Genomic DNA, 57671 nt, shown 5'->3' with positions numbered 1-57671 from the left:
GCCGGCCGCGGTACCGACATCAAGCTCGGCGGCAACCCCGAGGACCTCGCCGAGGCGGAGCTGCGCCAGCGCGGGCTCGACCCCGAGGAGCACATCGAGGAGTGGGCGCAGGCGCTGCCCGCCGCGCTGGAGAAGGCCACGCAGGCGGTCAAGGCCGAGAAGGACGAGGTCGAGGCGGCCGGCGGGCTCTACGTGCTGGGCACCGAGCGGCACGAGTCGCGGCGTATCGACAACCAGCTCCGCGGTCGTTCCGGGCGTCAGGGCGACCCCGGTGAGTCGCGGTTCTACCTCTCCCTCGGTGACGACCTGATGCGGCTGTTCAAGGCGCAGATGGTCGAGCGCGTGATGTCCATGGCGAACGTGCCGGACGACGTGCCGATCGAGAACAAGATGGTCACCCGCGCGATCGCGTCCGCGCAGTCGCAGGTCGAGCAGCAGAACTTCGAGACGCGCAAGAACGTCCTGAAGTACGACGAGGTGCTCAACCGGCAGCGTGAGGTCATCTACGGCGAGCGGCGCCGCGTTCTCGAGGGCGAGGACCTCCAGGAGCAGGTCGTGCACTTCATGGACGACACGATCGACGCGTACGTCTCCGCCGAGACCGCGGAGGGCTTCGCCGAGGACTGGGACCTCGACCGGCTGTGGGGCGCGTTCAAGCAGCTCTACCCGGTGAAGATCACCGTCGAGGAGCTGGAGGACGCGGCGGGCGACCGGGCCGGGCTCACCGCCGAGTTCCTCTCCGAGTCCATCAAGGACGACATCCACGCGCAGTACGAGGAGCGGGAGGCGCAGCTCGGCTCCGAGATCATGCGGGAGCTGGAGCGGCGGGTCGTGCTGTCCGTTCTCGACCGCAAGTGGCGTGAGCACCTCTACGAGATGGACTATCTCCAGGAGGGCATCGGGCTGCGCGCGATGGCGCAGAAGGACCCGCTGGTCGAGTACCAGCGCGAGGGCTTCGACATGTTCACGGCCATGATGGAGGGCATCAAGGAGGAGTCCGTCGGCTACCTGTTCAACCTGGAGGTCCAGGTCGAGCAGCAGGTCGAGGAGGTGCCCGTCTCCGACGCGGTGACCGACCTGGAGAAGCAGGACGCCGTTCCCGCGCAGGCCGGTGCCCGCCCCGAGATCCGGGCGAAGGGCCTCGACGCGCCTCAGCGGCAGCGGCTGCACTTCTCCGCGCCGACCGTGGACGGCGAGGGCGGCACGATCGAGGGCGACTTCGACGAGGACGACGAGCCGGTGCGGTCCGAGGCGGACGGCCTGACGCGCGCGGAGCGCCGCAAGCAGGCGAAGGGTGCCAAGCGGCGCCGGAAGTGACGCCGGGCGCTGCGCGGGGCTGAGCGGCCCCGGGCGGGCTGAGTGGGTTGGTGAAGGGCTGGACACCTCGGGTGTCCGGCCCTTCGGCTTTGGTGGGGGCGGGGGCTGGTCAGGGGTTTCCGGCGTCCAGTTCTACCGCTGTGCAGCGCCAGCGGCGGTCCATGCCGAGTTCCAGGCGGAAGGCCATGGCGCGGAGGCGGGGGCCGGTGGAGATGCGGGCGAAGGCCTCGATCGCGCCGGGGCGGGGGAGTTCGTAGCCGAGGTCGCGCAGGACGGGGGTGGTGCCTCGGGCCGTGCGCAGGGGGCCGTGTTCCGCGAGGCGGGCCAGGTCGTCGTAGGCCTCGCCGAGGGTGTGGCGGAGCATGGCGTGGACGGGGTGGCGGCCGGTGAGGACGGCCAGGAGGCGTTCCGCGAAGAGGTCCGCGGGGTGGGGCTGGGGTGGGGCGATCGGCCTGCGGGGGGTCTGGGCGGGGACCCGGGCCGTGGGGGTTCGGGTGGTGGGGGGACGGTTGTCCGCGGGGCGGGTGCGGGAGGCGGGGCCGCTGCCCGGGGGGCGGCCCGCGGGGGGTGCGGTGCGGATGGCGGGGGTGCCGGGTGGGCGGCCTCCGGGGGTGCCGGGTGTCGTGAGGGCGGTGGCCGGGGCGGTGCTGGTGGGCTGCGGGCGGTTCTGGTTCCTCGTCATGACCTTGCGCATGGTTCTCCCCTGGTTCCCGGTGCGGCAGTGGTCGCGTACCGGTCGGTAGCTTTCTGTTGTGGATCTTTTACGGGGAGTGATCGAGGGGTGGCAAGGAGGGAGGAAAGTGGGGCGGCGAGAGGGGAAAGTCAACCGTTATGGGTGAGCGGAGGTGCGGGAGTGCTGGTCACGCAGGGGTGCGATGAGCTGGTTTTTTCGTGGCGTTGACGGGTTCGCCCCGCTGCGGGGGGACTCGAAAGGGGACCCGCGCACGTATCCTCGGGGGGAATCACAGCGGAGTCTCCGAGCAGGAAAGCGGCCGTCCATGCGCGTCTACGTCCCCCTGACCCTTCCCGGGCTCGCCGAGTCGTACAAGACGGGGGAACTGGGGAGCGGGTCGCTGATCGCGTACGCCGTGACGCCCGCGTTGCGCGAGTGGTACCTGTCGGACGACATCGAGGAGCTGGAGTACGCCGCGCTCAGCCGTGCGGCGCTCGCGTCCCTGCGCCGGCTCGCCGCCGACCCCGACGCCCCGCGACGCCGGGTCGTCGTCGCCGTGGACGTTCCCGACGGGCGTGCCGTCGCCGACCCCGACCGGGCTCTGGACCCCGCCGCGCTGGGCGAGGTCCGCGTCTCCGGCGTCGTACCGCTGGCCAAGGCCGCGGCCGTCCATGTCGACGCGTCCGACGCGGAGGCCGACATCACCGCGGCGGCCTCGGCGCTCGCCGCGGCGGACGGCGGTGACGACGACGCGCAGTTCGTGGTGGACGGCGCCGAGGACCACGAGCTGCTGTGGTTCGCGACGCAGGAGATCCCGGGGCTGGTGGGGCTCGGGGGGTGAATCCCCGCCTGACCTGCGGTGTTGCGGTCCCGGGGTGGGGTTGTCAGTGGGGCCGGGTACGTTGGGGGGCATGGGGAAGACGGCTGGGGCGCACATCGTCTGGGACTGGAACGGGACCCTGTTCCACGACAACGAGGCGGTGATCGGGGCGACGAACGCGGCGTTCGCCGAAGTGGGGCTGGCGCCGATCACGATGGAGCGGTACCGGGAGCTGTACACGGTTCCCGTGCCGAAGTTCTACGAGCGGTTGATGGGGCGGTTGCCCACCGAGGCCGAGTGGGAGGTGATGGACCTCCTCTTCCACCGGTACTACGCCGAGCACAGCGGGCGGTGTTCGCTCACCTCGGGCGTGGCCGAGCTGCTCGGGCGGTGGGGGAGCGCCGGGCGCAGCCAGTCCATCCTGAGCCTGTACGAGCACGACGAACTCGTCCCCCTCGTCCGGGGGTTCGGGATCGAGGCGCACTTCGTCCGGGTCGAGGGGCGGGTGGGGCCGTCGGGCGGGAGCAAGGCCGAGCACATGGTGCGGCACCTGAAGGCGCTCGGCGAGGTCGACCCCCGGCGCACGGTCGTCATCGGAGACGCGTCCGACGACGCCCTCGCCGCGCGGCACGTCGGCGCCCTCGCCGTCCTCTACACCGGGGGCTCCCACAGCCGCACCAGCCTTGAGGAGGTCGGCGTGCCGGTGGTGGACTCGCTGGCGGAGGCGGTGGAGACGGCCGAGCGGATGGTGGCGTAGGGCGGATGGAGGGGACGGGGCGGGGAACTTCGCACGGGCACGCCTCGTACGGCACGCCTCCTGCGGGGACGACCAGGGTCGCGTAGGAGGCGAGGCCGGCGGGCCGAAGCGCGGCGGCTTGCGGCTGGGGGCGGCGATGTCGACGTCGTACCCCTCCTCGCGGAGCCGCTGGTAGGGGTAGGCGGCACTCCAGACCGGCAAGGCGCTCCGGCGAAGGTGAGAGGACAGTAGGAAAGGCCACCCCCGAAGCCCCGTTGCACAGGGTGGCGCGCCGGGGGGAAGGGGGCGGACCGGGGGAGCATGGGGGGCATTTCGTGGGCTCCCTGTGCAGGGTGTCGAAGATCAGTGCTCTGTTTTGTACACATACGGCTCATGACGGGCCCCCGGTGAGGAGCGATAGCCTGGTCCCGTGATCAGCGCGATATCTCGCGGGGGTGCGTTTTCCCCTGCCCTGCGCCCGGTCGGCACGGATCGCATCCGGCACCGGGCGGCGGTCGCCGATCTTCACGGGCGAGGCGGAGAACCGACGGTTTCGTGGACGTCGTACCCACCCCGGACGGCGGCGCCGAGAGCGGCGTCACACCTCCGGGGGGCACAAATCTCCTCGTCCGTCTCCCCCCGCGGCATAGCGTCGAAGCAGACCGGACACCCCGCGTCGAGGCGTCCCGTGCCGGGGGAAGAGACCGAACTTCCTTCTACGTCACGCAACGGCGCGCGACAGGAGCCAGAGGACCATGCAGACCAAGCTGGACGAAGCCAAGGCCGAGCTGCTCGAAAGGGCGGCGCGGGTCGCTGAGAACAGCCCGGCCGGGGGGCACCTACCGACCGGGACGACCGCGGAGGGCACCGCGGGCGGTCCCCCCGGGGCGGACGTCTCACCCCCGGACCACGACACCGTTCTCTCCTTCCTTCAGCGGTACTACCTCCACACGGCCCCGGAGGACCTCGGCGACCGCGACCCGGTCGACGTCTTCGGCGCCGCCCACTCGCACTTCCGGCTGGCCGAGAACCGCCCCCAGGGCACGGCGAACGTCCGCGTGCACACCCCGACCGTCGAGGAGAACGGCTGGACGTGCAGCCACTCGGTCGTCGAGGTCGTCACCGACGACATGCCGTTCCTGGTCGACTCGGTCACCAACGAGCTGTCCCGCCAGTCGCGCGGCATCCACCTCGTCATCCACCCCCAGGTCGTCGTCCGCCGCGACGTGACCGGCAAGCTGATCGAGATCCTGCCCTCGGCCGACGGCCTGCCGCACGACGCGCACGTCGAGTCCTGGATCCACGTCGAGGTCGACCGCGAGACCGACCGCGCCGACCTGAAGCAGATCACCGCTGACCTGCTGCGCGTCCTGTCGGACGTCCGGGAGGCCGTCGAGGACTGGGAGAAGATGCGCGAGGCGGCGCTCAGGATCGCCGACGAGCTGCCCGCCGAGTCCGTGCCGGGCGACCTGCCCTCGCCGGAGGTCGAGGAGGCCCGCGAGCTGCTGCGCTGGCTGGCCGCCGACCACTTCACGTTCCTGGGCTTCCGCGAGTACGAGCTGCGCGAGGACGACTCGCTGACCGCCGTACCCGGTACCGGCCTCGGCATCCTGCGCTCCGACCCGCACCACGACACCGACGAGTCCCACCCGGTCAGCCCCTCCTTCGAGCGGCTCCCGGCGGACGCGCGCGCCAAGGCCCGCGAGCACAAGCTCCTGGTGCTGACCAAGGCCAACAGCCGGGCGACCGTGCACCGGCCGTCGTACCTGGACTACGTCGGCGTGAAGAAGTTCGACGCGGACGGCAACGTCGTCGGCGAGCGGCGCTTCCTCGGCCTGTTCTCGTCGGCCGCGTACACCGAGTCCGTGCTGCGGGTGCCCGTGATCCGCCGCAAGGTCGACGAGGTGCTGACCGGCGCCGGGTTCTCCCGCAACAGCCACGACGGCCGCGACCTCCTCCAGATCATGGAGACGTACCCGCGCGACGAGCTGTTCCAGATCCCGGTGGACGAGCTGCGGACGATCGTCACCAGCGTGCTCTACCTCCAGGAACGCCGGCGGCTGCGGCTCTACCTGCGCCAGGACGAGTACGGCCGCTACTACTCCGCGCTGGTCTACCTCCCGCGCGACCGGTACACAACGGGCGTACGGCTGCGGATCATCGACATCCTGCGCGAGGAACTCGGCGGCATCAACGTCGACTTCACCGCCTGGAACACCGAATCCATCCTGTCCCGGCTGCACTTCGTGATCCGCGTCCCGCAGGGCACCGAGCTGCCGCAGCTCTCCGACGCCGACAAGGACCGCATCGAGGCGCGGCTCGTCGAGGCAGCCCGGTCCTGGGCGGACGCGTTCGCTGAGGCGCTGACCGCCGAGTGCGGCGAGGAGCGCGCCGCCGAACTGCTGCGCCGCTACGGCACCGCGTTCCCCGAGGGCTACAAGGCCGACCACACGCCGCGCGCGGCCGTCGCCGACCTCGTCCACCTCGAACAGCTCGGCGAGCAGCAGGACTTCGAGCTCAGCCTGTACGAGCCCGTCGGCGCGGCGCCCGACGAGCGCCGTTTCAAGATCTACCGCAACGGCGAGCCGGTCTCCCTCTCGGCCGTGCTGCCGGTGCTGAACCGCCTCGGTGTCGAGGTCGTCGACGAGCGGCCCTACGAACTGCGCAACGCCGACCGGTCCTCGTCCTCATGGATCTACGACTTCGGGCTCCGCGTCCCGGGCAGCGTCGAGCAGTTGGGCGACGACGGGCGCGAGCGGTTCCAGGAGGCGTTCGCCGCGACCTGGACCGGCGCCGCCGAGAACGACGGCTTCAACGCGCTGGTGCTCGGCGCCGGGCTGACCTGGCGGCAGGCGATGGTGCTGCGCGCGTACGCCAAGTACCTGCGCCAGGCCGGGTCCACGTTCAGTCAGGACTACATGGAGGACACCCTCCGCACGAACGTCCACACCACCCGGCTGCTGGTCTCCCTCTTCGAGGCGCGCATGGCGCCGGAGCGGCAGAGCGCCGGGCGCGAGATCGTCGACGCGCTGCTCGAAGAGCTGGACGCCGCGCTCGACCAGGTCGCCTCGCTCGACGAGGACCGCATCCTGCGCTCGTTCCTGACCGTCATCAAGGCGACCCTGCGCACCAACTTCTTCCAGACCACCGCCGACGGCACCCCGCACGCGTACGTGTCGATGAAGTTCGACCCGCAGGCCATCCCCGATCTGCCCGCGCCGCGACCGGCGTTCGAGATCTGGGTGTACTCGCCGCGCGTCGAGGGCGTCCACCTGCGGTTCGGGAAGGTCGCGCGCGGCGGGCTGCGCTGGTCGGACCGGCGCGAGGACTTCCGGACCGAGATCCTCGGGCTGGTCAAGGCGCAGATGGTGAAGAACACCGTGATCGTGCCGGTCGGCGCGAAGGGCGGGTTCGTCGCCAAGCAGCTGCCCGACCCGAACGTGGACCGGGACGCGTGGCTCGCGGAGGGCGTCGCCAGCTACAGGACGTTCATCTCGGCGCTGCTCGACATCACCGACAACCTCGCGGGCGGAGAGGTCGTGCCGCCGCGCGACGTCGTCCGGCACGACGAGGACGACACGTACCTCGTCGTCGCCGCCGACAAGGGCACGGCGACCTTCTCCGACATCGCCAACGAGGTCGCCGAGTCGTACGACTTCTGGCTCGGGGACGCCTTCGCGTCCGGCGGGTCCGCCGGGTACGACCACAAGGGCATGGGGATCACCGCGCGCGGCGCCTGGGAGTCGGTGAAACGGCACTTCAGGGAGCTGGGCGTCGACACGCAGACCGAGGACTTCACGGTCGTCGGGATCGGCGACATGTCCGGGGACGTGTTCGGCAACGGGATGCTGCTGTCCGAGCACATCCGGCTGGTGGCCGCCTTCGACCACCGGCACATCTTCATCGACCCGAACCCGGACGCGGCCACCGGCTACGCCGAGCGGCGCCGGCTGTTCGAGCTGCCCCGCTCCAGCTGGGGCGACTACAACGTCGACCTGATCTCCCCCGGGGGCGGGATCTTCCCGCGCAGCGCCAAGGCCATCCAGCTCAACGGGCACATCCGCGAGGCCCTCGGCATCGAGGCGGGCGTCGGCAAGGTGACGCCGGCCGACCTGATGAAGGCGATCCTCAAGGCGCCGGTCGACCTGCTGTGGAACGGCGGCATCGGGACGTACGTCAAGTCCGCCGCCGAGTCCCAGGCCGACGTCGGCGACAAGGGCAACGACGCCATCCGCGTCGACGGCGCCGACCTGCGCGTCAAGGTCGTCGGCGAGGGCGGCAACCTCGGGCTCACCCAGCTCGGGCGCATCGAGTTCGCGCTGGCCGGCGGGAAGATCAACACGGACGCGATCGACAACAGCGCCGGGGTCGACACCTCCGACCACGAGGTCAACATCAAGATCCTGCTCAACGGGCTCGTCACCGAGGGCGACATGACCGTCAAGCAGCGCAACAAGATCCTCGCCGAGATGACCGACGAGGTCGGCCACCTCGTCCTGCGCAACAACTACGCGCAGAACACCGCGCTCGCCAACGCGCTCACCCAGTCCGGCGACATGCTCCACGCGCAGCAGCGGTTCATGAAGCACCTCGTCCGCGAGAAGCACCTCGACCGGGCGCTGGAGTTCCTGCCGACCGACCGGCAGATCCGCGAACGGCTCGCCGCCGGGCAGGGGCTCACCGGGCCCGAGACCGCCGTACTCCTCGCGTACACGAAGATCACCGTCTCGGACGAGCTGCTCCACACCTCGCTCCCCGACGACCCCTACCTGCGCGGGCTGCTGCACGCGTACTTCCCGAGCGCGCTGCGCGAGAAGTTCGCCGAGCAGATCGACAGCCACCCGCTGCGGCGCGAGATCACCACGACCGTGCTGGTCAACGACACCGTCAACACCGGCGGGACGACCTATCTGCACCGGCTGCGCGAGGAGACGGGGGCCTCGCTGGAGGAGATCGTGCGCGCGCAGACCGCCGCGCGGACGATCTTCCGGTCGGCGGGGGTGTGGGACGCGGTCGAGTCCCTCGACAACCGGGTCCGGGCCGACGTCCTCACCCGGATCCGGCTGCACTCGCGGCGGCTCGTCGAGCGCGGGACGCGGTGGCTGCTCAACAACCGGCCGCAGCCGCTCCAGCTCGCCGAGACGGTCGAGTTCTTCGCCGACCGGGTGGAGCTGGTCTGGTCCCAGCTGCCCAAGCTGCTGCGGGGGGCCGATCTGGAGTGGTACCAGCAGATCCACGACGAGCTGACGGGGGCGGGGGTGCCGGACGAGTGCGCGACCCGGGTCGCCGGGTTCTCGTCCGCGTTCCCGACGCTGGACATCGTGTCCATCGCGGACCGCGCCGGGAAGGACCCGCTCGACGTCGCCGACGTGTACTACGACCTCGCCGACCGGCTGCGCATCACGCAGCTCATGGACCGGATCATCGAGTTGCCGCGCGCGGACCGGTGGCAGTCGATGGCCCGTGCGTCCATCCGGGAGGACCTGTACGCCGCTCACGCGTCCCTGACGTCCGACGTGCTGGCCGTCGGGAACGGGACGTCCACGCCTGAGCAGCGGTTCAAGGCGTGGGAGGAGAAGAACGCGGCGCTGCTGGGGCGGGCTCGGGTGACGCTGGACGAGATCCGGGGGTCGGACTCGTTCGACCTGGCGAATCTGTCGGTGGCGATGCGGACGATGCGGTCGATGCTGCGTACGCATTCGTAGGGGTACGTGGATGAGGGCGCCCCCAGCTGGGTTGGCTGGGGGCGCCCTTGTGTGCGTAGAGGGTGGGGTTGCGGTCGTATTATCCGCTCACGCCGCCTTCTTCTTGCCGCTCGTGAACTCCTCGTACTCCTTCATGACCTCTTCCGTCGGCCCGTCCATCCGCAGCTCGCCCCGCTCCAGCCACAGCACCCGTTCGCAGGTGTCCCGGATCGACTTGTTGTTGTGGCTGACCAGGAACACCGTGCCGGCGTGGCGGCGCATCTCGCGGATGCGTTCCTCGGAGCGGCGCTGGAACTTCGCGTCGCCGGTCGCGAGGGCCTCGTCGATCAGGAGGACGTCGTGGTCCTTGGCGGCGGCGATGGAGAAGCGCAGGCGGGAGCCCATGCCGGAGGAGTACGTGCGCATGGGGAGCGAGATGAAGTCGCCCTTCTCGTTGATGCCGGAGAAGTCGACGATCTCCTGGTAGCGGTCCTTGATCTGCTCGCGGGACATGCCCATCGCGAGGCCGCCGAGGTAGACGTTGCGCTCGCCGGTGAGGTCGCCCATGAGGGCCGCGTTGACGCCGAGGAGGGAGGGCTGGCCGTCCGTGTAGATCTTGCCGTTCTCCACCGGGAGGAGGCCGGCGACCGCCTTGAGCAGTGTGGACTTGCCGGAGCCGTTCGTGCCGATGAGGCCGATGGCCTCGCCCTTGTAGGCGACGAAGGAGACGTTCTTGACGGCGTGGACGAGGCGGGTGCCGGCCGCCTTCTCCGCCTTCTTGCGGCGCAGGATGCGGTTCAGGGCGGCCGTCGCGGAGCCTCGGCTGCCGGTGCCGTTGACGCGGTAGACGATGTCGACGCCGTCGGCCACGACGGTGGGGGCGGGGTTCGGGGTGTTGTCAGCCACGGCCGTACGTCTCCTCAGCCTTCCAGAAGTAGATGAAACCGCCGACGCCCGCGACGAGTGCCCAGCCCAGGGCCAGAGCCCACACGTGCGGGGGGAGCTGGCTGGAGTGGAAGCTGTCGATCAGCGCGTAGCGCATCAGGTCGATGTAGACGGAGGCCGGGTTGGCCTGGAGGACGTGGCCGACCCAGGAGGGCCAGTCGTGGTGCTTCCTGACCAGCTGGTCGATGCTCCACATGACGCCCGAGACGTACATCCAGGTGCGCAGCACGAACGGCATGAGCTGCGCGATGTCCGGCGTCTTCGCGCCCAGCCTCGCCATGACCATCGAGACGCCCGTGTTGAACACGAACTGGAGCGCCAGCGCCGGGATCACCAGGAACCACGACAGGGCCGGCGGCACCCCCACCGCCAGCAGGATCAGCACGAGCGCCGCCATCGAGAACAGCAGCTGCTGGAGTTGCTGGAGGCAGAACGACACGGGCAGCGCGGCGCGCGGGAAGTGCAGGGCCCGCACCAGGCCCAGGTTGCCGGAGATCGCGCGGGTGCCCGCCAGGATCGAGCTCTGCGTGAACGTCCACACGAACACGCCCGTCACCAGGAACGGGATGTAGTCCGGCACGCCCTTCTTCGTGCCCATCAGCACGCCGAAGATCAGGTAGTACACGGCCGCGTTCAGCAGGGGCGTCATCACCTGCCAGACCTGGCCCAGCTTCGCCTGGCTGTACTGCGCGGTCAGCTTCGCCGTGGCGAACGCGGTGATGAAGTGCCGGCGCGCCCACAGGTCACGGACGTACTGCGGCAGCGACGGCCGCGCCCCGCTCACCGACAGCCCGTGGCGCTCGGCCAGCGCCCTGAGGTCCTGGGGCGGGGTGGGGGCGGTCCGGGGCGGTGTGTCGAGTGCCTGGCTCACATCCGCTGCTTTCTTTCGGGGGTGGGGGTGCGCGATCCGGGCGCGGGGTTCGTTCACTGTCGCCGTCCACGCTGGGGGAACGTCCCGAGGGCCGCGTTTTCTTACGGTTCTCTTGGTGTTTCCTTACGACGGGACGGAACCGTATCGTCGCAACGCGAGCGTAGGGCGTGCGGGCGTCGGAACGCAACCGTATCGTCGTGGCGTCGGGGGTGGGGTGGGGCGGTAGGGTCGCGGGGAGTTGGCGGGCTGTGGCGGGGTTCGGGCGGGCGTTGTCGGGTGTTGGCCTGGGTGTTGCTGGGGCGTTGCTTGGGCGTTGCGGGGAAGGGGTGGTGGGGTTGACGCGGGGCGGTGCGGATGCGGGCCGCGTCGATGGGGTGGGGGTGTGGATGTGGTGCGGCGTCGATGGGGTGGCGGCGTTGCGACGGTACGGTTTCGTCGTGACGATCAGCGTGGGGACGGGACCGTATCGTCGCGACGCCCTATGCTGGGGCGCATGACGACGAACGCCGAGGGTGCCGGAGCGCGTACGCGCCGTAGGGCGCCGGCAGGGGCCGCGGTGCTCCGTGAGGACGTGACGGAGGCCATCAGGGCGGCCGTCTTCGAGGAGCTGGCGTCCGTCGGCTACGCGCGCATGTCGATCGAGGGCATCGCGCGGCGCGCCGGGGTCGGCAAGACGGCGGTGTACCGGCGCTGGAAGTCGAAGCTGCACCTGGTCCTGGAGATCGTCTCGGCCGTCGCGGTGCAGGGGCTGCCCGTGCCGGACACCGGGAGCCTGGAGGGCGACCTGCGGCTCCTGTACGAGTTCATGTCCCGCGCGCTGCGCCACCCCGTCGTCTCGCAGATCGTCCCCGACCTCCAGGCGGAGTCCGCGCGCAACGCGGAGATCGCCGAGGCCGTGCAGAAGGCGCTGCGGGACGGGCAGGAGAGCGTCGCGAACAAGATCCTGCTGGCGGCGATGGAGCGCGGGGAGATCGGCCGCACCTTCGACGACGAACTGGCGCTGGACCTGGTGTCGGGGCCGATGTACTGGCGGGCGCTGGTGGTCCGGCAGGGCGTGGACAAGAAGTATCCGGCGGAGCTGGCGCGGGCGACGGCTGCGGGGTTGAGGGCGCTGTGAGGGGTGGCGCGGGCGACGGTGGCGGGGTTGAGGGCGCTGTGAGGGGTGGTGCGCGGGGCGTGGGCGCCGGGAGGGCAGGGGGTGCTGCGGGGTTCGCGACCGGGGTGAGGGGCGGGTCTGCGGAGGGGGTCGTGGGTGAGGGGAGGGCGGTGGGCGGAGTGCGGGGGGTGGCTGCTGAGGGGGCTCTGACTGGCATGTGGGGTGCGGGTGTTGGGGGGTGCGTGTCGGCCGTGCGGAGGGCGGGGGCTGTGGGGTGCGTGTCGGTTGTGCGGGGCGCGGGGGCTGTCGGGCGCGTAGGGGTTGTGCGGGGCGCGGGTGCTCTCGGGCGCGTGGGGGTCATGCCGAGTGCGGGCGCTGTGAGAGACGTGGTCGTCATGCAGGGCGTGGGTGCCGGGCGGAGCGTGTCCGCGGTGAGGTGCGTGGCCGCGTGAGAGTCGTGATCGCCGAGGACAACGCGCTGCTCCGAGAGGGCATGGTCCTGTTGCTGGCGTCCGCCGGGCACGAGGTCGTCGCGGTCGCCGGGAGCGGGCCCGAGATTCTGCCCGCGCTGCTGGAGCACCGGCCGGACGCCGCCGTGCTCGACGTCCGCATGCCGCCGAACTTCCGCGACGAGGGCCTCGTGGCCGCGCTCCAGGCCCGCGAGAAGATCCCCGGGCTGCCGGTCCTGGTGCTCTCGCAGTACGTCGAGGAGTCGTACGCCGCCGAGCTCCTCGGCGGGGGCGCGAGCGGCGTCGGCTACCTCCTCAAGGACCGGGTGGGCCGCGTCGACCAGTTCCTCGACGCGCTGGACCGGGTCGCCGCCGGCGGCACCGCCCTGGACCCCGAGGTCATCACCGAGCTGATGACCCGCCGCCGAGACTCCCCCCTGGACCAGCTGACCCCGCGCGAGCGCGAGGTCCTCCAGCTGATGGCGGAGGGCCGGGACAACACGACCATCGCACGCACACTGGTCGTCACCGAACGCGCGGTGAGCAAGCACATCGGGAACGTGTTCCTGAAACTGGGCCTGCCGCAGAGCGACAGCGGACATCGCCGGGTGCTGGCGGTGCTGGCGTACTTGAACAACACGTGAGGGCACGGCGGGCGGCACTCGGGGCACGGCCGCATCTGCCGCCCTACCGTTTTCCTACCCCCTTCACCGCCCGCCCTCGGGGAGCGAGGTCTCACCCGCGCGCCGCCTCCGGGTGCAGCCGTACCCAGCCCTCCCACGCGGACGTGATCATGTCCTGGACGTCGTGCTTCGCCTTCCAGCCCAGCTCGGAGGCGATCCGTTCGGCGGAGGCGACCACGCTCGGGGGGTCGCCGGCGCGGCGGGGCTCGATGGTCGGGGGGAGGTCGTGGCCGGTGACGGCGGTGATGCGGTCGATCATCTCGCGTACGGACACGCCTTCGCCCCGGCCGATGTTGAGGGTCAGGGTGCGCCCGGGGGACGCCCGCAGTGCGCGGGCCGTCGTGACGTGGGCGTCGGCGAGGTCGACGACGTGGATGTAGTCCCGCACGCACGTGCCGTCCGGCGTCGGGTAGTCGGCGCCGAAGACGCGCGGAGCCTCACCGGCCGTGAGGCGCTCGAAGACCATGGGGACGAGGTTGGACACGCCGACGTCGGCGAGGGCGGGAGCGGCGGCGCCGGCGACGTTGAAGTAGCGCAGGGACGCCGTCGACAGCCCTGTGGCCCGCGCGGTCGCGTTCACCAGCCACTCGCCCGCCAGCTTCGTCTCCCCATAGGGCGACATCGGCAGGCACGGCGTCTCCTCGGTGACCAGGTCCACGTCCGGCATCCCGTACACGGCCGCCGACGAGGAGAACACGAACGACGCGACGCCCGCCTTCGTGACCTCCTCCAGCAGGACGCGCAGCCCTTCCACGTTCTCCCGGTAGTAGTGCAGCGGGCGCTCCACCGACTCGCCGACCTGCTTCTTCGCCGCCAGATGCACCACGCCCGTCACCCCGTGCCCGGCGATCGTCCCCGCCAGCCGCCGCGCGTCCAGCGTCGACCCCTCCACCAGCGGCACCTCCGCCGGGATCCGCCCGGCGATGCCCGACGACAGGTCGTCGTACACCACGACCCGCTCGCCCGCCTCGGTCATCGCCCGCACGACATGCGCCCCGATGTACCCGGCGCCCCCCGTGATCAGCCACGTCATGTACGGCCTTCCCCTCCACGTCCCGTCCTCGCTGCACCCCCAGTCAAGCAGGTGCCGGCTCCCGCCGCCGAGCCTGTGGACAACTCCCCGTACCGGCCGCGGAACGGCCCGTGGTCGTGCGCCACAGGCGGACGAAGGACAGCACCGCGGCGGTCAGCAGCAGCCCGTTGCGCAGCAGCATCAGGCCGCAGCCGAGCCAGGTGCAGGCGGTGACCTGGTCGTACAGGCCGGGGTACACGACCGCGCTGACCGCCGTCGCCGCCAGGACCAGCGCGGTGACCGGCCGCTGGACGGTGTGCCGGGAGGTCAGGCACACCGCGGACAGGCCGACCAGCCAGATCATGTACTGCGGGCTGATGACCCTGCTGGTGACGGTGAACAGCAGGACTGCGCACAGGGCCGCGTCGAACGGCGTCGCGGGCGTGTGCCGGCGCGAACGCAGCCGCCACAGCAGGAGCAGCGCGAAGGCGACGGCCGTCAGCGCCAGGGACGCGTCGGCGACGCCGCCGACGTACGGGCCGACGAACTCTATGGCGCCGTACTGATAGCGGACCGCACCCGGCCAGCCCGCGTGCGTCGCGAACAGCAGGACCGTGCCGCCCAGGGACTCGATCTGCACACCCCGGCCGCCCTGCTCGCGCAGGAACGAGAACGGGTGGCCGAAGGCCGCCGCCAGGACGGCGAGGACGGTGACCGCCGTGACGGCCGTCCCCGTCCACGCCGCGCGCGTGGCACGCCCCTTCGGCGCGCCCAGGAGCAGCAGCGCCGGCCACACCTTCACCAGCGCCCCCAGCGCCGCGAAGACACCCGCCACGCGCGGGCGCCGGGCCATGGCCACCAGGGACAGCACGCCCAGCATGGTGACCTGGACGTCGTAGCGCGCCAGCGGGGTGTGCAGCAGGAGCGGCAGACCGCACACCCACAGGGCCGCGCCGGCCAGGGAACGGCCCGGCGCCGACCCCGCGCGCGCGAGGGCGGCCGTCGTCACCGCGTCGCAGACCAGGGTGAGGACGACGAACGCCTGGAAGTACGACAGGAACGGCAGCAGCGCGGGGGAGAGCATGACCGCGCCCGCGCCCGGCGGGTACTGCCACAGCGGGTCGTGGGTGGGGAACGTGCCGTGCGCGAGGACCAGGTACCAGTCGTGGTAGAGCCGCCACACCTCGCGCGTGACGTTGCCCTGGCCGAGCCAGCGCGAGTCCGCGTGCGTGAGCAGCCAGAGCATCAGCGCGCGCGTGCCGAGCCAGCCGGCGGCGAGAAGGAGGAGGGGGCGGAGGCCGTGACGTTTCTTCACACCACCCGGAGGGCGGGAGGAAGGAAGGGGCATTTGCCGGATCGTAAGCGGCTTGTTTCCCGTTCCTGCACTAATGGACATCTAAAACACAGTGAATCGCAGGTAAGACCAGCCCTATGGCTCAGATGCCGCAGAATCGGCCCGTGACGACCACTCGCTTCGCGCGCGCACGCGTTCCCGCCACCCTCGCCGTGGCTGTCCCTGTCGTGGTCATGGTCGCCCTCGGGCTGTGGCACATCGACCGCGGCGGCATGTGGCGCGACGAGGCGGTGACGTACGAAGTGGGGCAGCGGTCGCTGCCGCAGATCTGGAAGCTGCTGCACGAGGTCGACGCCGTGCACGGCCTGTACTACCTGTTCATGCACGTCGTGCTGTCCGTGCACGCGAGCGAGGTCACCCTGCGGCTGCCGTCCGTCGTCGGCGCCGCCGTCGCCGCCGGAGTGGTCGCCGCGATAGGCACCCGGCTCGCCCGGCCGCGCGTCGGCCTCTGGGCGGGTCTGCTGTTCGCCTGCACGCCGATGGTCTCCCACTACGCCCAGGAAGGCCGCTCGTACGCCCTCGTGACGGCCGGCGCGCTCACCGCGACCCTCCTGCTGCTGCGGGCCCTGGACGGCCGCCCCTGGTGGCCCTACGGCCTCGCCGTCGCCGTCACCTGCCTGCTGCACGAGTTCGCCGTCCTGGTCCTGCTCGCCCACGGCGTCACCCTGATCCTGTGCGGCGCCTCCAGACGGGCCTGGACCCGCTGGATCGCGTCGTCCGGCGCAGCGGTGCTGGTCCTGCTGCCGCTCGTCTACGTCTCCAACGGCCAGTCCAAGCAGGTGTCCTGGCTGGCCAGGCCCGACCTGAAGCGCGTCGAGAACCTGGCGCACATGTTCCTGGGCGAGTACGGCGCCGTCTTCTGGACCTGCGTCCTGCTCGCCCTGATAGCCCTCCCGACCCGGCGCCGGCTGTCCGTCGCGACGGTCGCGGCCCCCCTGCTGGTCGTCCCGCCCGCCGTGCTGCTGCTCGTGTCGCAGGAGCGGCCCATGTACGACGACCGGTACGTGCTGTACGCGCTCGCGGGGGCGCCGCTGCTCGCCGCCGCGGGCGGTGACCGAATACTGCGGGGGCTGTCCCTCGCCGCCCGGAAGATCTCCCCGCGCGCGGGGAGCGACGCCGTCGAGGCTCCGCCCGCGCGCGTGGACGCGCAGACTCTGGCCCTGCGGCTCGACGCCGTTCACGCGGGCGCGCGCGGCGAAGGCGAATCCGACGGGGGCGGCCTGGCCGTCGTACCGCAGACGCACCGGGACGCGCCGGCCGGTGTGCCCGCGGGGGGTTCACCGGAGCGGGCGCGCGGGCGAGTGGCCCTGCGGGGGGCCGTCGCCCTCGCGGGCGCGCTGGCGGTCGCCGGGGCCTTCGCCTTCCAGCTGCCGGTCCAGCGCTTCGAGCGGACGACCGCCTCGCGCGGGGACGACCTCGCCGAGACCGCCACCGCCGCCGCGCGGATGATGCGGCCCGGGGACGCCGTGATGTACCTGCCGGCCATCGCCCGGCGCCCCGCGCTGACCTACCCGGCCGACTTCCGGGGCACCCGCGACATGACGCTGGACGTCCCAGGACCCGAGTCCGGGACGCTCTACGGGACGGAGCTGTCGCCCGCACGCGTGCGCCGCAACCTCCAGGACGTCGACCGCCTCTGGGTCGTCTCCCAGTCGTACACCCTGTGGCGGGGCAGCGAGTGGTCGCCCTCGGACCCGGTCGAGAAGACCAAGCTGGAGATCGTCAAGGACGACTTCGTCGCGGCGGAGCCCCGCCAGGTCGCCGTCCTGCGCGGGACGGTGATCCGGCTGTACGTGCGCAAGGACCGGACCTCCTAGGGGCGCGGCTCCTCCAGCGCCGCCTCGTCCAGGGCCGCGGTGAGCGTGTCCAGCTGGCCCTTCAGAGCGCGGATCTCCTCCGGGTCGAAGCTGGTCGCGGAGATGATCCGGCGGGGGACCTGGAGCGCCTGCGCGCGCAGGGCGGTGCCCTCGTCGGTGAGGCGGACCTCGACCGAGCGCTCGTCGCGCGCGCTGCGTTCGCGGCGGACCAGCCCGGCCGCCTCCAGGCGCTTGAGGAGGGGGGAGAGGGTGCCGGAGTCCAGGCGCAGGTGCTCGCCCAGCTTCTTGACCGGGAGGGGCCCCTCCTCCCACAGGACCAGCATCACCAGGTACTGGGGGTAGGTCAGGCCGAGGTCCTTGAGGACCACTCGGTAGACGCCGTTGAAGGCGCGCGAGGCGGCGTGCAGGGAGAAGCAGATCTGGCGGTCCAGGCGCAGCCAGTTCTCTTCGGCTGCGGCGGGCGTCGGCGTCGTCGGGCTCATGGCACCAGGGTAGCTCTTGCGGGCCATTCGGTTGTGCACAATTTAATTGTGTGCTCTAATCGTCTCTGTGAGGCGGTCCCGGAGCGCAGGCGCGAAAGGACCGGCCACCCCCCGTCACGACTCTCCAAGAGGGATGGTTCGAACCATGGACGCGATCTACACCGCAGTCGCCACCGCCACGCACGGCCGCGACGGCCGGGCCTACACGAACGACGGCAAGATCGACGTCGCGCTGGCCCTGCCGACCGAGCTCGGCGGCAACGGCGAGGGCACCAACCCGGAGCAGCTCTTCGCCGCCGGTTACGCCGCCTGCTTCGGCAGCGCGCTCGGCCTCGTCGGCCGCAACGCCAAGGTCGACGTCAGCGACGCCGCCGTCACCGCCGAGGTCGGCATAGGCAAGCAGGGCGAGGGCTTCGGCCTCAAGGTCACCCTCCGCGTCGAGCTCCCCGACACGGTCGACGAGGCCACGGGCCGCAAGCTCGTCGAGACGGCCCACCAGGTCTGCCCCTACTCCAACGCGACCCGCGGCAACATCGAGGTCGATCTCGTCGTCGAGTAACCGTTTCACCAGGGGGCATCACCCATCCCGCCCCCCCACCCGGCGCCCTCGAAGGCCCCAGGAACACCCCCAGCGGCCCCTCAGGCCGCCTGGGGGGCCGTTCCGCTCAGCTACCCCCCGGCCGAGCGGAACAGCCCCCCAGGCGCCCTGAGGGGCCGTCGGCGTGTCGCCGCCCGGCCCGCCTAGTACCGGACCCGGGCCAACACCTCCCCCGTCCGCCGGCTCCACGCCACCACCACCGCCTCCTCCGGCACCCGATGCCACCGGGTCAGCAGCAGCCACCGCACCCGGTACCGCCGCCCCAACGAGGCCCGCTCCGCAGGACCCGCCGCAGGCGACAGGTACGCGCGCACGTCCGCGAGCCGCGCGGCCCGCACCCCCTCCGCCACCGACGCGTCCGGCCACGCGGGCGCGGCGAGGTTCGCCCCGTACCCGGCGATCGCATGGACCGCGTGGTACCCGTCGGTGACGACGACCTCGCCGGGACGGATATGGCGGGCCGCCCAGTCGTACGAGGGCCAGTCGGGCGGCTGGTCGAAGCCGACGGGATCCAGCGCGCGCGGGACGACGGCGCCGGCCTGGACGGTCCAGAACCCCAGGCAGGCGGCGACGGCGGCACACCCCGCGAGGACCCGGCGCCCGGACGCCCAGGGCCGGGGAGCCGACAACTCCACGGCGAGCGCGAACTGGAGCGGGACCAGCGTCAGGCCCAGCACGCGCCCGTACGTGTAGTGCCCGCTCACCCACCCGTACGCCACCACCCCGCACTCCAGGACGAACAGCAGCACCAGTGGATCCCGGGCGGAGCGCCGCGCACGCGCGTAGAGGGCCGGCACGCCGAGGAGGGCCAGCCAGAAGTGCCCCCACAGATCGAGGTACAGGCGTCGGTGCATACCGTCGACCCCGGTGTCCCCGGCGAGCGCGAACACGTCGAAGTACGGCCAGCTCCCCGCGACGACGACCGCGACGACCCCGGCCGTCACCCACCGCGCGAGCGCCCCGCACCGCCACCCCCGCTCCCACCCGATGACGAAGGCGGCACCCCCGAGGAACGCGGCCACAGAGGTGATCGGATGCACCAGAAGGATCACCCCGTAGAGGGCACCCAGCACGGCGTACCCGGCGAAACCGCGCATCCCGCGCGGGCCGACGAAACGCACCCGGCGACCGTCCCGCGCGCGTGCCCCGGTCAGAGCCCACGCCCAGAACGTCAGCCCGGCGGCGAACGCGGACGGATAGGGCAGGGTCCCGGTCATCGACATCAGCCCGAGGTAGCCGCTCCACCAGGCGCGGTCCGTCCCCCACAGCAGCGTCATCGCGGCCAGCGCGAGAACCGGCGCCCAGGGCCGCGGCGTCAGCACCCGCACAAACCGCCCGACCCCGGTGAGCAGCACCAGCAGGTTCACCGGGGCGGCGAGCCGCAGCACCTCCCACCCCGTCAGCCCGGCCGCCCGCGCGAACACGGCCTGCGCGAGCGCGTACGGCGAGTAGTACGGGCTCCCCGCGCCCGGCAGATCGGCGGTGGGGTGACGCGGCTCCAGGAGGTTCGCCTTCAGCCGCTCGATCACCGCCGCGTGCTGCCCGGCGTCGCAGCACAGGGGCACCCGCCAGCACGTCAGCGTCATCACCAGGAAGAACCCGAACCCGACCACCTGATAGGGGCTCGGCCGCCACACCCGGCCACCACGCAACGCCGTCGCCCCGCGCGCGGGACGACGGATCAGGGCACCGGCGCTCACCGGGCGGGGGAGCGGAGGGAGATCAGCGGCATTCCGCGTATGTTCCCGGCGGGGCGGGTGCCTTTACTGCTGATCACCCGGTCGGGTGATCACACGAACAGCCTCGGGGGGCGCGGCGCGCGGCGGATGACTGCGCGGCACGAACGGCCCCGGAGGCGGATGGCGGCTGCGTGGCACGAACAGCCTCGGCAGCGGCCCCGGCAGCGGCCCCGGCAGCGGCCCCGGCAGCGGCCCCAGCAGCGGCCTCGGCAGCGGCCCCGGAGGCGGACGGCGGCTGCGCGGCGCCGAGTGGAACCCCCGCGCCGAGCGGAACCCCCGCGCCGAGCCGGCCCCCACCACGAACCGCCCTCCCGCGCGCCCGCCCCTCCACCGGAGCCACCCCACCCGGAGCCCCCGGCACCCACCCCGCCCGCTCCAGCAGCAACGGCACCCCGACCACCGGCAGAACCCACACCAGCACCACCAGCCGCCCGCCCCAGATCCCGATGTCCGGATGCCCCGCCTGCGTCAACACCCCCGTGAACGCGACGGCCACCGCGAACACCCCGAACCCCCGCCGCCGCCCCACCCCCCACACCCCGGCGGCGACAGAAACGAGCAGCAACGGCTCCCACAACTGCCGCCGCAGCCACTCCACCCAGAACCGCGCCTCCAGCCGCAGCAGCTCGCCCCACGGCCGAGCCCGGTCGGGGTGCGCGAAATGCCCGGTCAGCAGATCCTGGACGCTCTCGGAGGCCGACGGAAAGTGCAGCGCGCGGGCCAGCAGCAGCACCCCCAGCACCCCACCGAGACCCACGCCCGCGATTACGCCCACCCCGCGCCGGGGCCGCAACAGACGGAAACCGGTTGCAGCAACGACGAGGCACGCCGCGAGGAACAGCGCCTGCGAGTGCTTGACGGCGAACAACGCGGCCAGCGCGAAGCCGATCAGACAGACACCGGCCCCGACCCGCCCGCGCTCCACGACCAGCGCGCACCCCCACAACGCCGTCAGCGTGAGCGCCAGCATCAGCCCCTCGGCCATCGGCCGCATCGCGGTCGTCCCGACCGGCAGTGCGTAGTACAGGACCTGCCCGGTCAGGCACGCGGCGGGCGGCGCACGCAGCGTCCGCAGGATCAGGAAGACCAGCACCCCACCGAGCACGGCGACGCTCACACTCGCCGCCCACACCCCCCACGTCACCCCGAACACCACGAGGAACGGCACGAGATACGCCGGATACCCGGGCCGGGCCTCGAAGATCCGCATGAACCGGGCGGACGCGAACGGCACGGTACGGCCCGCGACTTGACCGCTTCGAAGCCGGGCCTCGACCGCCCGCCACTCCTTCGCCCGGCAGGCGGCGACAACTCGCGCGCGAGGGCCGGGTTCACGGAACCGCGTGACATCAACACCCTGTCGCCTGGCGGCGATCGACCCCCGCCCCGCGCACACGTAGTCGATCGTCGCCGTGGCCGCCGCCCGCTTGTCGTCGCCGCGCAACGACAGCGCGTACGACAGGTAGTTCTTGGAGTCGGGCGTGTCCCGCCCGGTCACGACCGCGAGTTGGCACACGGCGAACAGCGCCCCCAGCACGAGCACCCACGCCCGAGCCCTCACCCGCCCGCCCCCGGCTCCCCGAGCAGCAGGGTCCGTACGACGCGCTCGGCGGCATGTCCGTCGTCGAACGCGCAGAACCGCGCCCTGAACTCCTTGCGCAGCACGGCGGATTCCTCGTCACGCCAGCGCCCTGAGGCGAACAGCTCCGCCAACTCCGCCTGGCTGTACGTGACATGGCCGGGCGGCTCGGCGGTGACGTCGAAGTACAGTCCCCGCGCTGCGGTGTACGTGGCGAGGTCGTCGGCGTGCACGACGATCGGCCGGTCCAGGTTGGCGTAGTCGAACATCAGCGCCGAGTAGTCGGTGACGAGGACGTCGGACGCCACCATGACGTCCTCCACGTGGAGTTCGTCCGTCGCGTCGACCAGCACCCCGCGCCGGTGCAGTTCCGTGAGCCCAAGCCCGCGCACGGGCCCCGCCGCGAGCGAGGGGTGCAGCCGTACGACGAGGGTGTGGTCCTCGCCGAGGCCGGCGGCGAACCGGGCGAGGTCGATCCGGTCGACGTGCCCGCCCCGGACGTGGTCGCGGCGGGTCGGCGCGTACAGGACGACGGTGTCCCCGGCGGGGATGCCGAGCCGCTCGCGCACCTCGACTCCCCTGTCGGGGGAGGCGGTCACCAGGACGTCGTTGCGCGGGCTGCCAGTGCGCGCCGACGCGAAGTGGCACGGGTACGCCCGCTCCCACACCAGCTCCGAGTGCGGGTTGGCGACCAGGCTGTGGTCCCAGCGGTCGGCCTGGCGCAGCATACGCGGTACGTCGATCCCGTAGCGGGCGCCGGGTTTGGTGAGGAGGTCGGCGCCCATGTACTTGAGCGGGGTGCCCTGGTGGGTGTGGATGTGCGTGCTCCCGGGACGCTTCACGAGCCCCCCGGGCCAGGTGACGTTGTTGACGAAGTACGAGGCCCTGGAGGCGAGTCGGCGGTAGGCGCGGGAGTCGGGCAGGACGCGTTCCACGTCGTCGGGCACGCCCGTCGCGCCGTCCCGGACGACCCACACGCCGCGCAGCCGCGGGGCGATCTCGCGCGCCTTGTAGTAGATCGCGGCGGGGTCACCGAGCACGCCCCGGTGCGAAAACGCCGAGTACAGCACCAAGTTGGGGTCCAGCGGCCGGTTCGAGCGGGCCTTGGCGGCAGTCCGGCGAGCGCGGGGCACGGCCGCCTCGCGCAGCCGCTTGCGGACGCCCTCCATGCGCTGCCGGGCCAGATAGGCCGTCCAACTCCCGTACAGCACCCGCAGGTTCGGCGGAATCGATTCCTCGTCCGGCCGGTGCGTGCGGAACAGTTCGGCCGTACGGCGGAAGAACTCGGCCTTGTCGGCGGGCGGGAGCCGGTTCGGTCTGCCGAGGATGTCGAGGCAGTGCTCGCCCAGCTTGCGGTGCAGGAACGGGCGCCAACCCGCCAGCTCCGGGCGGGAGTCGAGGAATGCGAAGACCCGGCCGTACTGCTCGTGGATCTCGAAGTGGCGGCGGCTCGTGGTGGACAGGATGCTGCCCTGGCGGCGCTGGCGGTAGAACACGCAGACGCGGTCGAGCAGCGCGATCCGCCCGGCGCTGAACATGACCGGGAACGTCCACGGCGTGTCCTCGTAGTAGCCCGGCGGGAACGCGAAGCCGTGCCGCTCGACGAAGTCGCGGCGCTGCACCTTGTTCCACGCGACCATCATCAGGTCGAGGACTTCGGGGAGTTGGGACGCCGAGAACACCTCGTCCGTCCGCGCCAGCACATGCGCGAGAACGTTCCGGCGGACCCCGCCCCACCAGTAGGAGCGCGCGTAGTCGAAGACCAGGACGTCCGGATCGCCGCTCTCCGCGAGCCGGTCCGCGATGGCCGCGAGCGCGCCCGGCGTGAGCGTGTCGTCGCTGTCGAGGAAGAACAGGTAGTCGCCGCGCGCCTGCGCCATGCCGGCGTTGCGCGCGGGGCCGAGGCCGGCGTTCTCCGGCAGGTGCAGCACCCGCACCCGATCGTCGCGCGCCGCGTACTCGTCGAGGATCCGCCCGCTGTCGTCCGGCGAGCAGTCGTCGACGGCGATCACCTCGAAGTCCGGGAACGACTGCGTGAGCAGCGAGTCCAGACACTCGCGCAGGAAACTCCGGACGTCGAAACAGGGCACGACGACGCTGAAACGCGGCACGTCAACTCCTTGTGGACGAGGACGACGAGCTGGACAGGGCTCCCGAGTCGGACGGGACCGGAGAGCCGGACGACGCCGCCGGCGCCGGCGTGCGCTCCGTGAGCGGGACCACCGGCGGCAACGCCTCGGGCGGCTCCCCGAGCAACACCCGCCGTACGACCCGCTCGGCGGCCATCCCGTCGTCGAACTCGCAGAACCGGGACCGGAATCCGGCCCGCAACTCCGCCGACTCCCTTGACAGGTACGCCTTTTCGGCGAAGATCCGCCCCAGTTCCTCCGGCGTCCGCGCCACCGGACCCGGCGGTGCCCCCGGCAGGTCGAGGTACACGCCCCTGGTCTCGGCGTACACCTCCCAGTCGGGCACGTACACCACGATCGGCCGGTCCAGGTTGGCGTAGTCGAACATGATCGAGGAGTAGTCCGTCACCAACACGTCGGCGGCCAGGCAGACTTCCTCGGCCGACGGATGCCCGGTCACGTCGATCACCCGCCCGGCGCCGGGCCGTCGACCCCGGTCGTAGTAGTAGTGCGCGCGCAGCAGGACGACGACGTCGTCACCGGCCGCCGCGCAGAACTCGGCGAGATCCAGGCCGGGTTCGAACCCGGAGCGGTAGTCGCGGTACGTCGGGGCGTACAGGACGGCCGTCTTGTCGTCCGGGACGCCCAACATCCGTCTGAGCGCGGCGACTTCGGAGGCGGTGGCCGTGTAGAAGACGTCGTTGCGCGGATAGCCGTACTCCAACTGCTCGTACGTACCGGGGAAGGCGCGCTCCCAGACCTGGGTGGAGTGGCTGTTGGCGGAGAGGTTGAAGTCCCAGCGGTCCACCTTGCGCATCAGGGTGGTGTAGCTGCCGGTGACCGAGGCGACCACCGGGTACCTCGCCTGGTCGACACCCATCGTCTTCAGAGGGGTGCCGTGCTGGGTCTGGAGGTGGACACTGCCCTCGCGTTTCACCACGGCCGCCGGGAAGTTGGCGTTGTTGACCAGGTAGGTGGCGGTGGCCAGCAGCTCCGTGGCGCGCCGGCCGCCGAGCGTCGCGTGCTCGACACCCTCGGGGACGGTGTGCTCCCGGCCGGGCTCGACGAGGAACACCGACCTGATGTGCGGGGCGAGTTGACGGGCCTTGGCGTGGATGGCGGCCGGGTTGCAGGTGTAGCCGCGCCCCCAATAGGCGCAGTACACCGCCAAGTTGGGGTCCAGCGGGAGCTTGAGCGGTGACGGTGTCCGGCGGGGGAGGGAGAACGCCCCCGCCTTGCGGTGCCCCCGCCGCAGCGCCCGGAACAGCGTGAACGCGCCCGCCGCCAGCAGCAGATGCTGCACCCCGAGACTCCCGCCCGGCCTGCGGAACCCGGCGGGCCGGTAGCGCCGGTACATCCGCCCCGCCCGCCGGAAGAACGCCCGCCTCCGCCACCCCGCCAACCGGCCGGGATGCGCGGCGGTCTTGAGGACAGCGGCGAAGAGCTGCTCGAACAGCGGCCCCAACCGCTCGGCAGGGAGCTTCAGTTGCACCGCCCGCCACAGCACCAGCTCGGCCTGGTCGAGGAGTTGGAGGTGGTGCTCACCCGGCAGATTCAGCCGCCCGCCCTGCCGCCGCAGCAGATGCCGCACGACGACCTTCCGCAGCACCGCCACCCGCTCGGCATGCAGAGCCACCAGCCCACCGAACCCGACGTCGACGAAGTAGCCGTCAGGAAAGGTGATCTGATGCCCACTCAGAAATCCCCGTCGGTACACCGCACTCCACGCCGGGACCTGTACGCCGGTGAGGTGCGGAGCCTGCGCCGGTGTGAACACCCCTTTCGGCGCCCGGAGTCCGGCGGTCGGGTTGCTCGGCTCGCCCTCCCACCAGGGCAGCCGTTCGTGCTCGACGTGCAGGACGTCCAGCTCGCCCGTCTCCTTCAGCCGCGCGGCCACGGCGGTGAGCGCGTCCGGCGCCAACTGGTCGTCCCCGTCGAGGAACAGGACGTACGCGCCCCGCGCCCGCAGCAGACCCGTGTTGCGGGCCCCGGCCAGACCGGCGTCCGGCGGCGAGTGCGCCGGGACGACCCGGGCGTCCCGCTCGGCGTACCCGGCGACCACGGCAGCCGCCGCGCAGTCGGGGCCGTCGCAGACCGGGATCAGCTCGAAGTCCCGGAAGCGCTGGGCGAGTACGGAGTCCAGCGCGAGGGCGAGCCGGCCCGCGACGCCGTGGGACGGGACGATGACGCTGAAGCGGGGCATGCGGGTCCTTCTGTGCTGCGGTCTCACCGAACTGTGCGACGGCCGTGCCGACGTGGGGTGCGGCAGTGCCGACTTGGGTTGTGGCCGTGCGGGATGGACTGCGGCGGCCTGGGCTGTGGGATCGCCGGCCCGTGTGCCGCGGTCGTACCGCCGCCGGCCGAGCCCCGACCGGCCGCCTCAGATCAACGCCCCTGAGGAGACAGGGAGTTGCTGACCGCCGGGCGTGGAATCCCCGGCCGGGCCGACGCTGCCGGCACCCGCCGGTCCAGCGGGACGACCGGCGGCAGCGCGGCGGGCTCCTCGCCCAACACCACGCGCCGCACGACGCGTTCGGCGGCGTGGCCGTCGTCGTACGGACAGAAGCGCTCGCGGAACGCGGCGCGCAGTTCGGCCGAGCGGGAGCCCCGCCAGTGGCCCGTCGCGAAGATGTCGATCAGCTCGTCCTCGCTGCGCGCGACCGCGCCGGGCGGGAAGGCGCGCAGGTCGAAGTAGGTTCCCCGGGCCGCCTCGTACGCCTCCCAGTCGTCCGCGTGGACGACGATCGGCCGGTCCAGGACCGCGTAGTCGAACATGATCGACGAGTAGTCCGTGACGAGCGCGTCCGCCGCGAGGCACAGCGACTCGACGCTCGGGTGGTCGGTCACGTCGATGACCCTGCCCCCGCGCGGCAGGACGTCCGGCTGCCAGTAGTGGGCGCGCGCGAGGACCGTGAACCCCTCGCCGAGCCGGGCGAGGACACGCTCCAGGTCGAGGGAGACGCGCTGCGAGCGCCGGTAGTCGCGGTGGGTGGGGGCGTAGAGGATCGCGACCGTGTCGTGCGGGATGCCGAGCGAGGCGCGGATGCGTGAGACGTCGTCCGAAGTGGCTTGCAGCAGAAGGTCGTTGCGCGGGTAGCCGGTCTCCAGTGTCTCGTAGCCGCCCGGGTAGACCCGCTCCCACGTCAGCGTCGTGTGCCGGTTCGCGGAGACCACGTAGTCCCACTTGTCGACGCCCCGCAGCAGCTCCGCGAAGTCCACGTCGCGGCCGGCCGCCGGGTGGTCCTGGAGGTCGAGGCCCATGTGCTTGAGCGGGGTGCCGTGCTGGGTCTGCACGAAGACCTGGCCGGGCCGTTTGACGAGCCTGCGGTCGAAGTTGACGTTGTTCACCAGGTACTTGGAGCGGGCGAGCGCCGTCCAGTAGGCGGCCGTGCCGGGGGCGATCCGGCGCGGTCCCGCCGGAATCGTGTGCTGGTGAGGGGAGTTGGCGATCCACGCCGTACGGATGTGGGGCGCGAAGACCCGGAACGCGGACTCCAGCGCGCCCGGGTTGCAGCCGTAGCCGCGCCCCCAATAGGCCGAGAACACAGCCGCGTTGTGCCGCAGCGGCAGCTTCAGCTGGATGCGGTAGTGGAGCTGGAGGAGCGCCGCCCGCAGCGCGCGCCTGGCCTGCGCCGAGAGGGCGCGGGTACGGCCGCGCAGGGCCATCGCCGACTGGACGGCGCGGTACGTGCGGTGCAGGCCGAAGTGGACCAGGGCGTGGCGCAGCCGGGAGCGCAGCGGGATCTGGGCGCCGGGGACCCGGTAACGGCGGTAGTACGTACGGGCGTTGCGCAGGAACTCGGCGCGGGCGTCCTGGGGGAGGCGGCCCGGCCGGGTGAACACCGTGGAGAGGTGGTCGACCATGCGGCGGAACAACACCGGCCGCCAGCACGCCAGTTGGGGGCGCTGGTCGATGAACGCGAAGACGCGGTCGTACTGGTCGAAGACGTCGAAGTGCTTGCGGCTCGTCGTGGAGAGGATGTTGCCCTGCCGGCGCTTGCGGTAGTGCACGCAGACCCGGTCCAGCGTCGCGATCGACCCGGCGGCCATGAGGGCCGGGTACGTCCAGGGCGTGTCCTCGTAGTAGCCCGGCGGGAAGGTGAGGCCCTCGCGGGCGGCGAAGTCGCGGCGTACCGCCTTGTTCCAGGCGACCATCAGGACCCGCAGCAAGCCCGGCCGGTCCGCCAACCGGAAGGGCGCCGGGCCGAGTTCGGTGAGCTGCCCGGCAAACCGGTCGCGCTCGCGCTCACCGCTCCAGTGGACGCCCGCGTAGTCGTAGACCAGGACCTCCGGCTCGCCCGTCTCCGTCAGCCGGTCGGCGATCGCCCGCAGCGCGTCCGGGGTGAGGGTGTCGTCCCCGTCGAGGAAGACCAGATAGTCGCCGGACGCCCGCGCGATCCCCGCGTTGCGGGCCGCGCCGAGACCGGCGTTCTCCGGCAGCCGCAGCGCGCTCACCCGGGCGTCGCGGGCCGCGAACTCCTCGATGATCTCGCCGCAGGCGTCCGGCGAACCGTCGTCCACGGCGATCAGCTCGAAGTCCCGGTACGACTGGGACAGTACGGATTCGAGGCACTCGTGGAGGTACGCCTGGACCTTGTACGCGGGGACGATGACACTGAACCTGGGCAAGGGGGACATCCATGGGTCGGCGCGGGCGTTCTGCCCGGCAACGCGGCCCGACGTGCGATGGTTACGCAGGGTTACGACATCTGGGGGACGCGCCGCACCCGAACGCCGTACCGAACGGCCGGACGCGCCCCCGGGACGGCCTACTTCACCGCCCCCGCCATCACCCCCGACACGAACTGCCGCTGGAACGCGAAGAACACGACCAGCGGGATCACCATCGAGATGAACGCGCCCGGCGCCAGCACGTCGATGTTGTTGCCGAACTGCCTCACCTGGGTCTGGAGCGCGACCGTGATCGGCTGGCTGTCGGCGTCCGTGAAGACCAGCGCGATCAGCATGTCGTTCCACACCCACAGGAACTGGAAGATGCCGAGACTCGCGATAGCCGGACCCCCCAGCGGCAGCACGACCCTTGCGAACAACCGGAGTTCACCCGCGCCGTCCAGCCGCGCGGCCTCCAGCAGTTCACGCGGGATCTCCGCGAAGAAGTTGCGCAGCAGGAACACCGCGAACGGCAGCCCGAACCCGGTGTGGAACAGGATCACCCCGAACACCGACCCGAACAGCCCCAGTTTCCCGAAGAGTTCGGCGATCGGGATCAGCGCCACCTGCACGGGCACGACCAACAGGCCCACCACGCCCAGGAACCACCAGTCCCGCCCCGGGAACTCCATCCACGCGAACGCGTACCCGGCGAGCGCCCCGATGACGACGACCAGCACGGTCGCCGGCACCGTGATCAGCACGGTGTTGAGGATCGAGTTCGTGATGTCGCTGTTCTCCAGCAGCTTCTCGTAGCTGGAGAAGGTGAGTTGGGAGGGTTCCTCGAACACCTTCCACCAGCCGCTCGCGCTCATCTCCTCCGGCGCCCGCAGCGACGACAGCAGCAGCCCGATCGTCGGCACGAGCCAGAACAGCCCGACGACGATCAGGAAGACGCGTACGACACCGCTGTTGACCTTCTCGACCAGCTTCGCGATCACCGCCGCACCTCCCGCCGCAGCCGCCGTACGTTGAACCACATCACCGGGATGACGAGCAGCAGCAGGAACACCGCGATGGCGCTCGCCACGCCCGGCTGGTCCTCGGAGAAGCCCTTGCGGTACAGCTCCAGCGCGAGGACGTTCGCGTCGTCCTGCGAGGAGCCCGGCGCGATGATGAACACCAGGTCGAACACCTTCAGCACGTTGATCATCAGCGTGACGGTGACGACCGCGAGCACCGGCGCGAGCATCGGTACGGTGATCCGCCGGAACACCTGCCACTCGTTGGCCCCGTCGACGCGCGCCGCCTCCAGCAACTCCCGTGGCACACCCGCGAGTCCGGCCGCGATCAGCACCATCGCGAACCCGGCCCACATCCAGATGTACGAGCCGATGATCGCCGGAGTCACCAACGACGGTCCCAGCCAGTCGAGTCCGTTGTACGCCTCCTTGAAGTTGCTCGCCGGGAGCCGGAGTTGAGAGCCGTCAGCAGCGGCCGGGAGCGTGAACGAGCCGTCGTCCCCGGCCTTCGTCGAGGCGACGACCCTGCCGTCCTTCACCGCCTCGATCTTCATCCCGGCGTACCCCAACTCCGAGGCGTCCGGCTGCCCGAGGCGTCCGACACCCTCGCCCCGGGTGAAGTCCTGCCAGGCGGTGCCGGTGATCTCGCCCCGCTGCGGCGCCTTGGCCATGGCGCGCTTCGCGTCGTCCGGCATCTGGTCCGGAGCGACCCCGACCAGCGGCAGCATGACCGAACCGCCCACCTGTACCGGGGACTTGGTGATGAACCCGCCCCCGTCCGGAATCAGCGGCGAGTTGCGGCCCGGGTGCGCCTTCGGGAACGCGGAGGACTGCGCGAACGTGTCGTGCACCCCCACCCAGACCGCGTTCGCGACCCCCTTGTCCGGGTCCTGGTCGTACACCAGCCGGAAGATGATCCCGGCGGCCAGCATCGAGATCGCCATCGGCATGAAGACGACCAGCTTGAACGCCGTTCCCCAGCGCACCCGTTCGGTCAGCACCGCGAAGATCAGACCGAGCGCGGTGGTGAGGGTGGGCGCGAAGACCACCCAGATGACGTTGTTCTTCAGGGCTGTTCGGATTCCGTCGTCCGAGAACAGGGACTTGTAGTTGTCGAAACCGGCGAAGGAATCGCCGGACTGGTCGTAGAAACTCCGGATGACCGAGTACCCGATCGGGTACACCACGAGCGCGCCGAGCAGCACCAGGGCCGGTAGCAGGAACAGCACCGCCACCGTCCTCCTGGTGCCGGTCACGCTCTTCCTCGGTGGCGGTGCGGTCTGCGCCGACACCGCGTCAGTTCCCGTACGCGGCAGCGGCGTTGGCTTCCAGCTTCGCCTGCGCCCCGGCCACGTCGGCGGGTTTCATCAGGAAGTCCTGGAGGTCCTTCCACTCGCCCTTCCCCGGTGTCCCGCCGAACGCCTGCGGCGCCTGGTCGGACATGTCGAAACGGAAGTCGTCCCCCGCCTTGATGAGCGCCTCGGCGATGGTCCGCTGCACGTCGTTCGGGTACGCCGAGAAGGGCACGCTCTTGTTCGGCGAGAGGTAACCCCCAAGACCCGCGTGGATGGTTGCCGCGTCCGGCGAGGCGAGCCACGCCGCGAGCGCCTGCGCGCCCGGCGAGTCCTTGAAGACCACCGCCGCGTCACCGCCCGACACGACCGGCACCGTGTCGCCGACCTTCGGGAACGGGAACACCTTCGCGTCCGTACCGATCTCCGCCTTCGTCTGGCCGATGTTGACCTGCACGAAGTCGCCCTCGTAGACCATCGCCGACTTCGGCTGGTCGCCGCCGGTGAACGTCTGCGTCACCGAGTTGGGGAACTGGAGTTGCAGCGAGCCGCTCGCGCCGCCCGCCAGGTAGTCCTGTTTCCCCCAGATTTGTGCAAGCGTTTTCAGCGCGTTCGCCACGGACGGGTCCGTCCACTTGATCTCGTGCTTGGCGAGCTGGTCGTACTTCTCCGGGCCCGCCTGCGAGAGGTAGACGTTCTCGAACCAGTCGGTGAGCGGCCAGCCGTCCGCGCCGGGTACCGAGAATGGCGTAACTCCTGAGTCGTACACCGTCTGCGCGGTGGCGAGGAGCTCGGTCCACGTCTTCGGCTCGGTGGCGCCCGCGTTCTCGAAGACCTTCGCGTTGTACCAGACCAGCGACTTGTTGGCGGCTTTGTAATACACGCCGTACTGCTGCCCGTCGACCTTCCCGATGTCCTGCCAGCCTTGCGAGTAGTTCTTCTGGACCTCCTTGAGCGCCAGGCCCGTCACCGGCTTGGCCCAGCCCTTGTCGACCGCCTGTTTGATCGCGCCCGGCTGCGGCAGCAGCGCGATGTCCGGCGGCTTGCCGCCCGCGATCTTCGATCCCAGGAAGTTGATGATCGGGTCCTGCGCCGGGACGAACGTCACCTTCGCCCCGGTCCGCTTCTCGAACTCCGCCAGCACCTTCTTGAAGTTCGCCTGCTCGCCGCCCGACCAGACGGCGGCGACCTCCAGCGTGGTGCCGTCCAGCTTCGGCAGGGTGAGACCGCTTCCCGCGCTCTCCGTCCCCTTGCTGCTGGCGCCGTCGCCCGGCTCGTCGTCGCTGCCGCCGCAGGAGGCGAGCGAGAGCGTCAGGGCTCCCGCGAGAAAGGTCGCGGCGGCTGTCTTCACGGTTCTGCTGCGCATCACTGCCCCGTTCTTCGTTCGCTGTCGAACGTCGAGCGTTGTCCCGTGGGTGTGTTGACTTGTTGGCTTGCTGACTTCGGTCCTACGGGTCTACGCCGGGTGGATGGGGTCGGCAAGAGCGCAAACGGTGTCAAGCGGGTGATTGTGACGGCGTCGTGATGACGGAGGGTGCTCTCAGGTCGCCAGCAGGGAGGGCACCTCCGCCGCCGAGACCTCCTTCGCCGCCCGCTCCAGCGCGCTCGCGAGGAGCGCCAGGTCCGTCGGCCCGTTGCCCAGCTCGCGGACGGGCCGGCGGGTCGGCGGGTCGCCCATGCGGTGCCACTCCAGGGGCGTGACGGTCGGCCGCAGCGTCGCCGTGCGCGGGATACGGCCGGTGACCCTGCCGCCCTGGAACGGCGCCGTACGGCCGTCCGGCGTGCCGAGCCGCCCCCGGCCCGCCGACGGCCCGTCAGCGGCCGTCCCGGGCGCCTCCAGGACGATCCTGAGCGTCGCCCGGCGCGCGGACTCCGACTCCGCCGTACGGCCGCCGGGACCGGCCGCCGCCACCAGGTGCACGCCGAGCCGCGCGCCCTCCCGCGCGACGGCCTCCAGCGCGCGCGTGACCGACCCCGCCGAAGGGCGGCCGGGGGAGCCGAGGGCGGGCGAGATCAGCGCGTCCAGGTCGTCGACCACGACGATCAGGCGCGGCAGCGGGGGCGCGGCGTCCGCCTCGCGCCGGGACTTCGCCGCGTTCGGGCGCAGGCGCAGGGTGGTGCTGGGCGGGGCTTCGAGGTCGGTGGCGCCGGGGGAGTGGGGGGCGGGCGCGGAGTTCGCCGGGCTCCGGAGGGCGGGGTCCGTCGCGGTGCCCCGGGGCGGGGCGGCCGTCTGGGACGCGAGGCTGCCGCCGGCGCCTCGGGGCGCGGGGGTGCTCTGGCTCGCGGTGGCCTGGACCGCGCCCGTGTGCGCCGGGACGCCCTGCGCGGGGACGGTGTGGCCGGACGCCGTGTGACCGGGTGCCGCGTGCTGGGCCGCGGTGCCCGGCGCGGCTGCCTGGCGCGCGGGGGCCTGGAGGGACGCGCGCTGGTTCACCAGGTGCCCGGACAGCGTGCGGTGGGTGTGCCAGTCCGTGAAGTCCGTACGGCCCAGGAGCTCGGCGCGCCGCTTCAGCTCGGCCGTCAGGGACTGCGCGAACTCCCGCATGACCACCGGGTCGTTGGCGGTCAGGTGCGTCGTCACGTGCGGGAGGTCCGTGCACACGCGCAGGCCCTCGCCGGAGCGGCCCAGGCTGTCGCGGCCGTCCATCAGGACGACGCTCAGCCGGTCCGGGCGCTCGGCCGCCGCCAGCGACGCGACGATCGCCCGCAGCAGCTCCGTACGCCCGCTGCCGTCCGGCCCTTCGATCAGCAGGTGCGGGCCGTCGGCGACCAGATCGGCGGCGACCGGCCCGCGCGCGCCCGCGCCGAGGACGGCCAGCGCGCGCCCGCCGACCGCGTCGGCGTCGTCCGCCGCGTCCGCCCAGCGGGCCATCAGCGAGGCCGGGGTGGCCCGTGCCAGGCCCAGTTCGTCGAGCAGGCGCGCGGACTGCGGCAGGGGCACCGCCACGCGCGCCTGCCCCTCGCCCGGGGCCGCGTCCGGCCGCAGCGGCGCCAGCGCCCGCGCGAACCGCTCGGCCCACGCGGTGGACACGGCGTCCACCGCGCCCACGGTCCCCTCACCCACCGGACCACCGCCCGGCGCGACCCGCACGAGCCGCAGCACCGTCGCCACGTCCCCGCCGAGCAGCCCGACCGCCCCGCACTCCCGCAGCAGCGGCACGACCGCGCACGCCGCCTCGTACGCCCCCGCCACGGGCAGCGTCAGCGACCCCGGGTCCGTCTCCGACAGCACCAGCACATGCACCCCGACCTCGGGCCCGCGCCGCACCAGCCGCCCGAGCGCCTCACGCAACGCGGGCGTGCCGGGGTCGCCGTCCACGACGACCACCGTGTACGGGCCCGGGAACACCGGCGCGCGGTCCTCCCGCGCCCACGAGGGACGGGACCGGGCGGTCGCCCCGGAGGCGTCGTCGGACGCGTGGGCGTGGTGCGAGCCACGGGACTGGGCCGGGAGCGACACGCCGGGGGCGGCGGGTGTGCCGGAACGGTACGTCGAGTCGGTGCCGTCCGCCGCAGCGCCGCCGCCGGACGGCGAACCGCCCGCGCGGGACGCGCTGTTCGGGGACGAGCCGTGCGCCGGGTCGTCCGCGCGCGGGTGCTCGCCGGACCGCCCGCCCGCGCGCGAGGCGTCGCGTTCGTCCAGCCGGTGCAGCAACTCCTGCACGCGGGCCGTCGCCTGCTCGTGGTCGTGGGCCAGGAGGAGGCGGCAGTCCTGCGAGTGGGCCGGGCGCACGTGCGGCAGCCAGCCGAGCCACGCCCACTCGGCGGCGCGGTCGGCCGCCGGGCGGGCACGGTCGGTCGTCAGGAGGACGATCTCCAGGGTGTCCGGCGAGTGCAGCGCGGCGAACTGCGCGAGGACCGCGCGCGCCAGCCCCGACAGCCGGGGCCGGGGACCGGCGAGCCCCAGCGCCCCCGCCTCGCGCAGACCGGCGGTGACCGGGACGGCGGGCAGGACCGCGCCGTCGGCCGTCGTACGGTCGGCGGTCGCCAGGCGGACCGTCAGGAACTCGGAGTGCCCCGGGGCGCGCTCCCACAGGCGCGGGCCGGGACCCAGCGCCGTCAGCAGCAGGGCGGCGGGGTCGGGCCAGATCTCGGGGCCGGACGGGGCGACGACCGACGGCGCCCGCTCGGCCGTACGGTCCTCGGCGTCGTACCCCTCCGGTGCCCCCGGCGTGTTCCGGTTCCCGGTCAGCCGCCGCGCCCACGCGGAGAGGCCACCGCGCTTGCGGCTGCCCTGAGAGGGCTCCTCCTGCGCGCCGTGCACACCGTCGCCCGCGCGGGTGCGCGGGGCTTCGGGCTGGTCCGCGGTGGGGGACCCGAAGCCCGAGCGACCGCCGTGGGTCTCGCCGGCGGCGGGGGCATAGGGGTCGGCATGGCCGGCGGAGCGCCTGGCGACCGGGCGGGCCCCTGCGGGCAGCGTCCCGTCGAACCGGGCACGGCCGTCGGCCCCGGCACGGGCTTCCGCCCCGGAACGGCCGCCAGACCCGGCGTGGGCCTCCGCGCCCGCACGGCCGACGTCACGGGAATGCCCCTCGGCACCCGCACGGCTTCCGGCCCCGCCACGGCCCCCCGCGCCGGAAGGGCCGGCGTCCCCGCCACGCCCCCCGGATCCGGTGCCCCCGCCGGCCTCGCCTCCCGCGCGGCTCTCGACCTGAGGCGCACCCCCCTGCCCCGGCACCAGCCGCCCAGCGCCCGCGCGCGAGGAACCCCACGCCGGATCGACACCCCCGTACGCGTGCCCCGTCCCGCTCTCGCCCTCGACGCGCGCGTGCGCGACCCGCACGTGCCCCTCGCCGTCCGGTGTCGTCGGCACCCGGGACGCCGTCTCCCCGGGGGGAGCCAGCCGCAGGGCGGACTCGCCGATGCGCAGGAGCGCGCCCGGCGGGAAGTGGACGGCGCGGTCGGTGACGCGCGTGCCGTCGAGGGTGGTGCCGTTGGTGGAGCCGAGGTCGGTGACGGTGACCCGGCCGTCGGGGGAGAGGGTGACCGCGCAGTGGACGCGGGAGACGTCCGGGTCGTCGAGGGGGACGTCCGCATCGGTGGAGCGGCCGACGCGGATCTGCCCGCCGTGCAGGAGGTGCACCCCGCCCGCGTCGGGGCCCGCGACCACGTGCAGGCGCGCGGGCGCGTCGTCGATCTCGGGGTGCGCCTCGGGGGCGGCCGGGACGGCCAGGGAGAGGACGGCGCCGTCGGTGAGGGGCGGTTCGCCGAGCGTCGTGCGCGTCGCGTCCAGCCGCTGCTCGCCCGCGTACAGGACGACCGCCCCGCTACCGGGGGCCTCGCCGGTCACGGCCGACGCCAGCGCGGAGGCGACCGCGGCCAGGGCGGTGCCCGCCGGGGCCGTCACCAGCACGTCGCTGCTCGCGCTCCGGCCCCGGGCCTCGGAGACCGGGGCCTGCGGGTCTACGACGGTCAGCCGGATCTGCATCGCCGTCAGCGGTCCCTTCTGCCCCGGGCGCGGGCTTCCCCCGCCCCGCACGGGCGCGTCGGCCAGTACTGGGGGCATCCTCGCACCTGTCACTGACAACGTGCCCGCCCCCGACCGCCGAGTGATCTTGATTGGTCGGCTCTGCCCGTAAAAGTGCCGGACGGATGGTCGGTCGATGATCACTTGAGATCCGTCACGTTTCGGGCCCGGCAACCATCGGACCGCGGAACGCGTCTTTCCGGTGAAGCCGGAGGACTTCCCGGTCTTACCCGGTCATTCGGCGTCAGGATGTTGACAGGCCCTCGAACGCGCGCGGGAGGACGCCCGTACCCATGACCGGACGACAGCCCCGTCACCGGGTCGCAGCACTACAGTGGTCGGAACATATGCAGGCACATCGGCAATCACCAGGGAGCGCGTGACGTGCGGCCAGTCGGCAGCAAGTACTTGCTTGAGGAGCCGCTCGGACGCGGCGCCACGGGCACCGTCTGGCGTGCCCGCCAGCGGGAGGCCGCGGGCGCCGAGGCGGCTGTGGCCGGACAGCCCGGTGAGACCGTCGCCATCAAGGTCCTCAAGGAGGAGCTGGCGAGCGACCCCGATGTCGTGATGCGGTTCCTGCGCGAGCGCTCGGTGCTGCTGCGCCTGACCCACCCGAACATCGTCCGGGTCCGCGACCTGGTCGTCGAGGGCGACCTCCTGGCCCTGGTCATGGACCTCGTCGAGGGCCCCGACCTGCACCGCTACCTGCGCGAGAACGGCCCCTTCAGCCCCGTCGCCGCCGCCCTGCTGACCGCGCAGATCGCCGACGCGCTCGCGGCCAGCCACGCGGACGGCGTGGTCCACCGCGACCTGAAGCCCGCCAACGTCCTGCTGCGCCAGCAGGGCGGCCAGATGCACCCCCTGCTGACCGACTTCGGCATCGCCCGCCTCGCCGACTCCCCGGGCCTGACCCGCACCAGCGAGTTCGTCGGTACGCCCGCGTACGTCGCGCCGGAGTCCGCCGAGGGCCGCCCGCAGACGTCGGCGGTGGACATCTACGGCGCCGGGATCCTGATGTACGAGCTGGTCACCGGCCGTCCGCCGTTCGCCGGGGGCTCCGCCCTCGAAGTCCTGCACCAGCACCTGAGCGCCGAACCGCGCCGCCCCTCCACCGTCCCGGAACCCCTGTGGACGGTCATCGAGCGCTGCCTGCGCAAGAACCCCGCCGAACGCCCCGGGGCGCAGTCCCTCGCGCGCGCACTGCGCATCGTCGCCGAGGGCACCGGCGTGCACGCGAACTCGATGCAGATCGCCGCCGCCGAGGGCGTCGGCCACATCCTCACGCCCGACCCGGCCCCCGCGTCCGTCCCGGGCGCCGACGGCTCCGCCGACCCGACCCAGGTGCTGCCGCACAGCGCACCCGCGGGCGCGTACGACCCCAACGCGGCCACCAGCGTGCTCCCGCACACGGGCGCCGCCGACCCCACCGCCGTCCTCCCGCACGCGGGCGCGGCGGACCCGACGGCCGTCCTCCCGCCGGTCCCCCCGGGCCAGCAGGGCCAGCCGGGCCCCGGCCAGCAGGAGCCGCACCCCTGGCAGAACCAGCTGCGCGCCGCGCGCGACCGCAACGAGCAGACGCAGGTCCAGTACCTGGACCCCGGCGAGGACCCGCTGCGCCGCCGCCCCCAGCGGCAGGTCGCGCACCCCCAGCAGCAGCCGCAGCAGCAGCCCCAGCAGCCGTACCGGCAGCCCCCGCAGGGCCGCCAGCAGGGCGGCCCGTCCGCGCAGGCGTACGGCTACCAGCAACAGCCGCCCCAGCAACAGCAGTACGCGCCCCCGCAGCCGCCGCCCCAGCAGCAGCGGTACGCCCCCGCGCCCGCGCCGGAGCGGCGTCAGCCCCAGCGGCCCGCCCCCGAGCCGCGCGAGCGCGAGCCGCGCCGGCGCAGCGCCAACCCGATGCGCATCCCCGGGCTCGGCTGCCTCAAGGGCTGCCTGTTCACGATGCTCATCCTGTTCGTCGCGAGCTGGCTGATCTGGGAGTTCTCGCCCCTCCAGGACTGGATCGGGAGCGGCAAGGGCTACTGGGACCAGCTCACCGACTGGTTCTCCACGGTCACCGGATGGTTCGACAGCCTGTCGGGCAACTGATCGACGAGTTTGGGGATTTGTCGACATCCGGCGGGTGATTTCCGCCTCCGCTGTGAAGGTCGGCTCTTCGGACGCGTACGTTTAGCCGCAACACGCGTCGGTAGGAGCAGTCTTGGCACGGAAGATCGGCAGCCGGTACACCGCCCACCAGATCCTGGGGCGGGGCAGCGCCGGCACGGTGTGGCTCGGCGAGGGACCCGAAGGGCCCGTCGCGATCAAGCTCCTGCGCGAGGACCTCTCCTCGGACGAGGAACTCGTCGGGCGGTTCGTCCAGGAGCGCACGGCGCTGCTCGGGCTCTCCCACCCGAACGTGGTCTCCGTGCGGGACCTGGTGGTCGACGGCAACGACCTCGCGCTCGTCATGGACCTCGTCCGGGGCACGGACCTGCGCACGCGCCTGGACCGCGACCGGCGGCTCGCCCCCGAGGCCGCCGTCGCGATCGTCGCGGACGTCGCCGAGGGCCTCGCCGCCGCACACGCCGCAGGGGTCGTACACCGCGACGTGAAGCCCGAGAACGTCCTCCTGGACATGCAGGGGCCCCTCGGGCCCGGCGGGTCCCACCAGGCGCTCCTGACGGACTTCGGCGTCGCGAAGCTGATCGACACCCCGAAGCGCACCAAGGCCACGAAGATCATCGGAACACCCGACTACCTGGCCCCCGAGATAGTCGAAGGGCTCCCCCCGCGCGCGTCGGTCGACATCTACGCCCTCGCGACGGTCCTCTACGAACTGCTCGCCGGGTTCACGCCCTTCGGCGGCGGCCACCCCGGAGCCGTCCTGCGGCGGCACGTCACCGAGTCCGTCGCGCCCCTGCCGGGCATCCCCGACGAGCTGTGGCAGCTCCTCGTCCAGTGCCTCGCCAAGGCACCCGCCTCGCGCCTGCGCGCGTCCGAACTCGCCGCGCGCCTGCGCGAGCTGCTGCCGTCCCTCTCAGGTATGCCGCCGTTGGACGTCGACGAACCCGAGACGGAGGCCGACGAGACCGCCGACGAGCCCGAGCCCGACCCCGCCGCCCCCGGCAGAGCCGTACGCCGCGGCGCGGTGCCGCTCGTGCCGGGCGCCAAGCCGGACTCCAACCGGGACACCCATACGTCGATGAGGGTGCCGGCCGCCGACGAGCTCGCGGGGGGCGCGCACGGCACCGCCCGCGTCCCGCGCGCCTCCGGTGCACCCCGGCCCGGCTCGGCCCGCAACCGTGCCTCCACGCGCAGGCGCAGGGTGATCATCAGCGTCACCGGGGTCGCCGTCGCCGCGGCCGTGGGCGTGGGCGCCTGGTTCGCGACGTCGGACGGCGGGGCGCCCGCGCGGGACTCCGGGAACTCGTCCTCCGTGACGCCGTAGGGAGTGCCGCCCGTCGTCCGGCCGGCGGGCGCGGTCCGGCTGCGGCCGGTCGCGCCCGCGCGCGGACAGCCGCACGCCGGTACGGCCCGGCGCGGATGTGGTCCCGCGCCCCCGGGAGCGCTGCCCCGAACCGGCCTCGTGAGGCGGGCGCGGAGTCTCTGTCAGTCGTTGCCGTTAGGCTGGGGGTGTGGCAGTCGTCGATGTATCCGAAGAGCTGAAGTCCCTCTCCTCGACCATGGAGTCGATCGAGGCCGTCCTGGACCTCGACAAACTGAGGGCAGACATCGCCGTGCTCGAGGAGCAGGCGGCGGCGCCGTCCCTGTGGGACAACCCGGACGAGGCGCAGAAGATCACCAGCAAGCTGTCCCACCTCCAGGCCGAGGTCAGGAAGGCGGACACGCTGCGCGGTCGGATCGACGACCTCGCCGTCCTCTTCGAGATGGCCGACGAGGAGGACGACCCGGACACCCGCGCGGAGGCCGAGTCCGAGCTCGCGGCCGTCCGCAAGGCGCTGGACGAGATGGAGGTCCGTACGCTGCTCAGCGGCGAGTACGACTCCCGCGAGGCGCTCGTCAACATCCGCGCGGAGGCCGGTGGCGTGGACGCCGCCGACTTCGCGGAGAAGCTCCAGCGGATGTACCTGCGGTGGGCGGAGCAGAAGGGCTACAAGACCGAGCTGATCGAGACGTCGTACGCCGAAGAGGCCGGCATCAAGTCGACGACGTTCGCGGTGCACGTGCCGTACGCGTACGGGCAGCTCTCCGTCGAGCAGGGCACCCACCGGCTCGTACGGATCTCGCCCTTCGACAACCAGGGGCGGCGGCAGACGTCGTTCGCGGGTGTCGAGGTGCTGCCGGTGGTCGAGCAGACCGACCACGTCGAGATCGACGAGTCCGAGCTGCGGGTCGACGTCTACCGGTCGTCCGGCCCCGGCGGGCAGGGCGTCAACACCACGGACTCCGCGGTGCGGCTCACCCACATCCCCACCGGCATCGTCGTCTCCTGCCAGAACGAGCGCTCGCAGATCCAGAACAAGGCGACCGCGATGAACGTCCTCCAGGCGAAGCTCCTCGAACGGCGCCGGCAGGAGGAGCAGGCGAAGATGGACGCGCTCAAGGGGGACGGCGGCAACTCCTGGGGCAACCAGATGCGTTCGTACGTCCTGCACCCGTACCAGATGGTCAAGGACCTGCGGACCGAGTTCGAGGTCGGCAACCCCGAGGCCGTGTTCAACGGCGAGATCGACGGGTTCCTGGAGGCCGGGATTCGCTGGCGCAAGCAGCAGGAGAAGTAGAGCTGTAGGTTTGTCGACAAGGCAATCGCCCCTGGAAATGGGGCGATTGCCTTTTGTCTGCCCTGGTGTCTGGGTTTTACGTCACACTCACAGATTCCGACACCCGGCATAGCGTGCGCAGCTGGACATTGCGCCCGCAACGGCCTTGACGCTGCTGGGAAAAATCGGGAGGGTGCAATCTGGCACGCGTTGTCTGCGAGGCGCATGTGAACCGGGGGGCGTGGATCATCTCAGCCGTCCCCCGTCGATCACCGCTTCGACGACGCTGTCCCTCCCTGACGAACAGCTACTGGGGGTAGCAGCCATATGACCAAGAAGACGCGCGTCCGTATCGCGCGTATAGCCGCCGGCTCCATCATGGCCGCCGGCGCGTCCCTGACGGTGGCCGGCATCGCCTCCGCGGACCCGGGCGACCCGCCGCCGCCGGGCGACGACTGCACGATCGTGATCTGCCCGGACCCGACGACCGGCGGTACGTCGTCCGGTACGACGGGTGAGACGACGTCCACGGGTGGCTCCAGCACCACGGGCGAGACCACCTCGACGGGCGGGTCCAGCACGACCGGTGAGACGACGTCCACGGGCGGGTCCAGCACCACGGGTGAGACCACGTCCACGGGCGGCTCGACCACGACCGGCGGCTCCACCTCGTCGACCGGTGGCTCGTCCTCCACGGCCGGTGGCCTGATCTCGATCGGCGGCACGTCCTCCAGCGGCGGTTCGTCCTCGACCGGTGGTTCGTCCACGTCGGGCGGCTCGACCACCACGGGCGGCTCGACCACGGGCGACCCCTCCACGGCGGGCGGTTCGTCCTCCACGGGTGGCTCGTCGTCGACCGGTGGCTCCACCACGACGACCGGTGGCTCGTCCTCCACCGGTGGTTCCACCACCACGGGTGGCTCGGGCTCGACCGGCACCAGCGGCTCGACCGGCACCAGCGGGTCCACCTCCGGCGGTACGACCCCCGACTCCTCCGGCGGCACCGGTACCTCCGGCACCTCCGGTACCACCGGCCCCTCCACCCAGGAAGAGGGCAGCTCCGCGCTGACCGACACCTCGGCGACCTCGGGCTCCGGCACGACAGGTTCCTCCGAGGCCACCGCACAGGGCGGCAACGAGGAGCTCGCCGAGACCGGTGCGGGCCAGACCATGTTCCTGGTCATCGGCGCCGCGACGATGATCGTCGGCGGCGTCGGCTTCCGCGTCCTGCCGCGCCTCGTCGAGGGCCGTGGCGGCGCTGCTGCCTGAGCCGGCGGCCGTACGCCCCGTAGCCGGCGGCCGTACGTCCCGTAGCTGACGAAGAGAGGCCCGGAGCCGATGCTCCGGGCCTCTCCGCGCGCTCGCGGGCCCGCTAGGCGGTCTGGTGGGCCAGCAGGGCCACCGCCGCGACGAGGACGACGAGCGCGGCGACCAGCGCCGCGGGGCTCAGCGAGCCCAGCCAGTTCTCCTGCTGAAGCCGCTCACGGTTCGCCCGGCACACCGGGCACCGGCCCTCGCTCACGGGCGCCGCGCAGTTAGCGCACACCAGCCGGTCGTACGTCATGCGCTCGCCCTCCTTCGCACCGGTTCTGCTCTCCACAACGCTCCGGGAGACGGATACGTTCCCGCTCCTCTACTGTGCCAGGTTCCCCCGCGACCCGCGCCGGATCGCCCGGGACGAGGGCGGGCGCCCCTTCCCCGCCCGCGCGCAAATACACACAAGCCACACCCAACAGTGACGGCCGCCTGCGCCGCCTCACCCGGTTCGCGTATGGTCACGCTCATCTACCCCCGGCGACCCGTGGTGCACCGTGATCCGATTCGACAACGTCTCCAAGGTCTACCCCAAGCAGACCCACCCCGCTCTCAGGGAGGTGTCCCTTGAGGTGGAGAAGGGCGAGTTCGTCTTCCTCGTCGGCTCCTCCGGCTCCGGGAAGTCGACCTTTCTGCGGCTGATCCTGCGCGAGGAGCGGTGCAGCCACGGCCAGGTGCACGTCCTGGGCAAGGACCTCGCCCGGCTGTCCAACTGGAAGGTGCCGCAGATGCGCCGCCAGCTCGGGACGGTCTTCCAGGACTTCCGGCTGCTGCCGAACAAGACGGTCGCCGAGAACGTCGCCTTCGCGCAGGAGGTCATCGGCAAGTCGAAGGGCGAGATCCGCAAGTCGGTGCCCCAGGTCCTCGACCTGGTCGGGCTCGGCGGCAAGGAGGACCGGCGTCCCGGTGAGCTGTCCGGCGGTGAGCAGCAGCGCGTCGCCATCGCGCGCGCGTTCGTCAACCGCCCCAAGCTGCTGATCGCGGACGAGCCGACCGGCAACCTCGACCCGCAGACCTCCGTCGGCATCATGAAACTGCTCGACCGCATCAACCGGACGGGTACGACGGTCATCATGGCGACGCACGACCAGAACATCGTCGACCAGATGCGCAAGCGCGTCATCGAGCTGGAGAAGGGCCGCCTCGTCCGCGACCAGGCCCGCGGCGTCTACGGCTACCAGCACTGACCGTCCCCAGGTCCCACGGAAAGGCTTGAAGCGCCATGCGCGCCCAGTTCGTCCTCTCGGAGATCGGTGTCGGTCTCCGCCGCAACCTGACGATGACCTTCGCGGTCATCGTCTCCGTGGCCCTCTCGCTGGGTCTCTTCGGCGGCTCGCTGCTGATGAGCGACCAGGTCAGCACGATGAAGGGCTACTGGTACGACAAGGTCAACGTCTCGATCTTCCTCTGCAACAAGAGCGACGCCGAGTCCGACCCCAACTGCGCCAAGGGCGCGGTGACCGCGGACCAGAAGCAGCAGATCAAGACCGACCTGGAGAAGATGTCGGTCGTCCAGACGGTGACGTACGAATCGCAGGACGAGGCGTACAAGCACTACAAGGAGCAGTTCGGGGACTCGCCGCTGGCCGCGTCCCTCACGCCGGACCAGATGCAGGAGTCGTACCGGATCAAGCTGAAGGACCCGGAGAAGTACCAGGTCATCGCGACCGCGTTCAACGGGCGTGACGGCGTGCAGTCCGTACAGGACCAGAAGGGAATCCTGGACAACCTCTTCGAACTGCTCAACCTGTTGAACCGGGCGGCACTCGGCGTGATGGCGTTGATGCTCGTCGTGGCGTTGATGTTGATCGTCAACACGGTACGGGTGTCGGCGTTCAGCCGTCGGCGTGAGACGGGGATCATGCGGCTCGTCGGCGCCTCCGGGTTCTACATCCAGGCGCCGTTCATCGCGGAGGCGGCGGTCGCCGGGTTCATCGGCGGGGTGCTCGCGTGCGTCGGTCTGACGCTCGGCCGGTACTTCACGATCGACCACGGCATGGCCCTGTCGCAGAAGCTCACCCTCATCAACTTCATCGGCTGGGACGCCCTGCTGACGAAGCTTCCGCTGATCCTCGCGGCGAGCCTGCTGATGCCCGCCCTTGCCGCCTTCTTCGCGTTGCGCAAGTACCTGAAGGTGTGACACATGCCAAGAGGGCCGTACGGACAACTGCCCGTACGGCCCTTTCGCTTCCCCTAGACTCACGGCCATGTCAGGCCCCGACCTGTTCTCGCAGCCCCGCCGCTTCGGCCGCGGGGCCGCCCTGACCTTGGTGTTCGCGAGCGTGCTGGTGGCGGGTGCCGCGACGGGATCGCTGCCGCAGGGGAGCGAGGAGACGGGGGCGGCCCGGTCCGTCGTCCCCGACGCGCGACGGCAGGTGGCGCGGGCGGCGGCCGACGCGATGGCCGCGGGCAAGTCCCCCACGGAGGCCGCCGAGCGCGCGGTGAGCCGCAGCGGGGACCGCTGGGCTGCCGTCTACTCGCAGGGCGAGTACGAGGAGTTCGAGCAGTCCCTCGACGGCGAGTACACCGGCGTCGGGCTGTGGGCGCGCCGCGAGTCCGACGGCGCGATCGCCGTCAGCAAGGTCAGCGGGGGCTCACCCGCGCAGGCCGCCGGCATCCGCGCGGGCGACCGCCTCACCAGCGTCGACGGGCGTGCCGTGGACGGGCTGCCGGTCACCGACGTCCTGTCCCTGCTGCGCGGCGACGCGACCGACGCGCCCGCGGGTACGGCCGTCAGGCTCGGCCTGTCGCGCGGCGCGCGCGCGTGGGACGAGACGGTACGGCGCGCGACGCTCTCCACCGAACCGGTGACCGTGCGGAAGATCGCCGGCGGGGGAACTCTTGTTCGAGTCTCCGCGTTCACCAAGGGAGTGGGCGAGGCGGTACGGGCCGCCGTGCGGGAGGTGCCGGGAGGCGTGGTGCTGGATCTGCGGGGGAACTCGGGCGGGCTGGTCACCGAGGCGGTCGGCGTCGCCTCGGTCTTCCTCGACGGCGGCCTGGTCGCGACGTACGACACGGACGGCACCGAGCACGCCCTGCACGCGGACGCGGGGGGCGACACCACCAGACCCCTGGTCGCGCTGGTCGACGGCGGCACGATGAGCGCGGCCGAGCTGCTGACCGGGGCGCTCCAGGACCGCGGGCGCGCGGTCGTCGTCGGCAGCCGCACGTTCGGGAAGGGCTCGGTCCAGATGCCGACGAGGCTGCCGGACGGGTCGGTCGCGGAGCTGACGGTGGGGCACTACCGCACGCCGTCCGGGCACGCGGTGGACGGGGTGGGGATCACACCGGACCTGGAGGTGGAGGCCGGGGTTCTGGAGCGGGCGGAGCGGGTGCTGAGCGGGTCGGGGCGGACGCCGTAGCGGAAACGGCTTTCCCTTCGGGGCGTGGCTGGTGCGAAAATGGCGGGACTATGAGCAAGGGAATGTACGTACCGAAGGAGTCCCAGCCCAAGCAGGGCGGCGGGGGCGGCAAGGCGCGGGACGGCGAGAAGGGGGGGAAGAAGAAGATCGTCGCGCAGAACAAGAAGGCCCGGCACGACTACGCGATCATCGACACCTACGAGGCGGGCCTCGTCCTCATGGGGACCGAGGTCAAGTCGCTGCGCGAGGGGCGGACCTCGCTGGCCGACGGGTTCGTGCAGATCGACCGGGGCGAGGCGTGGCTGCACAACGCGCACATCCCGGAGTACCACCAGGGCAGCTGGACCAACCACTCCGCGCGCCGCAAGCGCAAGCTGCTCCTGCACCGCGAGGAGATCGACAAGCTCGCGGTCAAGGCGGAGGAGACCGGCCACACGATCGTGCCGCTCGCCCTGTACTTCAAGGACGGCCGCGCGAAGGCCGAGATCGCGCTCGCGCGCGGCAAGAAGGAGTACGACAAGCGGCAGACCCTGCGCGAGAAGCAGGACCGGCGCGAGACCGACCGGGCGATCGCGGCGGCGAAGCGGCGTCAGCGGGCGGGCTGACGACCGGGAATACGGTGGCATCCGTGCGCGTTGGTCACGTACGATGGCATCAACGCCGACTCCGGTCGGCGAGCACCCCCTCGGGGGTTTTGAAAAATCAACATGGGGATGATCGGTTTCGACAGCGGTTGTCGAAGCAGGGGAAGCGTGTCGAGGAAGCGGCAATGATCTCGTAAACCACAGGCCGAAAAAAATAATCGCCACTGTTAAGAGCGATTCTCCCAAGGCGACGCAGTTCGCCCTCGTTGCCTGATCAGGTAATGAGGCGTCTGCCCCTTACTTAAGGGAGTGTCAGCCCGGGCTTGTTCCCGACCCGGATCCTGGCATCAGCTAGGGAACTAAACCTTGATCCCGGTCACGGGGTGAAGAGGGAAATCAAACAGTGACTGGGCCCGTCGGCGACTTGTTCGCGTGATCGCCGGGGCCGAGAAAATCACAGCGAACTGCACACGGAGAAGTCCTGATTCCGCACCGTTGGACGCGGGTTCGATTCCCGCCATCTCCACATCCCATGTGACCAGAGGCCCCGTCGCTTTCGAGCGCCGGGGCCTCCGGCTTTTCCTATGCGTGCCGAGGCGCCGTACTCGCCCTCGGCGTGAGCGCCGCGGGCAGCAGCGTCGTCTCCGACACCGGCTCTCCCGCGAGCTTCTCCATCAGCAGTTCCACGGCCCGCGTGCCGACCTGCCCGGACGGCAGCGCGACGGAGGTGACCTGGAGGTGCTCGGCGAGGTCGGCGGGGCAGATCGCGGTGACCGAGAGATCGCCGGGAACGCTCAGCCCGAGCTGGTGGAACGCGCCGATGAGGGGTTCGAGCACCGCCTCGTTGTGGACGACGACCCCGGTCAGCGCCGGCTGCTCACGCAGCAGTTGCTCGGCGACCCGGCGGGCCGCCGCGGGGCTCGCCTCGCAGGGGTGCACGGCGGACTGGAGCCCGGCCCGGTCGGCGGCTGCGGTGAACCCCTGGACGACGCGCTGCGCGAACGCGGTCTGCCGGACGTACACCTCCGGCGGCGACCCCACCAGCGCGACGGCCCGGTGCCCGAGCCGGGCGAGATGCTCGACGCACACCTCGCCCGCCGCCCGGAAGTCCAGGTCGATACAGGTGAGCCCCTGCGGGCTGAGCGGAAACCCGATCATCACCGTCGGCCGCTCCAGCGAACGCAGCAACGACAGCCGCGGGTCGTGGAGTTGTACGTCCATCAGGATCAGCGCGTCCACCTGCGCCGTCTCCGCGACGCGCCGCAACCCCTCCTCACCCTCCTCCCGGGTCAGGAGCAGCACGTCGTGGTCGTACCGCCGCGCGGCCGTCACCACCGACCCCACGAACTGCATGACGACGGGGACGTGCATGCCGGCGCGCAGGGGGACGACGAGGGCGAGCACCTTGGACCGGCTGCTGGCCAGCGCGCGGGCACCGGCGTGCGGCCGGTAGCCGAGGTCGCGGACGGCGTCCTGCACCCGGCGCCGGGTCTCCTCGGAGATCGGCCGCTTGCCGCTCAGTGCGTACGACACGGTGCTCGGGGAGACCCCGGCGAGCCGCGCCACATCGGTGATCTTGACCATCAGCCCAACTCCACCGTCAGGAAGCCGCATCCGGCCTCCGCCCGCGCCACCCGGTCCCCGGCGGCGAGCGCCCAGGGCGCCGCCGGATCGCTGGCGGACGCCCGCAGCGTGTTCCCTTCCCGTACGACGGTGAAGCTCACCTCCCCCGCGCGCACGGTGACCTGTGCGCCCCGCTCCAGCCCGTACGTCCGCAGGGTGACCCCGTCGGCGTACGGATAGTCGGGCCGGTCGGCGTGCGCGCCCACCGGGATCACCGCGCCGGGCCGCACCAGCAGCGGGATGCTCAGGAACCCGTGCGTCTCACGCACCCAGCGCGGACCGGTGACGACGCGGCCGGTGAAGAAGTCGGTCCAGTCGCCTTCGGGGACGTAATACCGCACGTCCCCCTGGTCGTTGAAGACCGGCGCCACCAACAGGTCGCCGCCCAGCATGTACTGGCGCTCCAGATGCGCGCACCCGGGGTCGTCCGGGAACTCCAGGACCATCGCGCGCATCACCGGCACCCCTTCCTCGTGCGCGGTGCGCGCCGCCTCGTACAGGTACGGCATGAGCCGCAGCTTCAGCCGCGTGAACAGCCGCAGGACGTCGACGGATTCGTCGTCGAAGAGCCACGGCACGCGGTACGAGGAGCTGCCGTGCAGGCGGCTGTGCGAGGACAACAGGCCGAAGGCAAGCCAGCGTTTGAACAGGGCCGGGGTCGGGGTGCCCTCGAAGCCGCCGATGTCGTGGCTCCAGTAGCCGAACCCGGACAGGCCCAGCGACAGGCCGCCGCGCAGCGACTCGGCCATCGCCTCGTACGTCGACTCGCAGTCGCCGCCCCAGTGAACGGGGTACTTCTGGCTGCCGGTTGTGGCCGATCTGGCGAAGACGACCGCCTCGCCCTCGCCGCGGTGCTTGCGCAGGACGTCGAAGACGGTGCGGTTGTAGAGGTACGTGTAGTAGTTGTGCATGCGCTCCGGGTCGGAGCCGTCGGACCAGGCCACGTCCGTCGGGACGCGCTCGCCGAAGTCGGTCTTGAAGCAGTCGACGCCCTGGGCGAGGAGCTTCTCCAGCTTCGACGCGTACCAGTCGCGGGCCGCCGGATCGGTGAAGTCGACCAGGGCCATGCCGGGTTGCCACAGATCCCACTGCCAGACGCTGCCGTCCGGCCGCTTCAGGAGGTGCCCCAGCTCCTTGCCCTCCGCGAACAGCGGGGAGCGCTGGGCGATGTAGGGGTTGATCCACACGCAGACGCGCAGCCCCTTCGCCTTCAGCCGGGCCAGCATGCCCTCCGGGTCGGGGAAGACGCGCGGGTCCCACTCGAAGTCGCACCAGTTCAGCTCGCGCATCCAGAAGCAGTCGAAGTGGAAGACGGACAAAGGGAGTTCACGCGCCCGCATGCCCTCGATGAACGAGGTGACCGTCTCCTCGTCGTACGAGGTGGTGAACGACGTCGACAGCCAAAGACCGAACGACCAGGCCGGCGGGAGCGCGGGCCGGCCGGTGAGGGCCGTGTACTTGCGCAGGATGTCCTTCGGGGTGGGGCCGTAGATGACGTAGTACGTCAACTCCTGGGCCTCGACGCTGAACTGGACCCGGGAGACCGCCTCGGAGCCGACCTCGAAGGACACCTTGCCCGGGTGGTCGACGAAGACGCCGTACCCGGCGTCGGTGAGGTAGAACGGCGTGTTCTTGTACGCCTGTTCGGTGGCCGTGCCGCCGTCGGCGTTCCAGATGTCCACCACCTGGCCGTTCTTGACGACCGGGCCGAACCGTTCGCCGAGCCCGTACACCGACGCCCCTACGCCCAGGGCGAGTTGCTCGCGCAGGTAGTGGGTGTCGGTGCGGGTGTCGCGCATGATGCCCATGCCCTTGGGGCCGCTGGAGGTGAGCGAGCGGCCGTGGGCGCGGAAGTCGAGGTGCCAGGGTCCGGTGCGGGTGACCTTCAGGGACAGCTCGCCCGAGGTGAGGGTCGCGTGGTCCGCTTCGTAGGACAGCTGCGGGGTGAACTCCTCTGCGGTCAGGTCGAATCGGGGTGAGGGTGGGCGGTCGCCCCGGAAGTGGGCGAAGGTGACGCCGATGACGTCGGGCATCGGGGTGTGCGCGCTGATCGTCACGACCGGTCCCTTCAGCAGGTCGCCGCGGTGGCGGATGGGCTGGGTCGGCGCGTGGATCTCCAGCGTGCCGTCCGCCGCGGCGACGTCGAGCACCTCGGCGGGGTGCGCCGCGGTGATGCCGTCGCGCAGCAGCCAGTAACCATCGGTGAACTTCACGTGGAGGGTCCTTACTTGGCGGGATGGGTTGTCTCGGCCGGGCGTTCCTTACTTGACGGCGCCCACGGCGATTCCGCGGGTGAGCGTGCGCTGGAAGACGAGGAAGAAGACGAGCGCCGGCAACACGCCCAGCAGAGCAGCCGCGTTGGTCATCGTGGCGTCCATCAGGCGCTGGCCCTGGAGGACGCCGAGCGCGACCGACACCGTCTGGTTGTCGTTCGAGATCAGCATCACCAGCGGCAGCAGGAACTCGTTCCACGTCCACACGAAGAAGAAGACGAGCAGGACACCGAGGGTGGGACGGCTCATCGGTACGACGATCCGCCACAGCACCTGCCACTTGTTCGCGCCGTCCACGTGCGCCGCCTCGACCACCTCGCGCGGAAACCTGCCGAGGACGGCCGACAGCAGGTACGTGCCGAACGCCGCCTGGATCACCGTGAACACGATGATGACGCTCAACCTCGTGTCGTACAGGCCGAGTTGCTTGCTCAGGTAGTACACGGGGTAGACCAGGGCCTCCTGCGGGACGACGTTCGCCAGGACGAAGAAGGCGAGGATCCAGGGGCGGCCCTTGATGCGGCCGATGCCGATCGCGTACGCGTTGAGGAGGGACAGCAGGGTCGCGAGGATCGCCACCGAGCCGCTGATCACCGCGGAGTTGATGAGCTTCTGCGTGTAGTCGACGCGGGTCCAGAAGCTCTTGAGGCCGTCGAGGTAGAGGCCGTCCGGGAGGCTCAGCGGGCCGTTCTGGGCGTACTCCGCAGGGGACTTGACGGCGTTGAGGGTGACGATCAGGAACGGGGTGATCATGAAGAGGGCGGCGAGGCAGAGGGCGAGAAGGACGGGATAACGCTTCAGTGCTTTCAACTCGGCTCCTCCTCCTGCCTGTTCTGGAGCCTCAGCGCGATCAGCGACAGCGCGAGGATCAGTACCGTCAGCACCGTCGAGATCGCCGCCCCGTACCCGACCTGCGTCTTCTCGAAGAACGTGGTGAACGAGAAGTACGACGGCACGTCCGTCGCCCCGCCGGGCCCGCCCTTCGTCAGGACGTACACCGCGCCGAACACCTTGAGCGCGGCGATCGTGCACCAGGTCAGCACCACGGAGATCTCGGGGCGGATCTGCGGCAGCGTGATGTGCCAGAAGCGGCGCCACCAGCCCGCGCCGTCCAGCTCGGCCGCCTCATGCAGCTGGGGGTCGACGCGTTCGAGTCCGGCCATGAACACCACGAGCGGGAAGCCGAGTTGGACCCAGACCATGACTCCCATGACGCTGTAGAGGGCGAAGTCCGGGTCGCCCAGCCAGTCCTGCCGCCAGCTCGACAGGCCGATGGCCGCCAGGAGTTCGTTGAGCGAGCCGTTGTCCGGGGCGAGGATCCAGCTCCACACGATGCCGGCGACCGCGATCGGCAGCACCTGCGGCAGATAGAAGCAGGCCCGCAGAACCGTCGTGACCCTGCTGCCGAAGTGCTTGCCGACATAGTCGAACAGGGCGGCGGCCAGGACGAGTCCGACGGCCGTGGGCAGCGCCGCCATCGCCACGACCATGAACAGGCTGTGCCGGAACGACTCCCAGAACGCCGAATCGTCCAGCAGCTCCCGGTAGTTGGCGAGACCGGTCCACTCCGGGGTGCCGACGCCCTGCCAACTCGTGAAGCTCACACCGGTGTTCATCAGGAACGGCACGATGACGACCGCGAGGAACGCGAGGACGCCGGGGACCAGGAAGAGCGCGTACGGCGCCGAGCGGCGCGGAGCCGTCATGAGGACGGGACACCCTTGTCGTACGCCTTCTTCACCGCGTCGAGGTACTCCTCGGGCTTCTCGCTGCCGGTGATCAGCTTCTGGGTCTCCGAGACCAGGACGTCGTAGAAGCCGGGGATCGGCCAGTCGGGGTAGAAGGCGAGGCCGTCACGGGCGGTCAACGCGTTGAAATCCGTGATGAGTTGCTTCGACTTGGGGTCGGTGATCGCGTTCGCGTCCGCCGCGACGGGCACGCCGCCCTTGTTGCCGAGCAGGTTCTGGATCTTCTTCGACAGGGTGATGTCGATGAAGTCGTAGGCGAGTTGCTTGTTCTTCGCACTCTTCGGCACGACCCAGAGGTTCCCGCCCGAGCCGAGCGTGAGTTTCGACTCCGGCCACAGGGTCGTGCCCCAGTCGAATTTCGCCTCCGACTGGAAACGGCCGTACCACCAGCTTCCCGAGAACAGGATCGGCGCCTTGCCCTGGAGGAAGGAGACGCCCGCCTGCTCGGCCGTCATGCCGCTCGAACTCTTCGCGATGTAGCCCTTCTCGACCCACTCCGCGAACGTCTCGGCGGCGTACGTCCAGGCCGCGTCGTGGAAGTCGGGCTTGCCCTTGTACAGCTCGTAGGCGTCGACCCAGGAGCGGTCCGCCTTGGAGAGGGCCAGCTGGTAGAGGTACTGGTGGGCGAGGTACTCCGCGCCCGAGCTGGCCAGCGGGGTGACGCCCTTCTCCTTGAACTTCCGCAGGGCCGCCGTGAGTTGCGCCAACGTTGTCGGCTCCTGGACGGCGTACTTCCTGAAGAGGTCCTTGTTCAGGTAGATCATCGTGTACTCGGCGTAGTTGGGGATGCCGTACCAACTGCCGGAGCCCATCACGCCGTTGGCGTCGTACTGGCTGGTCGTGCGGACGCCCGGGCCCAGCAGCTTGTCCCAGCCCCGCTTCGTCACCTCCGGTGTGAGGTCGGTCAGCAGGCCCTGTTTCGACAGGAGGCCCGCCGTCGCGTTGCCCTTGTTGTACTCCATCAGGTCCGGTGCGTCCGAGGAGTTGAGGACCATCGGGGCCGTCTTCTGGATCTGCTCGAAGCTCTTCTCCTCGAACTTCACCTTGACGCCCGGGTGCCGGGCCTCGAACTCCTTGATCGCCTCCGTCCACGCCACGCCCATCGCGCTGTTGGGGGCCTCGTAGTGCCACAGGCGCAGGGTGTTCGCGTCGGAGCCCCCGTCTCCCGAGCCTCCGCAGGATGCGAGGAGGAGGGCCGTACTCAGTGCCGCCGCTGTCGTCAGTGTCCGCCGTCGTGCCGTCAACATCCAGGTTCTCCAAGGGAGTCGGATGGGTCTTCGGGCTGGCCTGGCCGGCGTCACGCGGGTGTTCGTCGAATCGATTCGATGCGTGACGTCGAAGCGCTTCGACGGAGGAAGTTATTGGGTGGGTGGGGGTGCGTCAATGGGGGTGGCAGGGAACGAGGGAAGCGGTTCGATTATGACAGGGGTATGCCGGGAGGGGGGTGAGTATGTGTTTTGTCGCCGGGGGCCTCGGTCATGGGGTTGTGGTCGGGTGGGCGTTCGGGGTGGTGGTCGGCTTGGTGTGTTCGGGGTTTCTGGGTTGCCATGTCAGGGTGACCAGTAGGGCCGTGCACGCCGCGGCGAGCGGTACGCCGTAGCCGGTCGTGGGGCCGGCGTGGTCCGCCACCCAGCCGCCGAGCGCGCTGCCCGCGGCGATTCCGCCGAGGAGGCCGGTGACCGCGAGGGTCATGCCCTCGTTGAGGCGGCCCTCGGGGGTGCGCTGCTGGACCAGGGTCATGCCGGTGATCATCGTGGGGGCGGTGGCGGCGCCCGCGATGAGGAGGGCGAGGGCCAGGAGGGGGAGGGAGCCGGTGAGGGTGGTGGTGAGGAGGGGGAGGGTGAGGAGGGTGGCCATGGCGGCGATGCACCAGGGGTAACGGCGGGCTGCGGGGCTGGAGTTGAGGGGTGTGGTGGAGGTCTGCTCGCCCTCGGCGGGGTGTCCTGCGCCGGGCGTCGGTTCGGCCCGGGGGGTCGGATGTCCCTCGCTGGAGGTCGGGCCGGTCTGGAGTGTCTCGCGGCTCTTGCCGGAGACTGTGTCGGTTTTTGGTGTCTGGCGGTCCTTGGCGGAGGGCGCGTCGGTCTTGGGTGTCTGGCGGTCCTCGTCGTAGGGCGCGCCGGCCCTGGGTGTTTGGCGATCCTTGCCGGAGGGCGTTCCGGTTCTGGACGTCCGTCGGCCCTTGCCGGAGGCTTCTTCGCCGCGGCCCGTCAGCGCGCCGAACGCCAGCCCCGCCAGCGCCGATCCGCCCGCCTGGAGGCCCAACACCAGCCCTGCGGCGGCTCGGTGGCCCGCCTCGTCCGCGAAGGCGACCGTCACGACCTCGGTCGCGCCGAAGACCGCGCCCAGACAGAGGCAGACGGCGAGGAGGGGCGGCATGCCGGGGGCGGTGAGCGGGGACCTGGCCGAGGGGTGGGCGTGCGGTGGGGGTTCGGTCCTGCGCTGGGCGGCGAACAGGAGGATGCCGGTGACGAGGAGCACGGCCGCGACGAGCGTCCCGGCCTCGGGGAAGACGTTCGCGCACAGCAGCGCGGCGACCAACGGGCCCAGCAGGAAGCAGAGTTCGTCCGCCGCCTGCTCGAAGGAGTTCGCGGTGTGCAGGGCCTCGTCGTCCCCGGCCAGCAGGTGGGCCCAGCGGGCGCGGGACATGCCGCCGGTGTTGGGGGTCGTCGCCGTCGCGGCGTACGCGGCGAACAGGGTCCACGCCGGCGCGTCGTAACGGACGCACAGGACAAGGGCGATGGAGCCGAGGGCCGCGAACAGGGCTGCGGGTACGGCGACTTGTGCCTGTCCGCGCCGGTCGATGAGCCGGGCGATCCAGGGGGCGGCAACTGCCGTCGCTGCGAGGCCCGTTGCGCTGACGGCGCCTGCGAGGGCGTAGGACCCGTGCGCGTCGGCGATCATCATCACCGCGCTGACGCTGAACATCCCCGAGGGGAGGCGAGCGACGAGGTTCCCGGCGGTGAAGGCGCGGGCGCCGGGGTGGGAGAGGAGGCGGCGGTAGGGGCCGGGGGTGGTGGGGTGGGCGGGGCGGGATGCCCGGGGTGCTCGGGGTGCTCGGGGGGTGAAGTCGACGGCGACCAGCGTGTCGGCGGTTGTTGTGTAAAGGGTTTCTGGTGCGTTTCTGGGGGTGCGTGGTGGCTTTTGGTGGACGTGGGGCATGCCGTCAACGGTCGTACGGCGGTGATCGCCCGGTCCAACACCTGTCCCGCGCTTATTCACGCGCCTGTGTTGTCAGTCCTTGTTACGTTCGCCGGATGCCCCGAGATCTTGACCCCCGCCTGCTCCGAGTCTTCCTCGCCGTGGCCGAGGAACTGCACTTCACCCGGGCCGCCGAGCGCCTGTTCGTGGCCCAGCAGGCGCTGAGCCGCGATGTGCGGCGCCTGGAACGGGAGTTGGGGGCCGACCTGTTCGCCCGTACGACACGCCAGGTGGCCCTGACGCCGGACGGTGAGCGTCTCCTCCCGTACGCCCGGCGGGTGTTGGACGCGCAGGAGGAACTGCGCACCGCCTTCGGCCGGCCCCGCCCCCTGCTGGTCGACCTCAACTCGCCGGGGCTGCGGACCAATTCACTGGTCCTGGAGCGGGCGCGTCGACTCGCCCCGGACCACGAGCTGATGGCCCGCTTCGAGAGCGGACTGACCTGGGCCGCCGCCGAGATGATCGCGGGACGGCTGGACGCCTCGTTCGGAAGGTACGCGGGACTCGCCCCCTCGCTGCGGTCCCGGCTCGACCACCAGCTCGTCCGGTACGAGCCCATGGCCGTCCTCCTCCCCGAGGATCACCGCCTGGCCTCCTGGGACGCGGTGCCGTTGGGAGAGCTGGCGGGGGAGGAGGTCTACGCGGGCGCCGGGAATCCCCGTACTCCCGAATGGACCGACCTCGCACGGCAGTTGTTCGAGGGGCGGGGCGTGCGGGTCGCGCCGCCGGTTCCGATGGCCGTGGGGGAGGAGGAGTTCCGGCGTGTCATGGCCCGGTCCGGTTGGCCGGTGCTCGCCGTGGAGGGGTTTCCGGCCATGCCGGGAACGGTCCGCCGGCCGCTCGTCGAGCCCGTCCCGCTGTCCCCGGTGTCACTCGTGTGGCGAAAGGGGCTGGTCCATCCGATCTTGGCCGTACTGCGTCAATCTGTGCTCGAACTCGCGGTCGAGGAATCGTGGTTGGAGGTCCCGGCCGATGGATGGATTCCAGCCATCGACATGGGCATGGCATCCGCATACAAATGACACATCGCGCACACGGCGCACATCCGCTGCGCTAGATTCGGCGCCCCGAGCACGGAGAGACATCGGGGGCGTGTGAACCGGGTGGGGGCCTGGTTGTGCGACGTGTGCTCGGCAGTCGAACACGCGCCCACAACTGTTCCAGGGACGGACCCGGAGCGATTCCGGGGTGCTCCCGTGGGGGGAAGTGCGCACGTGAAGAAATGGCCAGAAGAAGCCCAACCGGAGTGGCCCGACCCGGCATCGCCGACCCAAGGGGGCGCGGTGGTCGGAGGTGGGACCCAGAAGTTCCCCGACACGGCGGCGTCCCCGCGCTTTCCCGAGGCGGGGGCGTCCACCGGTGAACGCCGCGAGATATCCGGGCAGGTGGGCGAGTCGCCCGCGCCGGGTTCGGCGGGCCTGTCGGCCGGCGCCGGATGGGAGGGGTTCCCGGACGAGATCCTCGGCAGCGGCCGACGGGCGCCGGACCCCTCGACGCGGGTGCCCGACTCGGCCGGGCTGGTGGAGTCGGCGGGGCTGGTGGAGTCGGCCTTCGGGGCCGCGCCGGTAGGACGGGACCCGTGGGGGGAGAAGCCCGCGGGGATACCTGGGGGGTACGGGTCTCATAGGGGGGCGCCCGGAAGTCGTACGGGTACGACGTCGGGCGGCGCCGGGGACGAGGGCGCGCCCGGGGACGCGAACGCCGGCGGCTGGCCGGTGGTTCCCAGGAGCCGCCGCAGCGGGGACGGCGCACCGCGTCGGACGGGGACCGACGGGGAGCTTCACCGTGGGGGTGGCTCTCCGGAGGGACGGGGTGTACGGGACGGCCGGGGCGCGGACGGCGGTGCCGGTGCCGGTGCCGGTGCCGGTGCCGGTGCCGGTGCCGAGGACCGTGACTCCGCCGAGGTGACCGTCCAGCTCGACCCCCTGCACGGCGGTGCCGAGTCCGACGGCGAGGCGTCCGAACGCCCCGTGTTCGTCGACGAGTCGGGCCGCCGCAGCCGTACCTTCCGGCGCCTCGGACTCGCCGTCGGCGTGGCCTGCGGCGCCTACGCGGCCGTCATCGTCGGCACGCTCCTCTCCGGCAACGCGGGCGCCCCCTGGCTCCCGCTCCCCGGACCCGGCGACGACAACAAGCCCGCGAGCCAGGTCGGGGCGACCCGTACCCCCAGTACCTCGGAGCCAGGCGTGCCGGATAGCCTCTCCACCCCCGGCGGCACCTCGTCGGCGACCGCCTCCGGTACGACGACCAGGGCCCCCGGCGCGACGCCGGGGCCGTCCGCCTCAGGTACTACGGGTCCTACGCCTCGGCCGTCCTCCTCGGCGGCGGCCTCGCCGAGCGCCGGGGCGACCGGGCCGGGGACCGGGCCGGGGCCCGGGATCGGCAGCGGCAGCCCGTCGCCGGGCGGCAGCAGCCCGGCGGTGTCGTCCCCGCCGCCCTCCTCGGCGGCGCCCTCGCCGGATCCGTCGCCGGACGCGTCGGCTTCGCAGG

At 71.6% G+C, this 57671-nt stretch carries 39 protein-coding genes, 1 other RNA gene and 1 pseudogene (2 of these 41 running past the window's edge); 19 read left to right on the top strand and 22 right to left on the bottom strand.

The window, feature by feature from the left end:
- Window positions 1-1317 carry the 3' portion of a preprotein translocase subunit SecA gene (secA, locus tag PV682_RS30640; RefSeq protein WP_319735015.1) on the top strand. 1524 nt of this gene lie to the left of the window's left edge, so the window shows 1317 of its 2841 coding nt (coding positions 1525-2841); its start codon lies off the left edge, out of view; its stop codon occupies window positions 1315-1317.
- Between the two features lie 109 nt (window positions 1318-1426).
- On the opposite strand, the gene PV682_RS30635 is transcribed toward secA, so the two are convergent.
- Window positions 1427-2011: an Rv3235 family protein gene (locus PV682_RS30635; RefSeq protein WP_319735014.1), complete on the bottom strand. Its 585-nt coding sequence runs from the start codon at window positions 2009-2011 to the stop codon at window positions 1427-1429.
- A gap of 304 nt (window positions 2012-2315) precedes the next feature.
- Here PV682_RS30635 and PV682_RS30630 point away from each other — a divergent pair, with 304 nt between their 5' ends.
- The 3 genes from PV682_RS30630 (at window position 2316) to PV682_RS30620 (ending at window position 9251) form a co-directional block, all read left to right on the top strand.
- Window positions 2316-2831 (top strand): DUF6912 family protein, encoded by a 516-nt coding sequence (locus PV682_RS30630; RefSeq protein WP_319735013.1) that lies wholly within the window; start codon window positions 2316-2318, stop codon window positions 2829-2831.
- Window positions 2832-2901: 70 nt separating this feature from the next.
- Window positions 2902-3567 carry an HAD family hydrolase gene (locus PV682_RS30625; protein WP_319735012.1) on the top strand — a complete coding sequence of 222 codons (666 nt, stop codon included), beginning with the start codon at window positions 2902-2904 and terminating at the stop codon, window positions 3565-3567.
- Between the two features lie 734 nt (window positions 3568-4301).
- Window positions 4302-9251: an NAD-glutamate dehydrogenase gene (locus tag PV682_RS30620; RefSeq protein WP_319735011.1), complete on the top strand. Its 4950-nt coding sequence runs from the start codon at window positions 4302-4304 to the stop codon at window positions 9249-9251.
- Window positions 9252-9338: 87 nt separating this feature from the next.
- Here the strand turns inward: PV682_RS30620 and PV682_RS30615 are convergent, their stop codons facing one another.
- The gene (locus PV682_RS30615; protein WP_319735010.1) at window positions 9339-10136 is read right to left on the bottom strand and encodes an ABC transporter ATP-binding protein; all 798 of its coding nucleotides are present in this window, start codon (window positions 10134-10136) and stop codon (window positions 9339-9341) included.
- Window positions 10129-11046 carry an ABC transporter permease gene (locus tag PV682_RS30610; protein WP_319735009.1) on the bottom strand — a complete coding sequence of 306 codons (918 nt, stop codon included), beginning with the start codon at window positions 11044-11046 and terminating at the stop codon, window positions 10129-10131. The genes PV682_RS30615 and PV682_RS30610 overlap by 8 nt, the downstream gene beginning before the upstream one ends.
- Before the next feature lie 493 nt (window positions 11047-11539).
- Here PV682_RS30610 and PV682_RS30605 point away from each other — a divergent pair, with 493 nt between their 5' ends.
- Both PV682_RS30605 and PV682_RS30600 read left to right on the top strand, forming a co-directional pair.
- A complete protein-coding gene (locus PV682_RS30605; protein WP_319735008.1) occupies window positions 11540-12163 on the top strand; it encodes a TetR/AcrR family transcriptional regulator in 624 nt (207 codons plus the stop codon).
- Window positions 12164-12590: 427 nt separating this feature from the next.
- Complete coding sequence (locus PV682_RS30600) at window positions 12591-13235, top strand: response regulator transcription factor (RefSeq protein ID WP_319735007.1); 645 nt, start codon at window positions 12591-12593, stop codon at window positions 13233-13235.
- A 91-nt stretch (window positions 13236-13326) separates the two neighbouring features.
- Here the strand turns inward: PV682_RS30600 and galE are convergent, their stop codons facing one another.
- Both galE and PV682_RS30590 read right to left on the bottom strand, forming a co-directional pair.
- A complete protein-coding gene (gene galE / locus PV682_RS30595) occupies window positions 13327-14307 on the bottom strand; it encodes a UDP-glucose 4-epimerase GalE (RefSeq protein ID WP_319735006.1) in 981 nt (326 codons plus the stop codon).
- A gap of 43 nt (window positions 14308-14350) precedes the next feature.
- On the bottom strand, window positions 14351-15634 hold the full coding sequence (locus tag PV682_RS30590; RefSeq protein WP_319735005.1) for a glycosyltransferase family 87 protein: 1284 nt from the start codon (window positions 15632-15634) through the stop codon (window positions 14351-14353).
- A gap of 110 nt (window positions 15635-15744) precedes the next feature.
- Between PV682_RS30590 and PV682_RS30585 the strand changes: the two genes are divergently transcribed.
- Window positions 15745-17457 (top strand): glycosyltransferase family 39 protein, encoded by a 1713-nt coding sequence (locus tag PV682_RS30585; protein WP_319735004.1) that lies wholly within the window; start codon window positions 15745-15747, stop codon window positions 17455-17457.
- Here the strand turns inward: PV682_RS30585 and PV682_RS30580 are convergent.
- Window positions 17454-17966, bottom strand: a complete 513-nt coding sequence (locus tag PV682_RS30580; RefSeq protein ID WP_407705763.1) for a MarR family winged helix-turn-helix transcriptional regulator — start codon at window positions 17964-17966, stop codon at window positions 17454-17456. The two genes, PV682_RS30585 and PV682_RS30580, sit on opposite strands and share 4 nt — an antisense overlap.
- A 118-nt stretch (window positions 17967-18084) precedes the next feature.
- Here PV682_RS30580 and PV682_RS30575 point away from each other — a divergent pair, with 118 nt between their 5' ends.
- Entirely contained in the window at window positions 18085-18498 is a 414-nt protein-coding gene (locus PV682_RS30575; protein WP_055725322.1) for an organic hydroperoxide resistance protein, read from the top strand.
- Window positions 18499-18680: 182 nt separating this feature from the next.
- Here the strand turns inward: PV682_RS30575 and PV682_RS30570 are convergent, their stop codons facing one another.
- The 9 genes and pseudogenes from PV682_RS30570 to PV682_RS30530 all read right to left on the bottom strand — a co-directional run bounded on the left by PV682_RS30570 (window position 18681) and on the right by PV682_RS30530 (window position 36337).
- Window positions 18681-20237: a hypothetical protein gene (locus PV682_RS30570; RefSeq protein ID WP_319735002.1), complete on the bottom strand. Its 1557-nt coding sequence runs from the start codon at window positions 20235-20237 to the stop codon at window positions 18681-18683.
- Between the two features lie 367 nt (window positions 20238-20604).
- Window positions 20605-21819 (bottom strand): annotated as a pseudogene (locus PV682_RS30565) (hypothetical protein); the annotation flags it as partial.
- Window positions 21820-21833: 14 nt separating this feature from the next.
- Window positions 21834-23966, bottom strand: coding sequence for a bifunctional glycosyltransferase/CDP-glycerol:glycerophosphate glycerophosphotransferase (locus PV682_RS30560; RefSeq protein ID WP_319735001.1), 2133 nt, complete (start codon window positions 23964-23966; stop codon window positions 21834-21836).
- A 1-nt stretch (window position 23967) separates the two neighbouring features.
- Window positions 23968-26187: a bifunctional glycosyltransferase/CDP-glycerol:glycerophosphate glycerophosphotransferase gene (locus PV682_RS30555; protein ID WP_319735000.1), complete on the bottom strand. Its 2220-nt coding sequence runs from the start codon at window positions 26185-26187 to the stop codon at window positions 23968-23970.
- Window positions 26188-26369: 182 nt separating this feature from the next.
- The gene (locus PV682_RS30550; RefSeq protein WP_319734999.1) at window positions 26370-28613 is read right to left on the bottom strand and encodes a bifunctional glycosyltransferase/CDP-glycerol:glycerophosphate glycerophosphotransferase; all 2244 of its coding nucleotides are present in this window, start codon (window positions 28611-28613) and stop codon (window positions 26370-26372) included.
- Window positions 28614-28753: 140 nt separating this feature from the next.
- Window positions 28754-29596, bottom strand: a complete 843-nt coding sequence (locus PV682_RS30545) for a carbohydrate ABC transporter permease (protein ID WP_240001451.1) — start codon at window positions 29594-29596, stop codon at window positions 28754-28756.
- The gene (locus tag PV682_RS30540; protein ID WP_319734998.1) at window positions 29593-30873 is read right to left on the bottom strand and encodes a carbohydrate ABC transporter permease; all 1281 of its coding nucleotides are present in this window, start codon (window positions 30871-30873) and stop codon (window positions 29593-29595) included. Before PV682_RS30540 ends, PV682_RS30545 begins: the two co-directional genes overlap by 4 nt.
- Before the next feature lie 40 nt (window positions 30874-30913).
- Window positions 30914-32275 carry an ABC transporter substrate-binding protein gene (locus PV682_RS30535; protein WP_319734997.1) on the bottom strand — a complete coding sequence of 454 codons (1362 nt, stop codon included), beginning with the start codon at window positions 32273-32275 and terminating at the stop codon, window positions 30914-30916.
- Window positions 32276-32449: 174 nt separating this feature from the next.
- Entirely contained in the window at window positions 32450-36337 is a 3888-nt protein-coding gene (locus PV682_RS30530) for an FHA domain-containing protein (RefSeq protein ID WP_319735034.1), read from the bottom strand.
- A gap of 423 nt (window positions 36338-36760) precedes the next feature.
- Here PV682_RS30530 and PV682_RS30525 point away from each other — a divergent pair, with 423 nt between their 5' ends.
- The 4 genes from PV682_RS30525 to PV682_RS30510 all read left to right on the top strand — a co-directional run bounded on the left by PV682_RS30525 (window position 36761) and on the right by PV682_RS30510 (window position 42348).
- Entirely contained in the window at window positions 36761-38464 is a 1704-nt protein-coding gene (locus PV682_RS30525) for a serine/threonine-protein kinase (protein WP_319734996.1), read from the top strand.
- A gap of 112 nt (window positions 38465-38576) precedes the next feature.
- The gene (locus tag PV682_RS30520; protein WP_319734995.1) at window positions 38577-39806 is read left to right on the top strand and encodes a serine/threonine-protein kinase; all 1230 of its coding nucleotides are present in this window, start codon (window positions 38577-38579) and stop codon (window positions 39804-39806) included.
- A gap of 187 nt (window positions 39807-39993) precedes the next feature.
- Window positions 39994-41100 carry a peptide chain release factor 2 gene (gene prfB, locus PV682_RS30515; protein ID WP_319734994.1) on the top strand — a complete coding sequence of 369 codons (1107 nt, stop codon included), beginning with the start codon at window positions 39994-39996 and terminating at the stop codon, window positions 41098-41100.
- A gap of 306 nt (window positions 41101-41406) precedes the next feature.
- Window positions 41407-42348: a hypothetical protein gene (locus tag PV682_RS30510; protein ID WP_319734993.1), complete on the top strand. Its 942-nt coding sequence runs from the start codon at window positions 41407-41409 to the stop codon at window positions 42346-42348.
- A 103-nt stretch (window positions 42349-42451) separates the two neighbouring features.
- Here PV682_RS30510 and PV682_RS30505 read toward each other — a convergent pair whose 3' ends face one another.
- Window positions 42452-42643, bottom strand: a complete 192-nt coding sequence (locus tag PV682_RS30505; RefSeq protein WP_319734992.1) for a hypothetical protein — start codon at window positions 42641-42643, stop codon at window positions 42452-42454.
- A 247-nt stretch (window positions 42644-42890) separates the two neighbouring features.
- Between PV682_RS30505 and ftsE the strand changes: the two genes are divergently transcribed.
- From ftsE to ssrA, 5 genes are all read left to right on the top strand, one after another.
- Window positions 42891-43580 (top strand): cell division ATP-binding protein FtsE, encoded by a 690-nt coding sequence (gene ftsE / locus PV682_RS30500; protein ID WP_055723621.1) that lies wholly within the window; start codon window positions 42891-42893, stop codon window positions 43578-43580.
- Window positions 43581-43615: 35 nt separating this feature from the next.
- A complete protein-coding gene (ftsX, locus tag PV682_RS30495) occupies window positions 43616-44533 on the top strand; it encodes a permease-like cell division protein FtsX (RefSeq protein ID WP_055723622.1) in 918 nt (305 codons plus the stop codon).
- A gap of 67 nt (window positions 44534-44600) precedes the next feature.
- Window positions 44601-45755, top strand: coding sequence for a S41 family peptidase (locus PV682_RS30490; RefSeq protein ID WP_319734991.1), 1155 nt, complete (start codon window positions 44601-44603; stop codon window positions 45753-45755).
- A 62-nt stretch (window positions 45756-45817) separates the two neighbouring features.
- Entirely contained in the window at window positions 45818-46360 is a 543-nt protein-coding gene (gene smpB / locus PV682_RS30485) for an SsrA-binding protein SmpB (protein ID WP_319735033.1), read from the top strand.
- A 104-nt stretch (window positions 46361-46464) separates the two neighbouring features.
- Window positions 46465-46868: a transfer-messenger RNA gene (gene ssrA, locus PV682_RS30480) on the top strand.
- Window positions 46869-46921: 53 nt separating this feature from the next.
- Here the strand turns inward: ssrA and PV682_RS30475 are convergent.
- The 6 genes from PV682_RS30475 to PV682_RS30450 all read right to left on the bottom strand — a co-directional run bounded on the left by PV682_RS30475 (window position 46922) and on the right by PV682_RS30450 (window position 55142).
- Window positions 46922-47923, bottom strand: coding sequence for a LacI family DNA-binding transcriptional regulator (locus PV682_RS30475; protein ID WP_193554994.1), 1002 nt, complete (start codon window positions 47921-47923; stop codon window positions 46922-46924).
- Window positions 47923-50175: an alpha-xylosidase gene (gene yicI / locus PV682_RS30470; protein ID WP_319734990.1), complete on the bottom strand. Its 2253-nt coding sequence runs from the start codon at window positions 50173-50175 to the stop codon at window positions 47923-47925. The genes PV682_RS30475 and yicI overlap by 1 nt, the downstream gene beginning before the upstream one ends.
- Window positions 50176-50223: 48 nt before the next feature.
- Entirely contained in the window at window positions 50224-50988 is a 765-nt protein-coding gene (locus tag PV682_RS30465; protein ID WP_319735032.1) for a carbohydrate ABC transporter permease, read from the bottom strand.
- 53 nt (window positions 50989-51041) lie between these two features.
- On the bottom strand, window positions 51042-51941 hold the full coding sequence (locus tag PV682_RS30460; protein ID WP_319734989.1) for a carbohydrate ABC transporter permease: 900 nt from the start codon (window positions 51939-51941) through the stop codon (window positions 51042-51044).
- Window positions 51938-53230 (bottom strand): ABC transporter substrate-binding protein, encoded by a 1293-nt coding sequence (locus PV682_RS30455; protein WP_319734988.1) that lies wholly within the window; start codon window positions 53228-53230, stop codon window positions 51938-51940. The genes PV682_RS30460 and PV682_RS30455 overlap by 4 nt, the downstream gene beginning before the upstream one ends.
- A gap of 229 nt (window positions 53231-53459) precedes the next feature.
- The gene (locus PV682_RS30450; RefSeq protein ID WP_319734987.1) at window positions 53460-55142 is read right to left on the bottom strand and encodes an MFS transporter; all 1683 of its coding nucleotides are present in this window, start codon (window positions 55140-55142) and stop codon (window positions 53460-53462) included.
- 95 nt (window positions 55143-55237) lie between these two features.
- Here PV682_RS30450 and PV682_RS30445 point away from each other — a divergent pair, with 95 nt between their 5' ends.
- Both PV682_RS30445 and PV682_RS30440 read left to right on the top strand, forming a co-directional pair.
- Window positions 55238-56203, top strand: a complete 966-nt coding sequence (locus PV682_RS30445; RefSeq protein WP_319734986.1) for a LysR family transcriptional regulator — start codon at window positions 55238-55240, stop codon at window positions 56201-56203.
- A 261-nt stretch (window positions 56204-56464) separates the two neighbouring features.
- A protein-coding gene (locus PV682_RS30440; protein WP_319734985.1) for a hypothetical protein crosses the window boundary here: on the top strand, window positions 56465-57671 show its 5' portion. Its footprint extends 443 nt past the window's final position; 1207 of the gene's 1650 nt are visible here — the first part of the coding sequence; the start codon lies at window positions 56465-56467; the stop codon falls past the right edge of the window.

The organism is Streptomyces niveiscabiei (assembly GCF_033794345.1).
In the GTDB taxonomy this organism is placed as follows: Bacteria; Actinomycetota; Actinomycetes; order Streptomycetales; family Streptomycetaceae; genus Streptomyces; species Streptomyces niveiscabiei.
Note: the sequence above shows the minus strand (reverse complement) of the source record. Positions and strands in the feature narration are given on the sequence as shown.

Excerpts from the sequence above, each read along its gene's own strand:
- PV682_RS30530 (WP_319735034.1), bottom strand. The coding sequence starts at position 36,337 with ATGCAGATCCGGCTGACCGTCGTAGACCCGCAGGCCCCGGTCTCCGAG.
- PV682_RS30490 (WP_319734991.1), top strand. The coding sequence starts at position 44,601 with ATGTCAGGCCCCGACCTGTTCTCGCAGCCCCGCCGCTTCGGCCGCGGG.
- PV682_RS30455 (WP_319734988.1), bottom strand. The coding sequence starts at position 53,230 with ATGTTGACGGCACGACGGCGGACACTGACGACAGCGGCGGCACTGAGT.
- galE (WP_319735006.1), bottom strand. The coding sequence starts at position 14,307 with ATGACGTGGCTGATCACGGGGGGCGCCGGGTACATCGGGGCGCATGTC.
- PV682_RS30450 (WP_319734987.1), bottom strand. The coding sequence starts at position 55,142 with ATGCCCCACGTCCACCAAAAGCCACCACGCACCCCCAGAAACGCACCA.
- smpB (WP_319735033.1), top strand. The coding sequence starts at position 45,818 with ATGTACGTACCGAAGGAGTCCCAGCCCAAGCAGGGCGGCGGGGGCGGC.
- PV682_RS30445 (WP_319734986.1), top strand. The coding sequence starts at position 55,238 with ATGCCCCGAGATCTTGACCCCCGCCTGCTCCGAGTCTTCCTCGCCGTG.
- PV682_RS30510 (WP_319734993.1), top strand. The coding sequence starts at position 41,407 with ATGACCAAGAAGACGCGCGTCCGTATCGCGCGTATAGCCGCCGGCTCC.
- PV682_RS30475 (WP_193554994.1), bottom strand. The coding sequence starts at position 47,923 with ATGGTCAAGATCACCGATGTGGCGCGGCTCGCCGGGGTCTCCCCGAGC.
- PV682_RS30580 (WP_407705763.1), bottom strand. The coding sequence starts at position 17,966 with ATGGCCCGCAAGAGCTACCCTGGTGCCATGAGCCCGACGACGCCGACG.
- PV682_RS30505 (WP_319734992.1), bottom strand. The coding sequence starts at position 42,643 with ATGACGTACGACCGGCTGGTGTGCGCTAACTGCGCGGCGCCCGTGAGC.
- PV682_RS30555 (WP_319735000.1), bottom strand. The coding sequence starts at position 26,187 with ATGCCCCGCTTCAGCGTCATCGTCCCGTCCCACGGCGTCGCGGGCCGG.
- PV682_RS30620 (WP_319735011.1), top strand. The coding sequence starts at position 4,302 with ATGCAGACCAAGCTGGACGAAGCCAAGGCCGAGCTGCTCGAAAGGGCG.
- PV682_RS30460 (WP_319734989.1), bottom strand. The coding sequence starts at position 51,941 with ATGACGGCTCCGCGCCGCTCGGCGCCGTACGCGCTCTTCCTGGTCCCC.
- PV682_RS30575 (WP_055725322.1), top strand. The coding sequence starts at position 18,085 with ATGGACGCGATCTACACCGCAGTCGCCACCGCCACGCACGGCCGCGAC.
- PV682_RS30605 (WP_319735008.1), top strand. The coding sequence starts at position 11,540 with ATGACGACGAACGCCGAGGGTGCCGGAGCGCGTACGCGCCGTAGGGCG.
- PV682_RS30535 (WP_319734997.1), bottom strand. The coding sequence starts at position 32,275 with ATGCGCAGCAGAACCGTGAAGACAGCCGCCGCGACCTTTCTCGCGGGA.
- PV682_RS30635 (WP_319735014.1), bottom strand. The coding sequence starts at position 2,011 with ATGCGCAAGGTCATGACGAGGAACCAGAACCGCCCGCAGCCCACCAGC.
- PV682_RS30590 (WP_319735005.1), bottom strand. The coding sequence starts at position 15,634 with ATGCCCCTTCCTTCCTCCCGCCCTCCGGGTGGTGTGAAGAAACGTCAC.
- PV682_RS30465 (WP_319735032.1), bottom strand. The coding sequence starts at position 50,988 with ATGATCACCCCGTTCCTGATCGTCACCCTCAACGCCGTCAAGTCCCCT.
- PV682_RS30630 (WP_319735013.1), top strand. The coding sequence starts at position 2,316 with ATGCGCGTCTACGTCCCCCTGACCCTTCCCGGGCTCGCCGAGTCGTAC.
- ftsX (WP_055723622.1), top strand. The coding sequence starts at position 43,616 with ATGCGCGCCCAGTTCGTCCTCTCGGAGATCGGTGTCGGTCTCCGCCGC.
- PV682_RS30625 (WP_319735012.1), top strand. The coding sequence starts at position 2,902 with ATGGGGAAGACGGCTGGGGCGCACATCGTCTGGGACTGGAACGGGACC.